The organism is Kitasatospora sp. NPDC088264, from assembly GCF_040685715.1.
GTDB lineage: Bacteria > Actinomycetota > Actinomycetes > Streptomycetales > Streptomycetaceae > Kitasatospora.
Window position 1 is genome coordinate 2,141 of the sequence record NZ_JBFBIR010000038.1, and the last position, 56,244, is coordinate 58,384.

Consider the following 56,244-nt stretch of genomic DNA (forward strand, 5'->3'; position numbering starts at 1 on the left):
GGTCGACCCGGCCCAGCGCGAGCACCACCTCGGCGGTGTCGTCGATGTCGGGGTAGGTGTCGTTCTCGAACTACGATCGGTCCGCGCCCCTCCGAGCCCCCTGCCCGGGCCCGCGCGCTGTCGGTCCCCTGCCCTACGCTGCGGGCATGGTGACGTTCGAGGAGTTCCGCGCGATGGCGCTCGCCCTGCCGGAGGCCGCACAGGAGCCGACCTGGGACATCGAGACCCTGCGGATCCGCGGCCGGATCTTCGCGATGGGCGCGCCCGGGGGCCGGTCCGTCACCGTCAAGGCCTCCCCCGAGGACCAGTCCGAACTGCTCGCCGCCGAGCCCGAGGTGTTCTCCAGCGCGCCGTACGTCGGGCGGCACGGCTGGGTGAGCGTCCAGCTGGACCTGGTCGATCCGGAGGAGCTGCGCGACCTCGTCGTCGAGGCCTGGCGGCGCACGGCGCCCAAGCGGATGGTGCGCGAATTCGACGTGCGGGCCGCTCTGTGACGCTGAAACGACACCGCCGGTTCATGTGAGCCATCCCACAGTTTGGGCGGGCGCGTCGCCTCTCCGGGCGCCCTACGCTTGCGCAGGGAAGCAGGCAGTCTTGTCGCACCCTCCGGGCACCGCCCGAGAAACGGTGACGGGCCCTAAGGGAGTTGGTGCGGTGCGCAACCGTCGGCGCTGGAAGCGGGTACTGATCGGGGCGTTCGCGGGCTGTGCCGTGCTCGCCGACGCCGGCGCCGCGGCGGCCCAGGCGGCCGCCTCCACCGAGCAGCTGGCGATCTCCACACCCCCGGCCGGCAGCGCCGCCTGGGTCCAGGACCACAGCTTCGACCGCACCCTGCCCGACCCGGCCACCACCACCCCGGCCGCCGCCGCCGCGTTCTTCGCCTCGCTCGCCCCCACCGAGCTGGACCGGCTGATCCGGGACTACCCGCTGGTCGTCGGCAACTTCGACGGCGCCCCGCTGGACCTGCGCTACCGCGCCAACAAGATCGCGCTGGCCGCCGAACGCGACAGCGCCCGGGCCCGCGGCGCCGACCACAAGCTCGACGCCGACACCCGCGAGCTGGCCGTCTCCCGCGCCAACGACGTCGAGCACCTGCTCGGCCCCGACCGGCAGATCCTCGCCTTCGACCCGCGCGGCCGCGGCCTGATCACCGAGGTGTGGGGCGACCTCGCCGACGCCGAGCGGATCTCCGTCGTCGTCCCCGGCTCGGACGCCGACCTCGGCCACTTCGACCAGGCCGCCGAACCGCTGCGCTCCCCGGCCGGCATGGCCCGCGCCCTGTACACCGAGGAGCAGCGGCAGGCGCCGAACACCCGCACCGCGGTGATCGCCTGGACCGGCTACGTCACCCCGTCCGGCCTCGGCCCGGACGCCGTCACCTCCCGGCTCGCCGACGTCGGCGCGCCCCGGCTGCAGCGGCTGCTCGCCGGGCTCAAGGAGACCACCCGGCCGGACGCACCCCCGGCCCTGCTCTGCCACTCGTACGGCTCCGTGGTCTGCGGCAACGCCGCCCCCGAGATCCCGCGCGCGGCCGCCTCCCCCTCCGACACCTCCGGGATCACCGACCTGATGGTGTTCGGCAGCCCCGGCATGGGCGTGCAGAGCACCAGCGAGCTGGGCGCCGGCGTGCACGTCTGGGCCACCCGCAACCCCACCGACTGGATCGGCAACGTCCCGTACCTGGAGGTCGGCGGCCTCGGCCACGGCGCCGACCCGACCGCCGGCGGCTTCGGCGCCGAGCAGATCTCCTCGGCCCGCGCGGCCGGCCACAACGGCTACTTCACCGAGGGCACCGACAGCCTGCACAACTTCGCGGCGATCTCGCTCGGCCACTACCAGGACGTCGTCCGGCCCGCCCCGAACTCCTAGAGCCCGACCTACTCCTAGTCCTGGTAGAGGCGCAGCGCGTCCGCCGCCGCCCGGGCCAGCTCGCGGCGGGCGGCGGGCGGGGCCAGCACCTCGGCGTCCGCGCCGAAGGCGAGCAGCGCGCGGACGGCCGCCGGCGCCGGGAAGACCATCGCCACCTCGACCCACTCCTCGGCCGGCCCGGCGCCCGCCTCCGGCGGCGGCGCGGTGACCCGGCCGCCGTGGATGCGGACGAACATGTCCAGCCGCCCGCGCCGCACCCGCACCCGGACCGGCAGTTCCTTCGGCAGCCGCTCCACCTGCTCGCGCAGCACCGCCCAGGCATCCCCGAGCCCCACTCCGGGGCGGCGGCGCACCGCCTCCTCGGTGGTCTCGGCGGCCAGCACCCGGTCGGCCCGGAACAGCCGGGGCTCGCCGTGCAGATCGGCCACCAGGTACCAGACCGCGGCCTTGCTCACCAGCCCGTACGGGTCCACGGTGTACTCCACCGGCGCGGGCGTGCCGCTGTGCCGGTAGCGCAGCCGCAACCGCCGGTCGGCGAACACCGCGTACTGCAGCTCGCCCAGTTCGGGGCCGGTCGCGGCGCCGGCCGCCGGGCCGCTCTGCAGCCAGCGGGCCGGGTCGACCAGGATCCGCTCGGTGATGCGCTCGGCGGCCGGGCGGTGCGGGGCCGGCAGCGCGGCCATCACCTTGCGCAGCGCCGAGCCGAGCGCGCCGTCCAGCCCGAGGTCGCTGTGCGCGCCCTGGGCGGAGAGCACGAACAGCGCCCGGGCCTCGTCCGCGGTCAGTCCGGTGACGTCGGTGCGGTAGCCGGGCAGCAGGCTGATGCCCCCGTGCCGGCCGCGTTCGGTGAACACCGGCACGCCGGCGACGGAGAGCGACTCCACGTCGCGGTAGATGGTGCGGACGGACACCTCCAGGCGCCCGGCCAGTTCGGTGGCGGGCACCCTGCCGCGGGTCTGGAGCAGGAGCAGGATGGAGAGCAGGCGGTCGGCCTTCATGGCAGCAGAATCCCAGCAATCCTGACGGCGGTTGTCAGGTTTTACTGGGAGATTGCCGTTCGAGCCCGAAAGCCCGCACCACCCCAGGGAGCTGATTCCACGTGAACTCCGTCCAGGACGCCCGCCCGCAGTACCTGCTCGCCCTCGGCCAGTTGGAGAAGCTGTTCGCCGAGATCACCCCGGGCGCCCTCGACCGGCCCACCCCGTGCAGCGCGTTCACCCTGCGGGGGCTGCTGAGCCACGTGGTCGGCGGCATCCACCGGTTCGCCTACCTGGGCGAGGGCGGCCGGGCCGAGGACGTCGTCGCCGCCACCGGGGACCTGGCGGACGACGCCTGGCCGGGCGCGCTGGACCGGGCCCGCGCCCGGGCCGTCGCGGCCTGGTCGGACGACGCCGCGCTGGACCGCCCGACCCACGCACCCTGGGGCGTGGTGCCCGGCCGGGTCGCGGTCGGCGGCTACCTGATGGAGACGGTCGCGCACACCTGGGACATCGCCCGGGCGCTCGGCTCCCGGCAGCCGCTGGACGACGCCCTGGCGCACGCCGCGTTGGCCGTCGCCCAGGCCGTCCTGTCGGCCGAGCACCGCGGCGGACCGGTCCCGTTCGGCGAGGTGCGGCCGGTCGCCCCGGACGCCGACGTGCACACCCGGCTGGCCGCCTGGCTCGGCCGGGAGGTCTGAGAAGGCACCCGGGACGGGAGGGGGAGCGGCCCGGGCGGCCGCTCCCCGGCCGCCGCTACTCCCGGCCGACCTGGGTGAGGCGCATGTCCGGGTAGCGGTCCCCGGCGACCTCGCCCGCCACCGGCTCCAGCCGGGCCAGTTCCTCGGCGGTGAGCCGCAGCGTGGCGGCCGCGGTGTTCTCGGCGAGCCGGCTGCGCTTGCGGGTGCCGGGGATCGGCACGACCGTGAGCCCGTGCACCTCGGCCCGCTGGTGCACCCAGGCCAGCGCGACCTGCGCGAGGGTCACCCCGCGGGCCGTCGCGATCTCCCGCAGCGGCGCCAGGAGTTCGGCGTTGGCCGCCGCGTTGGCGCCGGTGAAGCGCGGCTGGGTGCGCCGGACGTCGTCCGCCGCGAGCTGCTCGGCGGCCTGGAACGCCCCGGTCAGGAAGCCCCGGCCGAGCGGCGAGTACGGCACGAAGGCGACGCCCAGTTCGGCCGCGGCCGGCACCGCCGTACGCTCGACGTCCCGGGCGAACACCGACCACTCGGACTGCAGTGCGGCGATCGGGTGGATCGCGTACGCCTCCCGCAGTTCGGCGCCCGTCACCTCGGACAGTCCCAGCCGGCGCACCTTGCCGGCCCGGACCAGCTCGGCCATGGTGCCGACCGAGTCGGCCAGCGGCACGGCCGGGTCGCGGCGGTGCATGTAGTAGAGGTCGATCTCGTCCACGCCGAGGCGGCGCAGCGAGGCGTCCACGGCGGCCCGGATGTACGCCGGGTCGTTGCGGATGCTGCGGCGGCCCGGGTCGTCCTCCGTGCGCTCGAGGGCGAACTTGGTGGCGAGCACCACCCGGTCGCGGTTGGCGCGGACGAAGGGGCCGATCAGCTCCTCGTTGCGGCCGAAGCCGTAGGCGTCGGCGGTGTCGAACAGGGTGACGCCGGCTTCCAGGGCGGCGTCCAGGGTGGCGAGCGCCTCGGGCCGGTCGGTCGGGCCGTAGAAGTCGCTCATGCCCATGCAGCCGAGGCCCTGGACGCCCACGAACGGGCCGTCGGTGCCGAGCTGGACGGTGGGGAGGACGGAGACGGTCATCGCTCTGCTTCTTCCTCTGCGTGCGGTGCACTCCGCTGCGGTGTACTCCGCGTGCGGCGTGCTGATGGTGGCTACTCGTGGCGGCAGACGGCCGGTTCGTCGGACGCGGCGATCCGGCCGGAGTACAGGTCGATCTTGTAGTCGAGGACGGCGAGGGTGGCCTGGAGGTCGGCGACCCGCTGGCGGACCTCCTCGCGCTGGTCGACCAGCAGTTGGCGCCGCGCCTCGTAGGTCCGCTCACCCTCGCGGGCCAGCTCCACGTAGCGGAGCATGTCGGCGATCGGCATGCCGGTCAGCCGCAGCCGGCCCAGGAAGGCCAGCCGGTGCAGGTCGGCGTCGCAGTAGCGGCGCTGGCCGCTGGTGGAGCGGTCGACCGGGTCGAGCAGGCCGATCCGCTCGTACCAGCGCAGGGTGTGGGCGGTGAGCCCGCTGGCCACGGCGACCTCGCTGATGGTGTGCCGCGGGGTCCGGTCCGGATCGCCGACCGGGCGCTGGTACACGTCGGCGCAGGTCCGCAGGTCGAGCTGGACGGGTGCGAGCGTGGCCATGAGCGGTTACCCCCTGTGGTGAGCGGTGACGACGACGCTATCGAGTTGGAGTGCACTCCAAGCAAGCCTCGCACCCGGGTGCTCCCGCCACCCGTTTTCGGGCCTTCGTTAGAGTCGGGCGCATGGAGAGCTTGCGGATGATCGAGAACTGGCCGGTGCCCCATGCCGCGGCGGCGGTGGTCCGGGGGGCGGACGGCGCGGTGCTGGGCACGTACGGGCCGCAGCAGCACCTGTTCCCGCTGGCGTCGGTGACCAAGCTGCTCACCTCGTACGCGGTGCTGGTCGCGGTCGAGGAGGGCGTCTTCGAGCTGGACGACCCGGCCGGGCCGGCCGGCTCGACCGTACGCCACCTGCTCGCGCACACCTCCGGCCTGGGCTTCGACGAGGACCGGGTGTTCGCCGAGCCCGGCAACCGCCGGCTGTACTCCAACGCGGGCTTCGACGCGCTGGCGCGGGCGCTGTCCGACGCCGCCGGGATCGAGTTCTCCCGGTACGCCGCCGAGGCGGTGTTCGAGCCGCTGGGCATGCACGACACCCTGCTGAACACCGCGCACAGGTCCCCGGCCGGCGCCGGCGGCCTGTCCACCGTCGCGGACCTGGTCCGGTTCGCCGCCGAGCTCCAGTCCCCGAAGCTGCTGGACCCGTCCACCGTCCGGCAGGCCACCCGCGAGGTCGCCTTCCCCGGCACCAGCGGCGTGCTGCCCGGCTACGGCCACCGCCGGCCGAACGACTGGGGTCTCGGCTTCGAGATCCGCGACGGCAAGGCCCCGCACTGGACGGGCACCGCCAACTCGCCCGCCACCTTCGGCCACTTCGGCCAGTCCGGCACCTTCCTGTGGGTCGACCCGGAGGCCGGCGTGGCCTGCGTCGCGCTCACCGACCGGGACTTCGGCCCGTGGGCCGCCGAGGTCTGGCCGGCCTGCTCGGACGCGGTCCTGGCCGAACTGGACAGCTGAACGACTCGAAGGCTGAAAGGACAGCCCCTAGCCGTACGAGACCGGCGAGTGCATCTCCCAGAGCAGGAGTTCGGCGCCGGTCTCGCCGGCCGTCGGGTCGGCGAAGGCGTCGCCGGTGATCCGCACGCTGTCGCCCGGGGCCATCGAGCGGCCGCCGCCCTTGGGCCCCGGGATCGTCCGGTAGCCCAGCGAGCCGGCGGTCAGGTGCGCGTACCGCCAGGCGGCCTCGGGCAGTGCGGGCAGCGGCTGCCACGGCCCCGCCGTCGCCAGCCAGAGCGCGGCGTCGCCGCGGCGCAGCCGCAGGGCGTCCGTCCCGGCGTCGCGCTCCAGCCCGGAGGCGAGCAGCGTCAACCCGCCGTCGACCGGTTCCACCTTGCGCAGCCCGTACGCCGGGGGCGCGTCGAACACGTCCGGCTGGAGCCACATCTGGACGAAGCGGACCGGGCCGGCGGCCCCGCCGACGTTGCGCTCGGTGTGGGTGACGCCGGAGCCCGCGCCGAGGTGCTGGACCATCCCCGGGCGGACCACCCCGCCGTGCCCCCGGGAGTCCCGGTGCGCCAGCGCGCCCTCCAGCACCCAGGTGACGATCTCGGTGTCCCGGTGCTTGTGCTCCTCGTACCCGGCGCCGGGGGCGAGGAGTTCCTCGTTGCACGCGAGCAGCGCGCCGAAGTGCGTGTTCTTCGGGTCGTAGTGGCCGGAGAAGGAGAACGCGTGTCGGGTCTCGACGCCCTCGGCCGGGGTGGAGAGGTAGCGCTCGGCGGTGCGGCGCAGGTCGGCGCGGGGGCGGGCGGCGTCGTCTGTCACGGGCCCCACGGTAGTGGGTGTGACCGGCACCACCGTGCCGCTGCACCGGGGGGTGTGCACGAGCAGTCACTCACGTGAGGCAGTCTTGTCCTTGTGCCAGCCGCTTCCGCGAACTCCAAGAGCGAACCCAGTCCCACGGCCGAGCCGACCGGGAAGAGCCCGGCCCCCAGGGCCGGCCGCGACCGCCCCGGCCGGGCGGCGCCCCGCCTCACCGCGCAGGAGCGCAGAATCGCCGCCGAGCGGGCCGAGCGCCGGGCCGCGACGCTCAAGCGGCTGGAGAAGTCCTCGGGCAAGCTGGCCACCGCCGCGATCTCCCGGATGGACGACCAGCTCGGCTGGTACCGGCGGATGCCGCCGGAGCACCGCTCCTGGATCGGCCTGGTCGCCCAGGCCGGCATCGCCGCCTTCACCGAGTGGTACCGCCACCCGGACGCCGCCCAGGCGATCTCCACGGACGTCTTCGGCACCGCCCCGCGCGAGCTGACCAGGGCGATCACCCTGCGCCAGACCGTCGAGCTGATCCGCACCACGATCGAGGTGATGGAGGAGGCCATCGAGGAGGTGGCCGCCCCCGGCGACGAGGCGGACATGCGCGAGTCGGTGCTGGTCTACGCCCGGGAGATCGCCTTCGCGACGGCCCAGGTGTACGCCCAGGCGGCCGAGGCGCGCGGCGCCTGGGACGCCCGGCTGGAGGCGCTGGTGGTCAACTCGCTGCTGTCCGGCGACGCGGACGAGGGCGTGCTGTCGCGGGCCGCGGCGCTCGGCTGGGGCCAGCCCAGCCAGGTCCGGGTGGTGATGGGCAGCGCGCCGGACGGCGACAGCGAGCTGGTGGTCGAGGCGATCCGCCGGGCCGCCCGGTACGCCAAGCTGCACGTGCTGACCGGGGTGCTGGGCAAGCGCCTGGTGGTCGTGGTCGGCGGCGACAAGGAGCCGGTGCACGCGGCCCGGGCGCTGATCGGCCAGTTCGCGCCGGGCCCGGTGGTGGTCGGCCCGACCGTGCCGGACCTGCTCTCGGCGACCCGCTCGGCGCACGCCGCCGCGGCCGGCCTGCGTGCCTGCGCCGCCTGGCCGGACGCGCCCCGCCCGGTGCTGGCCGACGACCTGTTGCCCGAGCGCGCGCTGGCCGGCGACCAGGCCGCCCGCCGCCAGCTGGTGGAGGAGATCTACACACCGCTGGACGAAGCCGGCTCGGCGCTGCTGGAAACGCTGAGCGTCTACCTGGAGCAGGCCTCCTCGCTGGAGGGCGCCGCCCGGATGCTCTTCGTCCACCCCAACACGGTGCGCTACCGGCTACGACGTGTGACCGACGTCACGGGGTACGCCCCGTCCGACGTGCGTTCGGCGTTCACGCTGCGGATCGCACTCGCCCTCGGCCGACTCACCGCGGCCGGGGAGCCGAGCTGAACCGCCTGTAGGGACCTTACAATCCCGGATGGTTTTCTTCGTTACCGTCGCCTACCCGCCCCTGGGCGCCTGGCGAGAGAGGGTTGAACCGTGCTCGTAATCGTCGCCCCTGGACAGGGTGCCCAGTCCCCCGGTTTCCTCAGCCCCTGGCTGGAGCTGGACGGTGTCGCCGACCGCCTCCGCGGCTGGTCGGAGGTCGCCGGGCTCGACCTGGTGCACGCCGGGACCGAGGCCTCCGCAGAGGAGATCAAGGACACCGCCGTCGCCCAGCCGCTGCTGGTCGCGGCCGGCCTGATGACCGCCCGTGAGCTGTTCCCGGACGAGGACGTCGCCCGCAAGCTGGTCGGCGCCGTGGCCGGCCACAGCGTCGGCGAGATCACCGCCGCCGCCGGCGCCGGAGTGCTGAGCGCGCACGACGCGCTGACCTTCGTCCGCGAGCGCGGCCGGGCGATGGCCGCGGCCGCCGCCGTCACCGAGACCGGCATGATCGCCGTGCTCGGCGGCGACCCGGAGGTCGTCGCGGCGAAGCTGGCCGAGCACGGCCTGACCGCGGCCAACAACAACGGCGGCGGCCAGATCGTCGCCGCCGGCACGCTGGCCCAGTTGGAGACGCTGAAGGCGGACCCGCCGGCCGGTGCCAAGCTGGTCGCCCTGAAGGTGGCCGGCGCCTTCCACACCGAGCACATGGCCCCGGGTGTCGAGCGGCTGGCCGCGCTGGCCCCGACGCTGACCGTGGCCGACCCTCAGGTCCGCTACGTCTCCAACAAGGACGGCGAGGTCGTGGCCTCCGGCGCCGAGGTGCTCACCCGCCTGGTGTCGCAGGTCTCCAACCCGGTCCGCTGGGACCTCTGCATGGAGACCCTCGGGCAACTGGGCGCGACCGCCGTCATCGAGCTGTCCCCCGCGGGCACCCTCACCGGACTGGTCAAGCGCAACCTCAAGGGTGTGGCGACGCTTGCCCTCAAGACCCCCGCCGACCTGGACAAGGCCCGCGCGCTCGTCGCGGAGCACGGCGGTCAGGATCAGGAGACCCAGGCATGACGAACCCGCAGATCCGCCCGTCCGAGGGCGCGCAGTACGCGCGCATCCTCGGCGTGGGCGGCTACCGCCCGGTCCGGGTGATCCCCAACGCCGAGGTGCTGGAGTGGATCGACTCCTCGGACGAGTGGATCCGCACCCGCAGCGGGATCGCCGAGCGCCGCTGGGCCGGCCCGGAGGAGAGCGTCGCCGAGATGTCGGTGCAGGCCTCCGGCAAGGCCATCGCCCAGGCCGGGATCACCCCGGACCAGATCGGCGGCGTGATCGTCGCGACCGTCTCGCACCTCAAGCAGACCCCGGCGATCGCCACCGAGATCGCCGAGCGGCTCGGCTGCGGCACCGCCCCGGCCTTCGACATCTCGGCCGCCTGCGCGGGCTTCGGCTACGGCCTGGGCCTGGCCGACGGCATGATCCGCGGCGGCAACGCCGAGTACGTGCTGGTGATCGGCGTCGAGCGGCTGAGCGACCTGACCGACCAGTCGGACCGCTCGACCGCGTTCATCTTCGGCGACGGCGCCGGCGCCGCGGTCGTCGGCCCGTCCGACACGCCCGGTATCGGCAAGCTGATCTGGGGCTCGGACGGCTCGCAGTCCGACGTCATCTCGCAGACCCAGGCCTGGGACACCGCCTTCGCCAAGCCCGACGCCGTCAACGGCGTGGGCGAGGAGGCCAAGTGGCCGGCCCTGCGGATGGACGGCCAGCCGGTCTTCCGCTGGGCGGTGTGGGAGATGGCCAAGGTGGCCCAGCAGGCGCTGGACGCCGCCGGGGTCACCGCCGACCAGCTCGGCGCGTTCATCCCGCACCAGGCCAACATGCGCATCACCGACGCCATGATCAAGGCACTCAAGCTGCCCGACTCGGTGCCGGTCGCCCGCGACATCGCCGAGACCGGCAACACCTCCGCGGCCTCCATCCCGCTGGCGATGGAGCGCATGCTGGAGAGCGGCGAGGCCCGCAGCGGCGACCTCGCGCTGATCATCGGCTTCGGGGCGGGTCTCGTGTACGCCGCGGCAGTCGTTACGCTCCCCTAGGCGCGTTTCGCCCCACTCATTCCGCAAAGCCTGCGTCCGGCCGCCGGTCGGACGCGTTCAACACCGAAGAGGAGCAGCCAGTATGGCTAAGGACAAGGCCGAGGTCCTGGAAGGTCTCGCCGAGATCGTCAACGAGATCGCCGGTATCCCGACCGAGGACGTCCAGGAGGACAAGTCCTTCACGGACGACCTGGACGTCGACTCGCTGTCCATGGTCGAGGTCGTCGTGGCCGCCGAGGAGCGCTTCGACGTCAAGATCCCGGACGACGAGGTCAAGAACCTGAAGACCGTCGGCGACGCGGTGAACTACATCCTCACCAACGCCGCCGCCTGACCGATCGACCCGTTCGATCCGTCCAGCACGTCCGGCGTTCTCGACGCCTCGGACGGCTGACTCGTCGGCCCGGCTCCCCCGAGCCCGGCCGACCCGCCGGCCGGGACGCCCCACCGGGCGCCCGGCCGGGCCCTTCCTCGGCTCGCCGCCGACCCCACGATCGTGAGAGAAGAAGAACCAGTGACCGCTGAAAACCGTACCGTGGTCGTCACGGGTATCGGCGCCTTCACGCCGCTGGGCGGCGACGCCGCCACCACCTGGGAGAACCTGGTCGCAGGGCGCTCCGGAGTGGCGGCCCTGACCGAGGAGTGGGCCGCCGAGCTGCCCGTCAAGATCGCCGCCCGCACGGCCGTCGAGCCGGGCGAGATCCTCCCCCGGCCGCTGGCCCGCAAGCTGGACCGCTCGGCGCAGTTCGCGCTGATCGCCGCCCGTGAGGCCTGGGCCGACGCCGGCTACGAGACGCCGGCCACCGACGACTCCTCCAAGCTCGCCCCCGAGCGCCTCGGCACCGTCATCGCCTCCGGCATCGGCGGCGTGACCACCCTGCTCGACCAGTACGACGTGCTGAAGGAGAAGGGCGCCCGCAAGGTCTCCCCGCACACCGTCCCGATGCTGATGCCCAACTCCCCGGCGGCCAACGTCGGTCTGGAGGTCGGCGCCCGCGCGGGTGTGCACACCCCCGTCTCCGCCTGCGCCTCCGGCGCCGAGGCGATCGGCTACGCGATCGAGATGATCCGCACCGGCCGCGCCGACGTCGTGGTGGCCGGCGGCACCGAGGCGGCGATCCACCCGCTGCCGATCGCCGCGTTCGCCAACATGATGGCGATGTCCAAGAACAACGACGACCCCGAGCGCGCCTCCCGCCCGTACGACAAGGGCCGGGACGGCTTCGTGCTGGGCGAGGGCGCCGGCGTGGTCGTGCTGGAGTCGGTCGAGCACGCCGAGGCGCGCGGCGCCCGGATCTACTGCGAGGCCGTGGGCCAGGGCCTGTCCTCGGACGCCCACCACATCGCCCAGCCCGAGCCGACCGGCGCCGGCGTGGCCCGCGCACTGGCCGACCTGTTCGAGCGCAACACCCTGGACAAGGCCGAGATCGTGCACGTCAACGCGCACGCCACCTCGACCCCGCAGGGTGACACCGCCGAGCTGAAGGCGCTGCGCAAGGAGCTCGGCGACGACCTCGACCACATCGCCATCTCGGCCACCAAGTCGATGACCGGCCACCTGCTGGGCGGCGCCGGCGGCATCGAGACCGTCGCCACCGTGCTGGCCCTGTACCACCGGATCGCCCCGCCGACCATCAACGTCGACGAGCTGGACGACGACGTGGACGCGGACATCGTGCGCGGCGAGGCCCGCCCGCTGCCCGAGGGCCGGATCGCGGCGCTGAACAACTCGTTCGGCTTCGGCGGCCACAACGTGGTGCTGGCCTTCCGCTCCCGGTAGTCCGCACTCCCACCCGGTACGCACCGGGTCCGAACGCACCGAGAGGGGCCGGCGCTCGCCGGCCCCTCTTCATGCGCCGCGTCGTGGGCCCGCCGGCTCAGACCACCTGGTGCAGCCAGCGCACCGGTGCGCCCTCGCCCGCGTAGCGGAACGGCTCCAACTCGTCGTCCCAGGGCTTGCCCAGCAGCCGGGAGATCTCGGCCTCCAGGTCGGCCCCCTCGCTGCGGGCCCGCAGCAGGACGGCGCGCAGCCGGTCCTCGGGGATCAGGATGTCGCCGTGGATGCCCGTGACGGCGTGGAAGATGCCGAGCGAGGGCGTGCTGCTGTACCGCTCCCCCTCCGCCGTGGCGCAGGGCTCACTGGTGACCTCGTACCGCATCAGCTGCCAGCCGCGCAGCGCGGAGGCGACCTTCGAGGCCGTACCGGGCTCCCCTTGCCAGGAAAGCTCGGCACGCCAGTGTCCGGGCGAGGCCGGCTGGCGGATCCAGTCCAGGCTCACCCGCACACCCAGCACCCCCGCGACGGCCCACTCGACGTGCGGGCACAGCGCGCGGGGCGCGGAGTGGATGTAGAGAACTCCACGTGTCGTCACCGGGACCTCCAGGCTGTGGACGAGGGTCGCCTTCCCCAGCTGCCTCGTGCCTGCAGTTGATCCACAGTTACCCACGTTAGCCGACATTAAGCTACTAAATTGAGCAAAACGGACAGGCTTTCGCTCAATGCTAGTCGAATCCTCAACGAGGTCTACCCCTCGGCCGGATCTCTCCCCCGAACGGCCCCATCGCCAGGCGGGACCCACCGTACCGCGCCGCCCCGCACCGTGGATGACGCACTTTCGGATCCGGCCGGAATGCGGTAGTGCGACCGATTCCCCCGCGCCCGTACGCAAACCGCCCCGCACGCCCGATGGGGGGCGGCGGGGCGGTCGGCGAGCTGACGAAGGGTCAGCCGTCCAGGCGGACCACCATCTTGCCGGTGTTGACGCCGCGCAGCAGGTCGAGGAAGGCGTCCGCGGTGCGCTCGAAACCGTCCACCACGGTCTCCTCGTGGCGCAGTTCGCCGGACGTCAGCCAGCCGGCCACGTCGGCGACGAACTGCGACTGCAGCGCCGCGTGGTCGCTGACCAGCATGCCCTCCAGGCGCAGCCGCTTGCCGATCGCGAGCGCCAGGTTGCGCGGGGCGGCGGGGGCGGTGGTGTCGTTGTACTGGGCGATCGCGCCACAGAGCACGGCGCGGCCGTGCACGGTGAGCGCGCCGATCGCGGCCTCCAGGTGGTCCCCGCCGACGTTGTCGAAGTAGAGGTCGATGCCGTCGGGGGCAGCCTGCGCCAGCTGCTCGTGGACCGGGGCGTCCTTGTAGTTGAAGGCGGCGTCGTAGCCGTAGACGTCCACCAGCTTGGCGACCTTCTCCGCCGAGCCGGCCGAACCGACCACCAGCGAGGCGCCCTTGAGCTTGGCGATCTGGCCGACCATGCTGCCGACCGCGCCGGCCGCGCCGGAGACGAAGACCTTGTCGCCCTTCTTGAGGCCGCCGACGGCGAGCAGCCCGGCGTAGGCGGTCAGGCCGGGCATGCCGAGCACGCCGAGGTAGGCGGAGAGCGGGGCGGCGGCCGGGTCGACCTTGACCGCGTGGCGGGCGTCCAGGGTGGCGTACTCGCGCCAGCCGAGGCCGTGCAGGACGGCGTCGCCCGGGGCGAAGCCCTCGGCCCCGGAGGCGACCACGTGGCCGACCGCGCCGCCCTCCATGGCCTCGCCGAGCCGGAACGGCGGGGCGTAGGACTTCACGTCGTTCATCCGGCCCCGCATGTACGGGTCCACCGAGAGGAAGGCGTTGCGGACCAGGATCTCGCCCGGGCCCGGGGTCCGGACCGGGGCCTCGACCAGGGCGAAGTCGGTCGGCACCGGCCAGCCCTGGGGGCGGGCGGCGAGGTGCCATTCACGGGCGGTCGCGGGTGCGGCCTGCTCTGCCATGGGAGGAGCTCCTTAGGTGGTTCCGATGCATGAAAGGTTGAGCTACTGAAGTAACGATGGGCATGAAAGGTTCATGTTGTCAACTTTTCAGGTAGACTCTCGGACATGGACACCCAGTCGACCCAGGCCGCCACGCCGCAGTCCGACGAGATCACCCGCGAGGTCGTCGACCTGATGGCCAACCTGGTCGCGCTGTTCCATCGCGAGTACGAGGAGGCGGCCGCCGCCCGCTCGCTCACCGGCGCCCAGGCCAAGGTGCTCGCCCTGCTGCGCCGCGGCCCCATGCCGATGCGCCAGATCGCCCAGACGCTCAGCTGCGAGCCGTCCAACATCACCGGCATCGTCGACCGGCTCGAAGCCCGCGGCTTCGTCACCCGGGAGGCCGACCGGCAGGACCGCCGGGTCAAGCTGGTCGCCGCCACCGGCACCGGCGCCACCGCCTCCGAGGAACTGCGCGAATCGCTGAACTTCGCCCGCGAGCCGCTGGCCGCCCTCGGCCAGGACGAGCGGGCCGTCCTGCGCGACCTGCTCCGCCGGATGGTCACCGGCGCCGCCGGCCCCGGGGCGTGATCAGCATCACAGCCCCGGAGCCAAATCCGGGCCACCGCCGGAGGTAACCGAACCGCCCGTCGAAACGTCTAATGTTCGAACATCGAACACGAGAGACGGAAAGACGGGGGGACACGGAGGATGGGCAGCAGCACGCGCAGGCGCCGCTACCTGCGGACAGCCATCGGCCTGGCCGCCGTGCTGGTGCTGTCCGTCGTGGGCGCCGGGGCCTGGTTCTACCACCGGCTGGACAACAACATCACCACCTTCGACCCGGGCGGCGTCGCCACCGAGCGCCCGCCCGCGCCCGCCCCGGTCACCCCCGGCGCCCAACTGCCGGTGAACATCCTGGTGCTCGGCTCGGACACCCGCGACGACGGCAACAGCGCGATCGGCGGCGGCGACGAGGGCGTCGGCCACTCCGACACCGCGATGCTGGTGCACGTCTACGCCGACCACAAGCACGCCGTCGGCGTCTCCATACCCCGGGACACCCTGGTCACCATCCCGTCCTGCAAGCTGCCGAGCGGCACCTGGACCACGCCCCGGAACAACCAGATGTTCAACTCGGCCTTCACCATAGGCGAGTTCCCCAAGGGCAACCCCGCCTGCACGCAGAACACCGTCGAGACGCTCACCGGGCTGCGGATCGACCACACCATCGTGGTCGACTTCAAGGGCGCCGCCGCGATGGCCGACGCCATCAACGGCGTGGACGTCTGCGTCCCCAACAACGTCGACTCGCACGGCATACACCTCCGGAAGGGCATGCAGAAGCTCTCCGGCCAGCCCGCCGTGGACTACCTGCGGGCCCGCTACGGCTTCGGCGACAACTCCGACATCGGGCGGATGAAGCGCCAGCAGGCCTTCGTCTCCTCGATGATCAAGAAGGTGCAGGGCCAGGGCTTCTCCCTGCCCACGCTGCTCCCGCTCGCCGACGCGGCCACCCGCTCGCTCACCGTGGACGAGGGGCTGGGCACCGCGATGAAGCTGGTGGACTTCGCCCGCTCGCTCCAGGACATCAAGCTGTCCGACATCACCTTCGTGACCGCGCCCTGGCGCTTCGCCGGCGAGCGCGTCCAGCTCGTCCAGCCGGACGCCAACACGCTGTGGCGGCTGCTGCGCGAGGACCGCACCCTGGACGGCCAGAGCACCTCCGGCACCGACACCCCGGCGCCCTCCCCCACCGCCCCCGGCCCCGACGGCGCGACCCCGGGAGCCGCCGCCGGCCCGTCCGCGCCGCTCACGCCCGAGCAGGCCGCGGCTCCCGTGCTGGTGGTCAACGGCGTCGGCACCCCCGGCCTGTCCACCTCCGGCGGGGAGGCGCTGCGGGCCCGGGGCTTCCAGAACGTCACGCTCGGCAAGCCCGCCGGCGGACGGCTGCAGACCGAGATCAGCTACGACCCGGCCCTGAAGGCCGCCGCCGACCAGGTGTCCGCGCTCTTCCCGGGGTCGCGCGCGGTCGAGGAGCCGGGCTCCGAGGGCATCACCGTCACCCTGGGCCGCGACTACCGCCCAAGCCCCGCCACCAAGCTGGACGCGGTCGGCAGCGGCCCCGGCGCGAAGCCCTCCACCCCCGCCACCGCCGACCCGAGCGGCGTGCCCAGCGGGGTGCCCACCGGCATAGCGGAGAACACCCGCGGCGCCGACACCGACCCGTGCGCCGACCTGACCTTCGGATGAGCCCGTCCGGGGCCTGCCCGCTCCGGCTCCGGGCCCACTCGGGCGCCGAGTCTACTCCGGGTCGGGCAGGCCGGTGACGACGGCGGTGAGCCGGGTGCCGCGGGGGAAGGCTCCGGCGGCGGCCAGGCCGGTCAGCGCGGCCAGCAGTTTGGCCACGTAGCGGCGTTCCAGCGGGATGCCGTGGCGGGCTTCGAACCGCTCGGCGAAGGCGGCCAGTTCGGCCGGGACCTTGCCGTAGCCGCCGCCGTGGTGCGCGTGGTCGATCCGCCAGTTGTCGAACTCCCGGCCGAGGGCGGCCCGGTGGAGCCGGGTGACCTCGCCCTCCAGGTAGCCCTCGCCGCCGCGCAGCACGGCCACGCCGAGCGCCCGCGCGCCCGGCGGCAGGCCGGCCGCGATGCCCGCCAGGGTGCCGCCGGTGCCGACCGGGCAGCAGACCACGTCGTGCCCGCCCAGGTCGGGCAGTTCGGCCGGGATCGCCGCCGCGCCGGTCACCGCCAGCGCGTTGGAACCGCCCTCCGGGAGCACCAGGCAGGGGCCCCAGCGCCCCTGCGGACCGGCCGTGGGACCGGCGTCGGCGCGGCCGGTGGCCTCCCGGTACTCGGCGCGGGTCAGGAACTCCAGCCGCATCCCGGCCCGTTCGGCCGCCCGCAGCGACCAGTTGCGCGGCCGGTCGGCCAGTTCCTCGCCGCGGACCAGCCCGACGCTCTCCAGGCCGAGCGCCCCGGCGGCGGCCGCGACCGCCCGCAGGTGGGTGGAGTACGCCCCGCCGAAGGTCAGCAGCCGGGTGTGGCCCTGGGCGACGGCGGCCGCCAGGTTGGGCGCGAGCTTGCGCCACTTGTTGCCCGGGACGCTCGGGTGCAGCAGGTCGTCCCGTTTGAGCCTCAGCTCAACCCCGGCCCGCGCGAACACCTCGTCGGTGCAGTCCACCAGCGGGGTCGGCAGCAGGGCGGGTTCGAGCATCCGGCCAGCTTACGACCGGCCGGTCGGGGTGAGCAGCCCCAGGTTGTAGGCGGCGGCGACGGCGGAGGCGCGGTCCTTGACGTCGAGCTTGGCGTAGACGTGGATCAGGTGGGTCTTCACGGTGGCCTCGCTGATGAACAGCCGGGCCGCGGCCTCCCGGTTGGTGGCCCCGGAGGCGACCAGTTCCAGCACCTCCAGCTCGCGCGGGCTGAGCGGCTCCCGCACGGGCGCGCGGACCTGGCCGAGCAGCTTGGCGGCGACGGTCGGCGCGATCACCGAGGCGCCGCGGGCGGCCTCCCGGACGGCGTGGAACAGTTCCTCCCGGGCCGCGTCCTTGAGCAGGTAGCCGGTGGCGCCGGCCCGGACGGCGGGCAGCACGTCGGCGTCGGTGTCGTAGGTGGTGAGCACCAGGACCCGCCCGGGCAGGCCGCGTTCGGCCATCTCGCGGATCGCGGTGACGCCGTCCATCCGCGGCATCCGCAGGTCCATCAGCACCACGTCCGGGCGCAGCGCGGCGACCAGGACCAGTGCCTCGGCGCCGTCCCCGGCCTCGCCGACCACCTCGAAGCCGGGGGCGGCGGTGAACATCCCGCGCAGCCCGTCCCGGACCACCGGGTGGTCGTCCACCAACAGCAGTCTGATCGTCGTCGCGTCGCTCACGGTTCTACTCCTCCATGCTGATCGCCGGCAGGGTCGCGGACACGGTCGTGCCGGCGCCCGGTTCGGTCTCCAGGTCGAGCCGCCCGGCCAGGCGCTGCACGCGGCGGCGCATCACGTCCAGGCCGTAGCCGCCGCCGGTGGCCCGGGAGGCGGGCTCGGCGGCCGGGTCGAAGCCGACGCCGTCGTCCCGGACGTCCAGGGTGACCAGGTCGGGCATGTACGAGAGGGTGACGCCGACCCGGGAGGCCCGCGCGTACTTGGCGGCGTTGGCCAGCGACTCCTGGGCGATCCGCAGCAGGGTCACCTCGACCTCGGGGTGCAGCGGGCGGGCCTCGCCGGTGACGGTCAGCCCGGCGGCGGCGCCGTTGCGCTCCCGCCACTGCTCGACCAGCTCCGCCAGCGCCTCCGGCAGCGCGGCCCGCTCCAGCTCGATCGGGCGCAGCGCGTGGACGGCCCGGCGGGCCTGGGTCAGGCTCTCCCGGGCGAGGGCCGCCGCGTTCACCTGGTGCCGCTCGGCGGCCGCGGCGTCCTGGGCACGGGTCTGGTCGGCGGCCTGGAGCTGGGTGACGATCCCGGCCAGGCCCTGGGCGACGGTGTCGTGGATCTCCCGGGCGAGCCGGCGGCGCTCGTCCGCGGCCCCGGCCTCCCGGGCCTGGACGAGGAGTTGGGCATGCAGTCCGGCGTTCTCGGCGAGGGTCTCGGTGAGCAGCCGGTTGGCCTCGGCGAGTTCGGCGTTGGCGGCCTTGCGGCGGGCGCTCAGCCGGTCGGCGACCTCGCGGAGCGCGAACAGCAACCCGACCACCATCAGGTTGAAGGCGACGACGGTCAGCAGTCCGCCGAACTCCGCCGGGCTGTCGGGCAGGGCCCCGCCGACCTGGGAGAGCGAGGTGGGAACGGTGGCCGCGGCCGCGCCCGCCATCCGGACCCGGCCCCACAGGTACTGGGCGGCGTGCAGGTAGCCGGTGAAGGCGAAGAAGCCGAAGATCGGGTTGTCCAGCACCAGCACGGTGGTCAGCGCCAGCAGGACGGCGAAGTGGGCGCCGGCGTACCGGGCGCGGCCGTCCGGCCCCGGCGTGCGGTCGAGCACCGAGCGCAGGACCAGCCACAGGAAGGCGGCGGCCGCCACCGGGAGGGTGGCGGCCGCGGAGCGCGCGGTCGGGACGGGGACCAGCAGGGCCAGAGCGGTGGCGAGCAGCAGGGCGACGAAGCAGAACGGGCCGATCAGCCGGTCCAACCGGTCCAACCAGTCGCCGAGCGCGCTCTCGTCGGCCGGTGGCCGCATGATCATTCCCACCGGAACAGCCTGGCAGCCACGGCCCCCGCGAGCACCGCGTACGCCGCGAGTGTGAGCAGGCCCACGGCGTGCGGGAAGCGCCCGGACCAGGCGTCCTGCAGGGTCTGGACGGCGGCGCCGCTGGGGGTGAAGTCGCCGATCCGGTTGAGCAGGGCCGGCGAGAACTCGCGCGGCAGCCAGATCCCGGAGAAGAACATCATCGGGAAGAAGGCCAGCGCGCCGACCGCGTTGCCGGCCTTGGCGGACGGGACGACCGCGGCGAGCAGCAGGCCGACCGACAGCAGCGCGGCGGCGGCCAGCAGGAAGGCCAGCAGGAACCCCAGCGGCCGGCGCGGCAGCGACACCCCGAGCAGCGGTCCGGCCGCCACCACCAGCAGCACCGAGACGACGGCGACGCCCAGGTACAGCGGCAGCAGCGCGCCGAACAGCAGCGACGGGCGGACGGGGCTGGCGGACATCCGGCGCAGCACGCCGCGTTCGCGGTAGGTGGCGAGCAGCGAGGGCAGGCCGTTGAGGCCGAGCAGCAGCAGGGTGAAGACGGCCAGGATCGGCGCGTACAGCTGGATGGTGCTCATGCCGTGCATGTCGGGCGAGGTCTTGCGCAGGGCCGGGACGGAGCCGAGGACGAGGAACAGCACGACGGGGAAGGCGAGGCTGAACAAGGCAGTCAGCGGGTCGCGGAGGAACAGGCGGGCCTCGGCGACGGCCAGGCGGCGGACGGCGTGGGCGGTGTGGTGGGCGGTGTGGTTCACGGTGGTGGTCCCCTCGGGCGTGGTGATGGCGGCTCAGGAGTCGTGGCGGGTCAGGGGGCGTGACGGCTCAGAGGGCGTGACGGCTCAGGTGTCGTGGCGGGTCAGGGCGAGGTAGGCGTCGTCCAGGCTGTGCTCGCGGATCCGCAGCCCGGTGACGACGATCCCCTCGCGGGCGAGCAGGCCGGTGACCTCGTCGGCGAAGTCCCCGACGCCGGAGACCTCGACCCGGCCGTCCCGCTCCTCGACCCCGGTGACCCCCGGCAGGGCCGCCAGCCGGGCGGTGTCCAGCGGCCCACTGGGGCGGAAGCCGAGCGTGCCGCCGGTGCCGGAGCGGGCGATCAGCTCCGCGGGGGTGCCGGTGGCGACGATCCGTCCGCCGTCGAGGACGGCGGCCCGGTCGCAGAGCGCCTCGACCTCGTCCATGAAGTGCGAGACCAGGACCACCGTCACGCCCTCGTCGCGGATCCGCCGGACCAGCTCCCAGGTGTCCCGGCGGCCCTGCGGGTCGAGCGCGGTGGTCAGCTCGTCCAGGAAGGCCACCTCGGGGTTGCCGATCAGCGCGAGGGCGATGAGCAGCCGCTGGCGCTGGCCGCCGGAGAGCTTGTCGAAGGGGGTCCGGCGCTGGTCGGCGAGCCCCCACTCGTCGAGCAGCTCGCGCCAGTCCCGGGGGTTCGGGTAGAGCGCGGCGTACAGTTCCAGCGCCTCGCCGACCCGCAGCGCGCCCTGCAGCTGGGCCTGCTGGAGCTGGATGCCGATCCTCGGCCGCAGCCGGTGGGCGTCCTTCACCGGGTCCAGGCCGAGGACGCGGACCGTCCCCGCGTCGGCCCGGCGCAGGCCCTCGCAGCACTCCACGGCGGTCGTCTTGCCCGCGCCGTTCGGCCCCAGCAGGCCGAACACCTCGCCGCGCTCCACGCCGAAGGAGACCCCCTCCAGCACCTGGCGCCGCCCGTAGGCCTTGCGCAGCCCCGCCACCTCGATCACGGCCATCGCGCCGCTCCCTCCCGCTCGTCCCCGCTGGTCCGGCCGGTTCTGCCGGCCTGCGACGAGCTTCCCGCGCGGGGCCCCGGCCGCGGATCGACCGGACGGTCAGAGCTGCGGGCGGGCGCGGTGGAGGGTGGATCAACCGATCGGTGGATGGGCACGGGCGCGGGCCCGGAACGCGGGAAGCCCGGCCGCCATGTCGGCGACCGGGCCTCTCGTTCGGATCACACCGGCTGGGTCAGACCACCGCGGCGTCGGCGTTGCGGGTGCTGATGGCCCGGCGCAGGGCGCGCGGGACGGGGCCCGCGGCGGGGGCCAGCTTGTCGATCCGGGTGCGGAACTCGCGGCTCTGGCGCCACGTCAGGACGGCTCCGAGCCGGGCGGCGTCGACCAGCGCGACCAGCGCGGCGTCCGCCGGGTCGACCCGGCTGAGCGGCGCCTTCAGCGCCGAACTCACCGACGCGACAAGGGACTTGCGCAGCCGCTGCTCCGGCAGGACGACCCGGGTGCACGGGAACAGTCCGAGCGCGCGGCGCTGTTCGAGCCGGATCCGCCCGGACGCCGCCAGCCCGTCCCGGACCACCCGCGCGGCGCGGGCCGCCGGGCCCTGGCGGCGGCCGACCCAGCCCTGCCAGCTGCGCCGCCGGCCCTGCCGGATCTGCTCCAGCATCGCGGCGGAGAGCGGGTCGAGGCCGTCGGCCGACGCTCCGTCGACGGCGGCCGGGTGCCGGCCGTCGTCGCGGATCAGCGTGCGCCGCAGGAGTTCGGCGAGCGCGGCGGCCCGCAGCACCAGGTCGAGCCTGGCGGTTGCGGTGAGCCGCTCGCGCTCGGGGTTGTAGGCGAGCAGGTAGAGCTTCTCCGGCAGGGTGATGGGCAGGTCCACGATGGACTCCAAGCAGATGGACGGTGGATGGGCCCGTTCATCCGGCGTCGGAACCGCCGGCCTCCGGGTTCTCCTTGGGCGGTCGGCCGCGCCGGGGAAGACGGGCCGCGTCGCCGGGCATCCGGCCCGCGTCGCTGAGGGCACGGCGAAGGAGGAACTCGATCTGCGCGTTGGCACTGCGCAGCTCGTCCGCGGCCCACCGGGCCAGTGCGTCGTGGACCGCCGGGTCCAGTCGCAGCAGGATCTTCTTCCGCTCCGTCGCCAACGCCGCGCCTTACTGGTAGAGGGAGCCCGTGTTCACGACGGGCTGGGTGCCCCGGTCGCCGCAGAGCACCACCAGGAGGTTGCTCACCATGGCGGCCTTGCGCTCCTCGTCCAGTTCGACGACGTCGCGCTCGGCGAGCCGGTCCAACGCCTCCTCGACCATACCGACGGCGCCCTCGACGATCAGCCGCCGTGCCGCGACCACGGCCCCGGCCTGCTGGCGCTGGAGCATCACCTGGGCGACCTCGGGCGCGTAGGCGAGCCGGGTGATCCGGGACTCGACGACCCGCACCCCGGCCGAGACGACCCGGGCCGCGATCTCGGCGGAGAGCATCCGGCTGATCTCCTCCGCGCCGTCGCGCAGCGACAACTGGCCCTCGCGGTGGGCGTCGTACGGGTAGCTGCTGGCGATGTGCCGGACGGCGGTCTCGGTCTGGATGGCGACGAAGTCGCTGTAGTCGTCCACCTCGAACACGGCCTTGGCGGTGTCCTCGACCTGCCAGACCACCACGGCGGCCATCTCGATCGGGTTGCCGTCCGCGTCGTTGACCTTGTTGGTCTCGGTCTCGTGGTTGCGGATCCGGGTGGAGATCCGGCGGCGGCTGGTGAACGGGTTCAGCCAGGTCAGGCCCTCGGCGCGGATGGTGCCGCGGTAGCGGCCGAGCAGCTGGACCACCCGCGCCTGGCCGGGCGAGACCACGGTCAGCCCGCACAGCAGCAGCAGCGCGCCCAGGACGGCCAGCGGCCCGACGGTCAGCAGGGTGATCCCCAGCGCCTTGGACCCGCCGGCCACTTGGAGACCGCCGGCGATGGTCGCCCCGACCCCCGCGAGCAGACCGAGCAGCGTCCCTCCGAGCACCGGCAGCCCCGCGGCACCGGTGATGACCCGCTCGGTGATCTTGGGGGCCGGAAGGTCGAGGACGGGGCCGCCTTCGACGTCGACGGCAGAACGCGGTGTGGCCATGAGACCAGCTCCTCCAGCGAGTGTTTCCGATCCAGCTGTCAAAGTGATATCACTTTTTCTGCGCACCACGCCAGGGGTTTGGCCGCATCCGCCGGGGTGGCGACCCCGCCGCCAACTCCGGTCGGCGATACGGCAGTTTGATACGCAGCGTATTAAATACATGATGTATCGTTCCCGCGTGGCTCCATCGAAGACTGCTTCCACCGATTCCGGCCGGCCGCCCCGCCGGCGTGCTCACACCCGCGCCCGGCTGCTCGACGCCGCCGGGCAGGTGCTGGTCGCGCGGGGGTACGCGAAGACCACCATCGAGGACGTGTGCGCGGCGGCCGGGTACACCCGGGGGGCCTTCTACTCCAGTTTCGAGAGCAAGCAGGACCTCGTCCTCGCACTGTTCGACCACCACTCCGCGCACCGGCTCGACCAGTTGGAGGGCCTGCTGCACCATCCGGCTCCGGGGGCGGCCCGACGGATCGGGGAACTGCTCCTGGCGGTCGACCCCGACGAACGGGGATGGATCCTGCTCTTCCTGGAGTTCCGGCTCGATGCGGCCCGCAGCCCGGAGCTCAGCGCACGGCTCCACGAACACGACAAGGCCGTCACCGGGGCCCTCGCCCGCCTGCTGGAGCGCAACGGCACGAGCGTCGACGCGCAGAGCCTCGCCATGTTCCTGCTCGCCTCCCGCGAGGGCATCCTCGCCCGGACCGCCACGGGCGGACCCGGCAGCGATGAAGCGTGGCGCGCTGCAGTCGACGTAGTCGCCGAACTGCTGCCCACCCTGCTGCCCTCGCTGGAACAGGCACCCTGAGCAGCTCCGCCCACCCCTGCCGCCCGGTCAACTGAGAGGCGTCATGCCCGCAACCGCCCCGTCGGACCCACAGCGCTGGAAAGCGCTGTTATTCATCGGCATCGCCCAGTTGATGGTCGTGCTCGACACGACCATCGTGAACATCGCCCTGCCCTCGGCCCAGCACGACCTCGGCATCTCCGACGGCAACCGGCAATGGGTGATCACCGCCTACTCGCTGGCGTTCGGCAGCCTACTGCTCTTCGGTGGCCGCATCGCCGACCTCACCGGCCGCAGACGCGCGTTCATCGTCGGCCTGCTCGGCTTCGCGGGCGCATCCGCGCTGGGCGGCCTCGCGGTCAGCCCCGGGATGCTGCTCGCCGCCCGCGCCCTGCAGGGCGTGTTCGGCGCACTGCTCGCCCCGGCCGCGCTCTCGCTGCTCGCGGTCACCTTCACCGAACCCAGGGAGCGGGCAAAGGCATTCGGGATCTACGGCGCGATCTCCGGTGCCGGCGGGGCCGTCGGCCTGATCATGGGCGGTGCGCTGACCGAGTACCTGAACTGGCGCTGGGCGCTGTTCGTCAACATCCCGTTCGCCATCGCGGCCGTGTTCGGCGCCGTCACCGTCGTGCGCGAGCCGGCGGGCGCCCGCAACAGCGCCCGGCTGGACCTCCCCGGTGTCATTCTCGCCACCACCGGCCTGCTGTCGCTGGTGTACGGGTTCACCCGTGCCGAGTCCGACGGCTGGACCGCCCCCGTCACCGTCGCGCTCTTCATCACCTCGGTGGTCCTGCTCGGCGTGTTCGTCCTGGTCGAGAGCAAGGCCCCGGCCCCCCTGCTGCCGCTGCGGGTGGTGACCGAACGCAACCGGGGCGGCATCTACCTCTCCCTGGGGCTGGCCGTCATCGGCATGTTCGGGCTCTTCCTGTTCCTGACCTACTACCTGCAGGTCGTGAAGGGCTACACGCCGGTCCGCACCGGATTCGCCTTCCTGCCCATGATCGTCGGCATGGTGACCGGGTCGACGCAGATCGGCACCCGGCTGATGACCCGCCTGCCGCCCCGGCTCCTGATGGGTCCGGGCTTCCTGACCTCGGCCCTCGGCATCGCGCTGCTCACCCAGATCAAGGTCGACAGTTCGTACGTCGGCCTGATTCTGCCCGCACAGGTGCTCCTCGGCCTCGGCATGGGCACGGCGTTCATGCCCGCCATGAGCCTGGCCACCCGCAGCGTGCAGCCGCAGGACGCCGGCGTGGCCTCCGCCATGGTCAGCACCTCCCAGCAGGTCGGCGGCTCCATCGGCACCGCCCTGCTGAACACCATCGCGGCCGGTGCCACCACCAACTGGCTCGCCGAGAAGGCCCGTTCCGGCGCCGACCCGGCCAAGCTGGCCAACGCGGCGGCCGTACACGGCTACGCCACCGCGATCTGGTGGGCTGTCGGCATCCTCGCCGCGGCCGCGGCCGTCGCCTTCCTCCTCATCAACGCCAGGCAGCAGAACGGCGGTACGGGGTCCGACGGCACCGAGGCCGAGAAGGCCGACGCCGTCCCGACGGCGACCCCCCACTAGGGCGTGCCCGGCCGCCGACATGCGTGCGGAGCCGCCGGACGGGGTCCGGCGGCTCCGCACGCTTACCACCTCGCACACACCTACGGGTTCGTGAGGACCGCCTTCATCACCGAACCGTCCGCCACGGCCGCGAGCGCGGTCCCGTGGTCGTGCAGCGGGTAGGACGACACCAGGCTGCCCAGGTCGAAGCGGGCCGTGAGGGCGGGCAGCAGGCGTACGTACTCGACGAGGTGCGCGCCGGTGAACGCCCAGGATCCGACGACATCGAGCTGCCGGTACACGATCTGGTGCGGGTTGAACAGGGTGTCGCCTGCGTCCGTGTACTGGCCGATGACCAGGTAGGAGCCGCCCCGGCGGGCGAGGGTGAGGCCCTGCGCGACCGCCCCGGGCACGCCCGCACACTCGATCACGAGGTCGGCCCCGGTTCCTCCGGTTTCCGCGCGGACCCGGTCCAGGACGGCCTCGGCGTCGCCGGGCGCGGTGATGTCGAGGTGCACGTCGCCGATGCCGGCGGCGGCAGCGAGGGCCAGTCGGCTGTCGGGACCGCCCACCAGAATGACCTTGGCAGCCCCGGCAAGCCGGGCGAACGCGGCGGCCGCGAGGCCCACCGGACCACTGCCCTGGACCACGACCGTCTCGCCGAGGCGCACCGGCCTGCGCTCGAGGAGGGCGTGCACCACGGTCGGCCCCGCGCAGGCCAGGGACATGGCGGCCAGCGGGTCGATGCCGTCGTCCAGCTTCACGACGGTGGTGCCGGCCTGCAGCACGATGAACTCGGCCCAGGCGCCCGAGAGCTCGGGACCGTCGGTGGTGGAGCGGTTGACCCCGTAGGTGCGGCGGTTCTCGCACAGGGTCGGCTCACGGTGCAGCCGGCACGGGACGCAGGAGCCGCAGGCGATCGAGGACGCCCACATCACGGTGTCGCCGGTTTGCAGTGCGGTTCCCGTGGCATCGTGTCCGGGGGCGCCCGGACCGAGCTCGTGGACGGTGCCGAGGCCTTCGTGGCCGAGGACCAGCGGGGTGGGGATCGGCAGATGGCCCTGCTGGAGATGGAGGTCGGTGCCGCAGATACCGCCGTGGCGGCAGGCGACGAGCATCCCCCCGACCGGGGCGGGCGGGACCTCGTACTCCCGCAGCGCGAGCGGCCGGCCGAGCTCCTCCAGGACGACGGCCTTCCCGCGCATCACGCCGACACCCCTTCGAGGGCGTCGAGGAAGGGGGCGTCGAGGATGCGCAGGGGCCCGGTGTCCCGGCACACGACGTAGTCGGGGCGCGGCTCACCGGTCCAGCTCGGCAGGTTGGCGGTGTCGTTGTAGGTGGCGATGAGCAGTCGGCGTGGGAAGGGCGACATGTTGGGTGCGGAGCCGTGCACGATCTCGGGCGAGAAGAAGACGAGGGAGCCGGCCGGGCCCTTGGGGCTGACCATGCCGCGCTCGGCGACCAGGGTGGAGAGCTGGTCGGGAGTCAGCGCGATGTCCTCCGGGTCCAGGTGCTGGGCGGACTTGGCCTCGGCCGTGCGGCTGCCGCGCACCGGGCCGTAGCGGTGCGATCCGGACACGAAGATCACGGGGCCGTTGAACTCGTCGACGGCGTCGAGGAAGACACCGACGTTGACCTGGAGCGGGGCGGGCAGCCGGTCGGCGAGGCGCCAGGCGACGTAGTCCTGGTGCCAGGACCACTTCTCGCCGCCGAACGCCGGCTTGGCGTTGATCTTGAGCTGGTACACGTACACGTCGTCCGTGAGCAGCTGCCGCACCGGCACGAGCATCCGGGGGTCCCGGATCAGCCCGGCGTACTCGGGCTGCCGGTGGTGCGAGGCGTACACCGCGCGCACCTCGTCCCGGGACTCCTCCCTGATCACCTGCGGACCGTGAACGCGGCAGTCGCGCTGGAACGCGGCTCGAAGCCGTTCCACCTCCCGGTCGTCCAGCACGGACTCCACGAGGAGGAATCCGTCCTCGTGGTATCGGGCGATCTGTTCTTCGCTGAGACGCATGGGTGTTCCTCCGTATGACGTGAGTGGCGGGTGCGGGGCGTGCCAGACCGAGTGCTCAGGTCAGAACGGCCGGTCGCCGGCGATCGCGGTCCGGTCCACGACCCGGCGGTTCGGGTGGTAGTCCGAGGTGGCGTAGTGCTGCACGGCCCGGTTGTCCCAGAAGGCGATGGACTTCGCCTCCCAGCGGAAGCGCACCTGGTATTCGGGGTACTCCAGCTGGCGGAAGAGGTGGGCCAGCAGCTCCTCGCTCTCGTCCGCCGGCAGGCCCGCGATGTGGGTGGTGAAGATCGACGTCAGGAACAGTGTCTTGCGCCCGGTCTTCGGGTGGGTGCGCACCAGCGGGTGTTCCACCGGCGGGTAGACCCCCTGGAAGTGCGCCCGCTGCTCGTCGGTCATCAGCTCACGGTAGTTGGCCGACGGGGTGAAGTCGTTGACCGTCTTCAGCCCGTCGATGCGCGCCTTCACCTCGTCCGGGAGGTTGTCGTACGCGGCGGCCGCATCCGTGAACAGGGTGTCTCCGCCGCCCCCTTCGGGCAGTTCCACCATGCGCAGGACGGCGCCGAGCGGGGGGCGCTCGATCCACGGGAAGTCGTAGTGCCAGACGTTCTCGAAGCCGGGGTTCTGCTTGCCCTTCTCCAGTCGCACGACGTCCTCTCCGGTACCCGCCGGCAGGAACGGGTGCCCCTCGATCGCGCCCCATCGGCACGCGAAGGCCCGCTGCTGCTCGGCGGTGAGGTCCTGATCGCGGAAGAACAGCACCTTCCATTCGAGCAGGGCCCGGTCCAGCTCGCCGAACGCCTCGTCGCTCAGCGGGGTGCGCAGGTCGATGCCGTGGATCTCGGCGCCGATCAGCGGTCCCGACGGACGTACCTCGAAGTGCTCGTACGGGCCGCCCTGCCGGCCCTCCAACAGCCTGCGCAGGAGCCGGGGGCCGTGATGGTCCGTCCGGCCCTCGATGCCACGGCGGGCCAGTGACCGTACCTCCGCCAGCGCGGCGTCGACGCCCGTGTGCTCGGGGTGGGTCGGAGTGGTTGTCATGCGGTGGACCTCCTGGTCCTCGGGGCGCGGGTGCGCCGGGGTTGGTGGGGCCGTCGCCTCGGGGCGGGGCCGTTACGCGTCCGCGGACCGCAGCCGCGCGGCGAGGACCGGCCCGATCTCCGCCAGGGCCGACGGCCGCATCATGCGGTGGTGGGTGGCCGGCACGTCGTGGGATTCGACCGCGCCGCCGATGTGGCCCGCCCAGACCGCCGCGGTGCTGCGGCCCGGTTCGTACGGGTCGCCGGGGTCGGACTCCGCGGCCCGGAAGAACAGCAATCCGCCGTGGAACCTGCCGGGCCTGAACCCGGCCATCAGGTCGAGGTCGTTGCGGTAGACGTCGCGGAGCGCGGCCCGGGCCCGGTCGTCCCCGAGGAGGAAATCGTCGTCGCCGACCGACTGGAGCAGGGAGCGGCCGAACTCGTCCTCGCTGAACCTGGGCATGTCGGCCCGGAGCCGGTCGTCCACGGGATAGGAGTCCACCATCACGAGCAGGTCGACCACCTTGCCCTCGCGCTCCAGGAGGGTGGCCATGGCGTGGGCCACCAGACCGCCGAAGGACCAGCCGAGTATCCGGTAGGGGCCCTCGGGGCGCACCGCACGGATCTGTGCCACGTAGTCGGCGGCCATGTCCTCGACGGTGGCCGGGAAGCCCGGCGTTTCCCCGGGCCCGCGCCGCGCCTGGAGCGCGTACACGGGCTGGTCGGGGCCGAGGTGCGGCAGGAGCCCCGCGTACGGCCAGCCCATTCCGGCAGCCGGGTGGACGCAGAACAGCGGAGACCGGGAACCCTCCGCGCGCAACGGCAACAGGGACTGCGGCGCAGCGCCGGACGAAGGGTCTGCGATCCGCCGGGCGAGCCCGGCCGGGCTCGGGGACTCGAACAGCGCGTGCACTTCCAGCGGCGTGCCGAGCGCGGCCCTGATCCGCGCGACGAGGCGGGCGGCAAGGAGGGAGTGCCCGCCGAGGTCGAAGAAGTTCTCGTCGACACCGACCGCGGGCAACTCCAGTACCTGGGCGAAGAGGCCACACAGGACCCGCTCCTGCTCGGTGGCCGGTTCGCGGGCCGGTGCGCCGCCGGTGAGCCGGGGCTCGGGCAGCGCCCGGCGGTCCAGCTTTCCGTTCGGCGTGAGCGGAAGCTCCGCCAGCTCGACGACGGCCGAGGGCACCAGGTGGGCCGGCAACCTCGCCCGGACGAACTCGCGTACCGCGGCCGTGTCGCACCCCCGCGTCTGCGGTACGACGTATCCGACGAGCCGCCGGTCCCCGGGCCTGACCTCGCGGGCCACCACCTCGGCGTGGACGATACCGGGGCAGGCGGCGAGGGCCGACCTGATCTCGCCGGGCTCGATCCGGAATCCACGGATCTTGATCTGGTCGTCGGACCGGCCGTGGTACTCCAGCTGCCCGTCGGGCAGCCAGCGGACCACGTCCCCGGTCCGGTACATCCGGCTTCCCCGCGGCCCGTACGGGTCGGCGACGAACCGTACGGCGGTGAGTCCGGGACGGTTCAGGTAGCCCCGGGCCACCCCGGCCCCGGCGAGGTACAGCTCTCCGCGCACCCCCTCCGGGGCCAGGCGCAGGCCGGCGTCCAGGACGTACGCCCTGATGTTGGGGATCGGCCGGCCGATCGGGGCGGCAGGCGGCCACGCGTCGACGTCCGCCGCCAGGGTGTGGGCCGTCACCAGGTGGGTCTCGCTCGGGCCGTAGTGATTGTGCAGCCGACGCCCGGCGCGGCCCCGCACGAATTCGCGTACCTGGCGGCTCGGGGTGAGCGCCTCACCGCCCTGCGCCAGGACCCGCAGCGACGGGATGGTCCACCCCTGGTCGAGGGCCGCCTCGCACAGGGCCTCCAGGACGAGGTTGGGGGCGAAGAGCTCGTTCACGCACTCCGCGTCAAGCCAGGCGGCGAGCAGCTTGGGGTCGCGCCGGACCTCGTCGGTCGGCACTACCAGGGTCTTGCCGAACAGCACCGCGGACAGGATCTCCTGCACGGACACGTCGAAACTGAGCGCGGTGAACTGGGCGACCCTGGCCCCGGCGGCCGAGGGGAAGGCCTCGTCGTGCCACGACAGGAGGTTGACCATCGCCCGCCCGGACATCACCACGCCCTTGGGCCGGCCGGTGGTGCCCGAGGTGTAGATGACGTACACGGGATGTGCCGGGTCGAGCCGGCCCAGCCGCTGCTCGTCGTCGATCTCCGTGCCGACCAACTGATCCAGCTCGCCCAGGGTGCCGGACTCGTCGAGGATCAACCGGGGGGCGTCCGTGTGCGGCAGCCGCCGGGCCGTGTCCACAGTCGTCAGCACGACGGCGGGCACGGTGTCGCTCAGCATGAACGACAGCCTCTCGGCGGGATATTCGGGATCAACGGGGAGATAGCAGCCGCCCGCTTTGAGGACGGCGAGGACGGCAACGGCGAGAAGGGCCGAGCGGGGCAACGCGATGGCGACGATCCGCTCGGGCCCGACACCCCGCGAGATGAGGAGCCGGGCGAGGCGGTTCGAGGCGGTATCCAGCTCCCGGTAGGTCAGCGTGGTCTCCGCCGAGACCACGGCCGGCAGGTGCGGGGTGTCCTCGGCCTGCCGGGCGAACAGCTCCGGGAGGCCGGCTTCCGGGTACTTGCGCTCGGGGCCGCCGAGCTCGGTGAGCAACCGGATCCGCTCGCCCTCGGTGAGCAGATCGACGGAGCCGACCCGCATGTCCCGGTCCGTGCTGAAGGCGCGCAGGAGGCGCAGGAAGCGCGCGTGGTGCGCGGCCAGCTCGTCGGCTTCGTAGCGGGCCGAGTTGGCGACCAGGTCGATGCCCAGCCCCAGGCCGTCCGCGCGGTCGAAGGCCGTGAACGACAGGTCCTCGACGATCCCCTGGGTCAGGTGGTGGGCGGTGGCGGGCCGACCGGCGAAGTGCAGGTCGTAGTCGAAGGCCATGATGTTGACCATGGGACCGGTCCGGTAGCGCCCCGTGTCCGGCAGGCCGAGGTCGCGCCCCAGGCGCTCACCCCGGTGACGCTGATGCCGGATCATCTCCCGGAATCCACCGGCGACTTCACGGACGAGCTCGTGCAACGTGAGATCCGGGCGGACCGTGACGCGCAGGGGCAGGACGTTGGAGTACATCCCCGGCGTGGTGCGCGCCGCGGCGTCGGTGCGGGCGGCCATCGGCAGACTCAGGATGACGTCCTGCGCGCCGGAGAGCCGGTGGACCTGGGCGGCCGCGGCCGCGATCACCAGCACGGACCAGTGGGTGCGGGCCGAGCGGGCGGCGGCCTTGAGCTGCTCGGTCTCGGCTACGGAGAGGCTGCCGGTGTGACTGGTCTGTCCCTGCGCGGCGGGCCCGCCCGGCGGTTGGGAGGCGAGGGTGGCGACTTCCGGTCCGTCCGCGAACCGGGCCGTCCAGTACGCCCGGTCCGCCGCACCCCGGCCGGAGGCCTGGTAGTCCGCGTCGTCCGCCAGCATCTCCCGGATGGCCCCGTACCGGCTGGCCGGCAGGGGGAGTCCCGCGGTCATGGCGGCGTAGAGCTCGGACACCCGTTGGGCGATCAGCGCGCCCGTGTGCCCGTCCGCGACCGCGTGGTGGGCGCTGAGGTACCAGAAGCTGCGATCCGGCCCCAGGCTGAACAGCGCGTAGGAGAAGAGCGGCCCTCGGGAAAGGTCCATCCGGCGGGACAGGTCGGCCCGCATCCAGGCCCGCGCGGCGGCCGCGGGGTCCGGTTCGCCACAGACGTCGAGGACCGGGAACTCCCAGTCGGAGAAGGGGGTCACGCACTGCCGGGGCTCACCGTCCTCCTCGACGAACAGGGCGTGCATCGGGACGGCCTCCGCGACGGCCTGCCGCACCGCCTTTTCGAAGACCCACCGGTCGATGGCCCCCTGGAGTTCCAGGTATTCACCGATGCGCTGCTGTGGAGCGGTCGGATCGACCTGTTCGGCCAGCCACATCTCACGCTGGGCCGTTGACACGGGAAGGCGCATGTCGCCGGATCCTGACCCTGACACTTCTCTCACACTCCTCATGGTGCGCACCGGCCGGCGAATTCCCGCCGAATACAAGGACGGAATGTGGAGGACGCGCGAAAAATTCGGGAAGCAACGGGAAGAAAAGCGCATCGTCGCGATCCCGACCGAACAACCCGGCTCCGCCTGACTCCACTGCGAGAAGAATGCTAGACGCGGGCGCTAAACCTCCACATGCACACCACTTGCATTTCACTCCGCTAAAGCGCCCCTTAATCCCGCCGGATCTCATTCTTCAGGATGACTGAAATCCTCTGATCCGGCTTTAGATTCGCGCTCTATGAACAATCCAGCGCCTCCCCGCCCGGGTCCGGCTACGAGTCGTCGCCCGGCAGCGCACACCCTTCGCGACCTGGCCACCCCGGCGCCCCGGCCGCGTGTCCCCACCCTCGCCGCGTACGCCTGCCTGCTGATCGGGCTGATCGACCTCGCGGCCGCCGTCTTCCCCGGCTTCCGCCACAGTCGGGTGCGCCTGCTGGCCGGTCAACTGCCCGGTGGCACCACCACGGTGACCGCGGTCGGCTCGCTGATGGTCGGCGTGCTGCTCGTGCTGCTGGCGCACGCGCTGCGCCGCCGCAAGCGGCGGGCCTGGCGGGCGGTGGTCGTGCTGCTCCCGGTGGGCGGGCTGCTGCACCTCCTGCGGTGGCACACCACCGCCACCGGTGCGGTGTCGTTCGCGCTGCTCCTGGTGATGCTGCTGTACCGGCGGGAGTTCTACGCGCTGTCCGACCCGCGTACCCGTTGGCGAACGCTGCTGAGCTTCATCGCGGTGGGCGGCGTCTCCCTCGTGCTGGGGCTGCTGATCACCAATGTGCACCCGGACTACGAGGCCGGCTCGCCCTCACTGGAGGAGCGGCTGCGGCACACCGCGTACGGACTCGTCGGAGTCGAGGGGCCGGTGCGCTACACCTCGGATCGGGTCGCGGACCTGGTCGGCTACTCACTCGGCGCGCTCGGTCTGATCACCCTGCTGACCACCTCCTACCTGTTCCTGCGGCCCGAGAAACCGCTGGCGGAGCTCTCCGCGGACGACGAGGCCCGGGTACGTGAGCTGCTCGAACGGCACGGGGCGCGCGACTCGCTGGGGTACTTCGCGCTGCGGCGTGACAAGAGCGTGCTGTTCTCGCCGACCGGCAAGGCCGCCATCGCCTACCGCGTCGAGTCCGGTGTGATGCTCGCCTCCGGCGACCCCATCGGCGACGTCGAGGCCTGGCCCGGAGCGATCAAAGCGTTCATGGACGAGGCCAGGCGGCACGCCTGGGTGCCCGCCGTGATCGGGTGCGGCGAGACCGGCGGCGAGGTGTGGACGCGCGAAGCGGGACTGGACGCCCTGGAGTTGGGTGATGAAGCGGTCGTGCACACGGCCGACTTCTCACTGAGCGGGCGGGTCATGCGCAATGTGCGCCAGATGGTCAAACGCGTCGAGCGCAACGGCTACTCCTGCAAGGTCCGCCGGGTCCGCGATCTCGACGACGCGGAGCGGGCGCGGATCGCGGCCGCAGCGGCCCGCTGGCGCGGCACCGACATCGAGCGAGGTTTCTCCACCGCTCTCGGCCGCTTCGGCGACGTGGAGGACACCGGCTGCGTGGTGGTCACCGCACACCACTCCCCGGACGTCGGATCGGGCGAGGCGGGCGGGAAGCCGGAGGCCGACGACCTCGCCGCCGTGCTGCACTTCGTACCCTGGGGCCCCGAGGGAATCTCGCTGGAACTGATGCGCCGGGACCGCGCCGCCGACCCCGGCCTCAACGAGCTGCTGATCGTCGCCGTTCTCCAGGCGGCGCCCGCACTCGGGATACGCCGGGTCTCGCTCAACTTCGCGATGTTCCGCTCAGCCCTGGCCCGGGGAGAACGGCTCGGCGCGGGACCGGTGTTGCGGGCCTGGCGAGGGCTGCTCGTGCTGCTCTCGCGCTGGTTCCAGATCGAGTCGCTGTACAAGTTCAACGCGAAGTTCCAGCCGGAGTGGGTGCCGCGCTTCCTGGTCTTCCCGCACACCCGCGATCTGCCGCGGATCGGGCTCGCGGCGATGCGGGCGGAGGCCTTCATCACCCTCGGCCGGCCCCAGTGGGGCCGCAAGCCGCTGCGGCAGGGGCTCGCCGGGGTGGGAGCCGGTACGGCTCGTCCGGCCCCGCGGGCGGAGCGCGTCGCGGGGCCGGACGAGCCGTAGGGATGCGGTCAGCCCGTTCAGCAGGCGAGATGGGCGAGTGTGTGCTCTTCGAGGCCGGCGTCCCGTGCCAGGACCGACTGCTGCAACTGCCTCAGCCTGGGCCCCGGTTCGATGCCGATCTCGTCGATGAGGACGCGCCGGATGCGGTTGTAGATCATGAGGGCTTCGGCCGGTCGGCCGCTGCGGTACAGCGCGAGCATGAGAAGACCGTGGAAGGTCTCCCGCATCGGCTGTTCGTCGATCAACCCGTAGAGCTCGCCGACCAGCGGCTTGTGCCGTCCCAGGAGCAGTTCCGTCTCGGCCCGCTCCTCCAGCGCGGCCGACCGCTTCTCGTCCAGCTGGTGGCCCAGGCTCTGCAATGCCGGAACCGTGGACAGGTCCGCCAGCGCCGGGCCGGTCCACAACCCGAGTGCCTGGGAGAGCAGCAGCGAGGCCTCCTCCAGCCGGCCCACCGCCCGCAGCTCCCCGGCACGCAGGCACAGCGATTCGAAGCTGTGCAGGTCCAGGGTGAGCGGGGCGAGTTCCATCATGTAGCCGGGCGGCCTGGTCAGCAGCCCGGACACGTCGAAGCCCGCACCCGCCAGATGCTTGCGGAGCCGGGAGACGTACACCTGCAGGGCGGTGGACGCGGTGCGCGGCGGCGTCCCCGACCAGAGGGCGTCGATGAGCTGCGGCGCGGACAGTGGGCGGCCGTCGTTCAGGCACAACAGCGCCAGCAGGGCCCGGAGCTTCAACGCCTGCGGAGTGCGCGGCGTCCCGCCGTCCGTCTCCACTGCAAGTGCTCCGAGAACGCGAAAGTACACGATTCTTCTCATCCCCCCGGTCAGAAGACCCGGAATCCTCAGAACCGATGGTCCGGTGAGTCCGGGCATGGTGTGTGAAGAAAGCAGAAGTCGCGCCGACAGCCCCTGGCACAGGTTGGCGACTGCACACCTTCACGCATGCGTCCCTCGCCGGCGCGCCCGAATTGCCGATGGCGACCCGACGAAACCGGGCCACCTGGATTCCCCCCAAGCCGACCCGGCCTGGTATGCGCCGGGTCATGAATTCAGGACCCTATCACGCGCCGGATGGGCAACCCCCGCCCCTGCGGGAGGAACTCCGGACTGCCGGTTCGGACGTAAAGATTCCGCTTGAATCTATGACCGACGGGCGACTTTCGGGCAATAGTCGAACCACCCTCGCCCGACTGAGATCCGCTGGTCGGAAGCCCTCTCGGATCGAAGAACCAGACATACTGCCAGATTTCAGGATGGCGCTCATTGATAAAGGAATTCCACGGATTCGAGGTTCACTTGAGAGTTCACACCCGGGCCTGGAGCCAGTCGACTTCCCTGACGGAAACTCAAGACGGTCCTGATCGCGCCCACCCATCACGGCCCCCTCCGCAGGCGGGCAACGGCGCGGCCTGGCCGCGCTCGGTGGACGGACGGCACCACTCGGTCGGGACGCTGCCGACAGCCCGGGGGGGCGAACCCTCGCCATGTCCACTGGCGGGTGAATCTCGGCGCGGCGCCAGACCGGCGGGGCGCCTCATGCCCTACAGTTCCGATCGAAGTCCTGCACGTTTCGCCAGGTCAGGGCGTCATTTTTACTCATGCCCTGACGGCTGTTCGAGGTGGGGCGGGTGGGACTCGAACCCACGACCAAGGGATTATGAGTCCCCTGCTCTAACCGGCTGAGCTACCGCCCCGGTTCGCCGCGTGCGCCGGTCGTCGACCACGGCAGCAGCAGACGGCCCCGAAAGGACGTCCCGCGCAGCATAGCCGGTCGATCACCCGTGGTGCGCGCCGGGGGCGCGCACGGGTGCGCACAGGCGTGCGCCTGTCCTGATTGCGCAGTTCGGGTGGCGCCCGGACGGCCGCACGGGCAGCCTGGACGGATGACGACACGTGGGACGGGAGCCGCGGCCGGGGCGCTCGCGGTGCTGCTGGCCGCGGCGGGCTGCACCACCTCGGCCGGGCCCGGCGGGGGCGCGCCGACGGTCAGCTCGGCTCCGGCCACCCGCTCCGCCCGTCCCTCCGGATCCGCCTCGGCCTCCGGCGGCGGCCACGGCTGGAGCCGACAACGGCTCAGGGGCGCCGTCTCCAGGCACACCGGAGTCACCCGCACCGCCAGGCCCACCGTGCTCAACGGCCTGGTCGGCGCCGTCTTCACCCGCAACGCGGACGGCGACCACTTCTGCACAGCCAGCGTCGTCGACAGCGCCGGGCTCAACCTCATCGTCACCGCCGCGCACTGCGTCTGGGACCCCCAACTCGGCCAGCGCAGCGACCTCGTCTTCGTCCCCGGCTACCGTAACGGCGACACCCCCAGCGGCGTCTGGCCGCTGATCGCCGTCACCGTCGACGACGACTGGAAGGACCACGCCGACCCGGACGTGGACGTCGCCTTCGCCGTCGTCCAGGCCCAGAACGGGCAGCAGGTGCAGCAGGTGCTCGGCGCCAACAAGCTGGGCGTCGGCCTCGGCTACCAGCTGCCCGTGCGGATCACCGGCTACCCCGGCACCAGCGACGTCCCGATCACCTGCGCCAACAACACCACCGAGCAGAGCTCCACCCAGCTGCGGATCGACTGCCCCGACTACACCGGCGGCACGAGCGGCAGCCCCTGGGTGACCGACTTCGACCCGAGCACCAGGACCGGCACCGTGGTCGGCGTGATCGGCGGCTACCAGCAGGGCGGCGACAGCCCGGACACCTCGTACAGCAGCTACTTCGGCGACCGCGTCCAGGCGCTCTACGACCGGGCCACCGGCTGACCGGAGGGGCGGCGGTGGCGCCGCCGGGCACGGCCTGATAGATCTTCCTCTCGAACGGCGGAACGCACGGACCCGGTGCCCGCCCCGAGGAACGAGACGGAGCCCCGATGGCCCCCCGCCCGGCACGGCCCCCGCGCGCCGCACGGACGGTCGCGCTGGCGGCCCTGCTGCTCGCCGCCGGAACCGCGTGCGACGGGGGCGAGCAGGACCAGGCGCCCGCCGCCGAGGTCGCGCAGCAGAGCAGCACCCGCGACCGGATCGGCACCCTCTCGGTCCGCACCGCGCAGGGCCCCCGGGCCTGCACGGCGAGCGTCGTCCGCAGCCCCAGGCACAACCTGCTGGTCACCGCCGCGCACTGCGTGCAGAACCGCCGGATCGGCCTGCTGGACGGCCTGGTGTTCACCCCCGGCTACCGCAACGGCTTCATCCCGTACGGCAGTTGGCCGGTGAAGTCGATCACCGTCGACCCGCGCTGGGCGGACGACGACGACCCCGAGTACGACGTGGCCTTCGTCACCGTGGGCACGGTCGGCGGCAAGCAGGTCGAGGACGCCGTCGGCGGCAACCCGATCGCCACCGGCCAGGGCTTCGGGCTCGCCGTCTCGGTGACCGGCTACCCGAACGAGCGCGACGAGCCGATCACCTGCGCGGCCAGGACCCGCTCGCAGAGCCCGACCCAGGAGCGCTTCGACTGCGACGGCTACACCGACGGCACCAGCGGCAGCCCGTGGGTGACGGACAGCGGCGCGGTCGTGGGCGTGATCGGTGGCTACCAGGAGGGCGGCGAGACGGCCGGCACCTCCTACAGCGTCACCTTCGACCGGCGGGTCTCCGCGCTCTACCGGGAGGCGACCGCCTGAACCCGGGCGGCGGCCACCCGGACCCGGGAGGCGGCCGTCCGGGCTCCGGAGGCGGCCGCCCGAGCCGCCCGGCCATCGCGAGGTGACGAAGGCAACACGAAGGCCCCCCGGTCATCCGAGGGGCCTTCGCTCTGAGCAGTCACCGGGCGGACCCGATGAAGCTCCCGCATTTGGACTCGAACCAAAAACCTGCCGGTTAACAGCCGGCTGCTCTGCCAATTGAGCTATGCGGGATCGCGGTACCGAACTGCCGTACCACGGACGGGAGGAGGGCTCTTGCAAGACCTCTCCCGAGCTCCCCCAATTGGACTCGAACCAATAACCTGCCGATTAACAGTCGGCTGCTCTGCCAATTGAGCTATGGGGGATCGGCTTCCGCCTCGGCCCCCGGTTCCCCGGGCTCCTCGGCGCTCGCTGCGGGACATACATTAGCGCACTCGGGGGGGTGGTCCGCCAATCGCTTTCGCCGGACCGCCCCCGGGGCTCCCGCGCGGCCTCCCACCCGGCGTGCCCGGCGCGCGCCCGGCACGGCCCCCGGGGATGCTGGGGGGCACGGACGGTTCGCCGTCCCGACGGACGGGTAGGGCAATGCGGCAGAAGGCCGCCAGGAGAGGGTGGATCCGATCATGTGGAAGCTGTCGTTGGCCGCGGGGTTCGCGGCCGGCTACGTCCTGGGCTCCCGGGCCGGGCGCCGGCGCTACGACCAGATCACGAAGGTCACCCGGCAGATCGCCCAGAACCCCACGGTGCAGGGCGCCGCCGACCGAGCCAGGCAGCAGGCCGGCGCGGTCGCCGGGAAGGCCGCCGGCGCCGTCGCGGACAAGGTCGGCGACCGGCTGCCGAACGCCGTCACCGACCGGGTGCCGTACTTCAACCGCTCCCGGGCCGAGGACGACGGCTGGGGTACCTTCCGCCCGTGACGGGACGGTGACGCCAGGGTGTACCAGGGCCCTGCGTCGAGTCCCGAACGGGCAACACCTCACCCGGCCCGGACGCGTCCAGGGCCGGGCTGAGGCATGATCTCGGCATGGCCATCGTCGCGGGGATAGACAGCTCGACCAACCGCACCCGGATCGTCGCGTGCGACGCCGACACCGGCGCCGTCCTGCGCTCCGGCAAGGCGCCGCACCCCGTCCCCGAGGACCCGGACACCCGCCCCGGCGAGGCCGACCCGCAGCTGTGGCTGCACTCGCTCGGCGACGCCGCCGCCGGCGGCCTGCTGGAGGGCGTCCGGGCCATCGGCGTCAGCGCGCAGCAGCACGGCATGATCGGCCTGGACGCGGGCGGCGTGCTGGTCCGGCCGGCGATCCTCTGGAACGACCCGCGCTCCGGCGGCGCCGCCGCCAAGCTGCTGGACGCGCTCGGCGGCCCGGCCGCCTGGACCGCCGCGATCGGCGCCGTCCCCAGCCCGACCTACACCATCGCCAAGCTGCGCTGGCTGGCCGAGTTCGAGCCGGCCAACGCCCGCCGGGTGGCCGAGGTGCTGCTCCCGCACGACTGGCTGGTCTGGCAGCTCCTCGGCCACCCCAGGCGCCGCACCACCGACCGGGGCGACGCCTCCGGCACCGGCTACTGGTCCCCGATCACCGGCGAGTACCGGCAGGACCTGGTCGAGCTGGCGCTCGGCCACGAGCTGCGGCTGCCCGAGGTGCTCGACCCCGCCGAACCCGCCGGGCACACCCCCGAGGGCCTGCTGATCTCGGCCGGCACCGGCGACAACATGGCCGCCGCGCTCGGCCTCGGGCTGCGCCCCGGCGACGCGGTGGTCTCGCTCGGCAGCGCCGGAACGATCTTCGCCGTGCACGACCAGGCCGTGGTGGACGCCACCGGGCTGATCTCCTCCTTCGCCGACGCCGCCGGCCGCCACCTCCCGATGGTCGCCACCCTCAACGCCGCCCAGGTGCTCCGCGCCACCGCCGCCATGCTCGGCCGGGACCTGGACGGCCTGAGCGACCTCGCCCTGCACTCCTCCCCCGGCGCGTACGGGCTGGTGCTCCTCCCCTACCTGGACGGCGAGCGGACGCCTGCCCTCCCGCACGCGGCCGGCACCCTGACCGGCCTGCGGGCCGAGTCGATGACACCGCAGCACCTGGCCCGGGCCGCCGTCGAGGGCATGCTGTGCAACATCGCGGACGCCCTCGACGTGCTGCGCGCCCAGGGTGTCGCGGTGCGGCGGGTGTTCCTGCTCGGCGCGGCCGGGCGGCTGCCCGCCGTCCGGCACATCGCCCCGCCCCTGTTCGGCGTCCCGGTCGTGGTGCCGCCGCCGGGCGCCCACGCCGCCCGCGGGGCCGCCCGGCAGGCCGCCTGGGCACTGGCCGGCACCCCGGAGCCGCCGGAGTGGGAGCTGCCGGACGCCGAGACCGTCGAGCCGGACGGGGAGCAGGACCTGGCGATCGGCTCGGCGGTGCGCCAGCAGTACCGCGCCGCCCGCGAACAGATCCACCCGGAGACGGCGGCCTGACCCCGGCTGCGGCGGCCTCGCCGGCCGGGGACGGCGGCGCCCCCCCGGCCCCGGCCGGTGAAGATGCGTCACCCGGCGGCCGGTGGCAGCGTGGGACGGGACACGGCCACCGGCTCGAAGGGCGGCAGGACTCCATGGCGCTGCACAAGGGGGCCGGCAACGACCGCCGGCTGAGCATCGGTCCGCTCGTGGGCGCCGCCGACCCGCTGGGCTCGATGAAGCTGGCACCGCCGCTGCACCGGCTCGGCGAGGGGCCCATCGCAGCCGACACCGCGTACCAGCTGATCCACGACGAGCTGATGCTGGACGGCAACGCCCGGCTCAACCTGGCGACCTTCGTCACCACCTCGATGGAGACGCAGGCCACCCGGCTGATGACCGAGTGCCTGGACAAGAACATGATCGACAAGGACGAGTACCCGCAGACCGCCGAACTGGAGCGGCGCTGCGTGGCGATCCTCGCCGACCTCTGGCACGCCCCCGACCCGGACGCCGCGGTCGGCTGCTCCACCACCGGCTCCAGCGAGGCCTGCATGCTGGCCGGCATGGCGCTCAAGCGCCGCTGGATGCGCCGCAACGCCGAGCGCTACGCGGCCGGGGCCCGACCCAACCTGGTGATGGGCGTCAACGTGCAGGTGTGCTGGGAGAAGTTCTGCACCTTCTGGGAGGTCGAGGCCCGCACCGCGCCCATGGAGGGCGAGCGCTTCCACCTCGACGCCGAGCACGCGGTCGCGCTGTGCGACGAGGACACCATCGGCGTGGTCGGCATCCTCGGTTCCACCTTCGACGGCTCCTACGAGCCGATCGCGGAGATCTGCGCGGCCCTGGACGACCTCCAGCAACGCACCGGCCTCGACGTCCCGGTGCACGTGGACGGCGCCTCCGGCGGCATGGTGGCGCCCTTCCTCGACCCCCAGGTGGTCTGGGACTTCCGGCTCCCCCGGGTCGCCTCGATCAACAGCTCCGGGCACAAGTACGGCCTGGTCTACCCCGGCGTCGGCTGGGCCCTGTGGCGCGACCAGGAGGCGCTGCCGGAGGAACTGGTCTTCCGGGTCAACTACCTCGGCGGCGAGATGCCGACCTTCGCGCTCAACTTCTCCCGCCCCGGCGCCGAGGTCGTCGCGCAGTACTACGTCTTCCTGCGGCTCGGCCGGGACGGCTTCCGGGCCGTCCAGGGCGCCTGCCGCGAGGTCGCCATCCACCTGTCCGAAGCGATCGGGCAGTTGGGCGGCTTCCGGCTGCTGACCCGCGGCGACCAGTTGCCGGTCTTCGCCCTCACCACCGCCGACGACGAGCCGTTCGACGTGTTCGACGTCTCGCGGCGGCTGCGCGAGCGCGGCTGGCAGGTGCCCGCGTACACCTTCCCCGCGAACCGGACGGACCTGTCGGTGCTCCGGGTGGTCTGCCGCAACGGCTTCTCGCTGGACCTCGCCGACCTGCTGCTGGCCGACCTCTCCCGGCTGCTGCCGGAGCTGCGGCGCCAGCCCGGCCCGCTCAAGGAGCTCGGGGTGCCGGCCCGGTCGGGCTTCCACCACTAGGCGTGTGCTCCACCGGGGCGTGAACGCGGTGGGACGTGAACGCAGTGGGCGTGATCACGGTGGGGCGTGATCACGGTGGGAAGGGCGCGGCGAAGCGCCCTCCCCACCGTGCGTCCCGGACGAACCGGGGCAGCCTCCCCCCGCGAGGCTGCCCCGGCCGGTGGGGGAATCGGGACGTGCTGCCGGAGCGGGGACCGGTGACCGGTCCGCGTCCGAACGACGCCGTCGGGCGGCGAACCGCGCCGACCCAGAGAACTGTGCACGACGGACACGTGCACATGCGAGCGTTCCCGGGGGTTGTGAGACACTTCCGTCCGTCTCAGCGCCATGACCTGGGGTTTGGGACGCCGGACCGATGGGTTTGGAGAAGCGGAGACACCCGGACGGCCCCGGCCGGAGCCCGTTCCGCTCTCCCCGTCCCCCGTTCCCGTCTCGCACCGTTGGAAGGCCCCATGGGTTCCGCCTGGAAGAACCTGCCCGAAGAGCTGTCCGGACCCGCCCGGCTCCTGGCCGAGGAGCTCCGGGCCATCAAGGACGCCGCCGGACTCTCGCTGTCCGAGCTGGCCGCCCGGACGCACTACAGCCGGGCCTCCTGGGAGCGCTGGCTGAACGGCAAGCGGGTCATCACCGGGCAGGCGCTGGAGGCGCTGACCGGGGCGGTGGACTGCGACGGGCCGGCCCTGCGGGCGCTGTGGGAGCGGGCCGTGGCGGGGCCCGAGGAGGACGGCGGGCCCGCCGCCCCGGAGGAACCCGCCGCGCAGGCGGCCCCCGAGCAGGCCCCGGCGGCACAGCCCCCGAGGGACCGAACTGGCGGGCCCGCCGCCTCCGACGCACCTACCGCCTCCGACGTGACCGACGTGACCGACGTGCTCGACCTGACCGCCGCACCCGGCGAGCCCGGCGGCACCGTGCCGGCACCCGTGGCGTGGTGGCGGCGCCCGGCGACGCTGCTGACCGGCGCCGCCCTGCTGGTGGCCCTGCTGGTGCTGGTCGGCCTGCGGGCCACCCGGCACCAGGAGCAGCCGCAGACCGTCGCCGAACCCGTCCCGACCGCCACCGCGGCCAAGCCCGTCCCGGGCGCTCCCGTCTGCCAGGCCGTCGGCTGCGCGCACAAGGACCCCAAGGCCACCGGCTGCGGCAAGGACGCCCGGACCCTGCAGACCGACGTCATCGGCAAGGTCGTCGTCTACCTCCGGTACAGCCAGACCTGCCAGGCGGCCTGGGCGGCGATCACCGAGGGTGAGCCGAACGACTACGCGACCATCACCGACGGCTCCGGCCAGAGCGAGACGGCGCTCATCCACTGGGGCTACGACAACTACTCGTCGATGCTGGACGCGGCCGACCCGGCCGTCACCTTCCAGGTCTGCGGGTACCAGCCGGCCGGGCACGTCTGCACCTCGCCCGTCTCCGGCCTGGCCGCCGTGGTGGCCTCCACCCCGATCCCGATCGGCCCCGCCTCGCCGCCCCCGGGCACCGGCCCGGACGCGGCGGCCACCGACCCGCCGTCCCCGGCGCAGCCGACCGCCGCAGAGCCGACCGCCGCGCAGCCCGCCGGCGCACAGCCCTCCCCTGGCCGGTCCTAGCCGATCCCGGTGGGCCGCTCAGTCGAGATACCCGCGCAGCTGCGCGGCGAAGGCGTGGTCGCGGAGCTTGATCAGCGTCTTCGACTCGATCTGGCGGATCCGCTCCCGGGTCACGCCGAACACCGCGCCGATCTCCTCCAGCGTGCGCGGGCGGCCGTCGTCCAGCCCGTAGCGGAGCTGGACGACCTGGCGCTCCCGCTCGCCCAGGGTGGCCAGGACCGCGTCCAGGTGCTGGCGCAGCAGCAGGAAGGTGGCGGACTCCGCGGGAGAGGCGGCGTCGGCGTCCTCGATCAGGTCGCCGAGCGCGACGTCGTCCTCCTCGCCGACCGGGGTGTGCAGCGAGATCGGCTCCTGGGCCAGCCGGAGCAGTTCGCGCACCCGTTCCTCGGTCAGCTCCAGGGCGGCAGCGATCCCGGCCGGAGTCGGTTCCAGCCCGCGCTCCTGCAGCAGGGCGCGCTGCACCCGGATCACCCGGTTGATCAGCTCGACCACGTGCACCGGCACCCGGATCGTCCGGGCCTGGTCGGCCAGCGCCCGGCTCATCGCCTGCCGGATCCACCAGGTCGCGTACGTGGAGAACTTGTAGCCGCGGGCGTAGTCGAACTTCTCCACCGCCCGGATCAGGCCCAGGTTGCCCTCCTGGATCAGGTCCAGCAGGGTCAGTCCGCGGCCGACGTAGCGTTTGGCGACGGACACCACCAGCCGCAGGTTCGCCTCGATCAGCCGGCGTTTGGCGATCCGGCCGCGCACCACCAGGGTGTCCAGTTCGCGGGCCAGCGGGTCGGGCGGCGGGGGGTCACCGTTCAGCCGCTCCTCGGCGAACAGGCCGACCTCGACCCGGCGGGCCAGCTCCACCTCCTCGGCGGCGGTGAGCAGGCGGACCCGGCCGATCTCGCGCAGGTACTGGCGGAGCAGGTCCGGCGCCGGGCCGGCGTCGCCCTCGGCCGGCGGGCGGGGCTCCTCCTCGTCCCCGTCGTCGGGCTCCGGGTCCTCTGCGTCGGGCTCCGGACCCTCTGCATCGGGGTCCGTCTCCGGGGCCTCGGGGTGGCCCTCCGGCACGCCTCGGGCGCCGTCCGGGGACGCGGCCCCGGCCCGGCCGTGGTCCGTCTCCCGTTCCCCGGGCGGTGCGGCACTCAGCGCGCCGGGCGGTGCGGCGGTCGGGCTGGAGGTCGGTGCGGCGGTCGGGCTGGCGGTCGCGGCGAAGCCTCGGTCCACGGGCATCCCTCGGGGCGGGCGCGACTCTGGCGGACCCGCGCTGAACGGAGGTGGGACGCCCTCCAGTGTGCGGTACGCCACACTCCGTGGCCGAGACTCGTGCGCCGACTTTCTGGGCCGCTTCCACGGCCCCGCCGCACTCCTACAGCCCCGCCGCGCCCTGGCTGCGGAGCTGCTGACCGTACTGCTGGAGCTGCCACAGCTCGGTCTGCACCGCGTGCTGCTGCTCGGCGTCGGCCCGGTGGCCGAGCCGCTGGAGGTAGCCGCGGACCTCGGCGATCCGCCGGTCCACCGCCAGCAGGCGCAGCTTGACCAGGAACTCCCCGGCGTAGACCGCGTCCACCTTCCGGCGGGAGCGCACCGGCTCGACGGTCAGCTCGGTGACCAGCGAGCGCACCTGGTCGTCCGGGGCCGCCTCGCGCACCGCGCTGGTGAAGTCGGGCAGCGTCGCCCCGTACGCGGCGCCGCCGGCCTTGGCGATGGCCTGCCGGACGGCGGTGTACGGCAGGGTGGGGAACTCGTCCTCGCCGTAGTGGTCGAAGGCCGGGCTGACCAGGTCCGGGTGCTGGAGCGCCAGCTTGAGCAGCTCCCGCTCGACGAACTGGGCCGGGTCGCGCGGGTTGAGCCGGAAGGCGGGCTGCGCCGGGCGCACCGGCGCGGGCTCGACGCGGCGGCCGCGGTCGGCGCCCCGGGGGTTCTGCTGGCGCTCGCGGTCCCAGCGGGCCAGCTGGGAGACCCGGCGGACGACGAAGGGCTCGTCCAGGATGCCGAGCATGCCGGCCAGGCGGACGGCGTACTCGTGCTGGATCGAGCGGTCCTTGATCTTGGCGACGATCGGGGCCGCCTCCTCCAGGGCCGCCGACCGCCCCTCCGGCGTCTCCACCCGGTGCTTGGACACCGCCGAGACCAGCGCGAACTCGAACAGCGGGACGGGGTTGTCGATCAGCTGCTTGACCGCCTCGTCGCCCTGGGCCAGACGCAGCTCGCACGGGTCCATGCCGCCCGGGCTGACCGCGATGGAGGTCTTGGCGGCGAACTTCTGGTCGTCCTCGAAGGCCCGCAGGGCGGCCTTCTGACCGGCCGCGTCGCCGTCGAAGGTGAAGACCGTCTCGCCGCGGTACTGCGAGGTGTCCATCAGCAGCCGACGGATGATCTTGATGTGGTCCTCGGCGAAGGCCGTACCGCAGGTGGCCACCGCCGAGGTGACCCCCGCCAGGTGGCAGGCCATCACGTCGGTGTAGCCCTCGACCACGACCGCGCGGCCCGACTTGGCGATCTCCTTCTTCGCCAGGTCGATGCCGTACAGCACGTGCGACTTCTTGTAGATCGGCGTCTCGGGGGTGTTCAGGTACTTCGGGCCGTTGTCGTCCTCGCGCAGGCGGCGGGCGCCGAAGCCGACCACCTCGCCCGCGATGTCCCGGATCGGCCAGACCAGCCGGCCCCGGAAGCGGTCGATCAGGCCGCCGCGCTGGCCCTGCGAGGCCAGGCCGCCGAGCAGGATCTCCTTGTCGGTGAAGCCCTTGCCGCGCAGGTAGCGGACCAGGTGCTCCCAGCCCACCGGGGCGTAGCCGACGCCGAAGGTCTTCGCGGCCTCCTCGTCGAAGCCGCGCTCGGCCAGGAAGCGGCGGCCGATCTCCGCCTCCGCCGAGGCCAGCTGCTCCCGGTAGTAGGCGGCGGCCACCTTGTGCGCCTCGACCAGGCGGGTCCGCTCGCCCTGCTGGTGGCGGGGGCTGTAGCCGCCCTCCTCGTAGCGCAGGGTGATGCCGGCCTGGGCGGCCATCCGCTCGACGGCCTCGGCGAAGGTGAAGTGCTCGATCTTCATCAGGAAGGCGATGGTGTCGCCGTTCTCCTGGCAGCCGAAGCAGTGGAAGACGCCCTTGGCGGGGTTCACGTAGAACGAGGCGGACTTCTCGTCGTGGAAGGGGCAGACGCCCTTGTACTCGCCGCCGCCACCGTTGGTGAGCTGAACGTAGTCGCCGACCACGGCGTCGATCGGCAGTGCGCTGCGCACCGCTTGTACGTCTTCGTCCCTGATCCGCCCGGCCACCCCGGAAGTCTACTGGGGTGGCCGGGGTTTCCCGGCGGTCCGGTCGCGCCGGGACCGGCCCGCCGCGCGCGGTCGGACGCCGGGCGGTTGCGCCTGGGCGGTCGGACGCCGGGCGCCGGGGCCGCGGGCGGTCAGGCCCAGGCGGCGCCGACGAGCCTGGCGTGCAGGGCGAGGGCGGAGGCGTCGGTGAGGGTGGCGATCTGGTCGATGACCGCGCGCAGGGCGGCCCGGTCGTCCTCGGCCTCGCGGTAGAGCGCGCCGAACACCGGGTCCAGGCCCTCGGGGGCGCGCTGGGTGAGCACGTACGCCAGCTCGGCGATCACGATCCGCTGGCGGGCCCGCAGCTGGGCCTGCTCGTCGCGCTGCATCACGAAGCGGACGGCGACCGCCTTGAGCACCGCGACCTCCAGCCGGACGCCCCGCGGCACCACCAGCTCGGCCGTGTACCGGGTGAGCCGGCCGGGGCCGTAGCGGGCCCGGGTGGCCTGCTCGGCGGCCAGGCAGAAGCGGCCGATCAGCTGGCTGGTGAGGTCCTTCAGCCCGGCCCGGGCGCGGGCCGTGCCGTCGTACTCCTGGGGCCACCGGTCCTGGGCGAGCAGCCGGTCGAGGGCGGCGGCCAGCTCCTCCGGCTCGGCGTCCGGGGCGTAGCGCTCGGCGACCTTGAAGAGTTCGGCCCGCTCGCTCGGCGCCCGCAGCACGGCCGGGTCGATGTGGCCGGCCTGGAGGCCGTCCTCGACGTCGTGGGTCGAGTACGCGACGTCGTCGGACCAGTCCATGACGGTGGCCTCGAAGCACTTGCGCCCGGCCGGGGAGCCGGCCCGCAGCCAGCGGAACACCGGCAGGTCGTCGGCGTAGACGCCGTACTTGGGCGAGGCCGGGTCGGTGGGGTGGGCGCCGCGCGTCCACGGGTACTTGGTGGCGGCGTCGAGAGCGGCGCGGGTCAGGTTGAGGCCGACGCTGCGGCCGGGCCAGGGGGCGAGCCGAGCGGCGGGGTGCTCACCCTCCGGGGCGAAGCGCTTGGGTTCGAGCCGGGTGAGGATGCGCAGCGACTGCGCGTTGCCCTCGAAGCCGCCGCAGGCCTCGGCGGCCTGGTCGAGCGCCTCCTCGCCGGTGTGGCCGAACGGCGGGTGGCCGATGTCGTGGGCCAGGCAGCCGGCCTCCACGAGGTCCGGGTCGCAGCCCAGGGCGGCGCCCAACTCCCGCCCCACCTGGGCGCATTCGAGGGAGTGGGTGAGCCGGGTGCGGGGGAAGTCGCTGCGCATCGGGGCAACCACCTGGGTGGTGCCGGCCAGCCGCCGCAGCGCCGCCGAGTGCAGCACCCGGGCGCGGTCGCGCTGGAACGCCGTGCGGCCGGGGCGCTTGTCCGGTTCGGGGACCCAGCGGGCCTCGGCGGCGTGGTCGTACGGGAGCGGGGCGGCGGCGAGGCGGTGCGCGGTGTCATCCATATGCCCCTCACGGTACGCCGCGCCCCCGACAGCCGGGGTGTGCCGCGCACGAAGGGGCGTGGGCCGGAGCGTGAATCCTGCGGTACGCGCTGATGTCCGCCCCGGCCCGCCGGGCGCCGCCTGCGGTCCGGCCCCGGCCTCCGGCCTCAGCCGCGGACGGCCTTGAGGACGACGGCGGCCACCGCCTCCTGCCCCTTGGCGTTGGGGTGGATCGCCGCCAGGCCCGGGGCCGGGAAGGGCGGTTCGACCCAGCGGGTGGCCTCGCCCGCGCACATGTCGTGCCCGGCCGAGGGGGCGGCCGCGTCCACGAACACCGCGCCCGCGCCCGCCGCCCGCCGCTTGAGCATGCTGTTGAGCTGCTGCTCCTTCTCCGAGAGGAAGCCCAGGTCCCCGGCCGCGACCGCCTTGCCCAGCACCGGCCGGCAGCTCGCCGGGTCGGCCGGGAGCAGCGTCGGGTACCCGATCACGTAGACCCGGGCCTGCGGGGAGCGGTGCTTGATGTCCTGCAGGATCCTGCCGAGTTGCTCACCGGCCGCGTCGACCTTGCGCTGCACCTCGTCCGTCCCGCCGGAGGCGTAGTGCTCGCGGCAGGGCGAGGAGGCGCGGGTGGCGCCGACGATGCCCTTCACCGCGTCCACCAGGTTCTCCTTGGCGCACTCCTTGACGACCTCCATGAAGCCCGCGTCGTTGCCGCCGATGCCGACCGTCACCAGGCGGGTGGCCGAGGTCAGCGCGTCCAGCTGGGGCGGGTTGGTGCCGTGGTCGGTCTCCTGGGCGCCGGTCAGATCCCCGGTGCGGGCGCCGCTGCAACTGACGTCCTGGAACTGGCCTGCCGGCAGCCCGAGTCCCTTCGCCACCAGGGACGGGTAGTTGACCCCCGAGCGGGAGCAGCCCTTCGGCTCGCCCACCTGCGGGGCGATCTTCAGGCCGGCGGTGTACGAGTCGCCGAGGGCCACGTACGGGCCGTTCGGCGGCGGCGTGGACTTGGCGTTCTTGGCGGGCAGCGCGCCCGCGAAGCCCTCCGTCCCGCCGTCCGGAGCGGTGCACCCGGCGAGCAGCAGCGCGGCGAGCCCGGCCGTCAGGGCGACGGCCGGGCGGATGGTCCTGGACATGGTCGTGGGCATGGCATCCCCCCGGGGGATAGGCGTCACGGGCAGCTCCGTACGGCGGCGCGTCCCCCGACGCCGCCACCACCAACGAACGGGGCCCGCGAATGACTCCCGTGACTCCCGGCCGCCGCCGACCCGGCCGGTTCCCGCCGCTACGGGGCCGATTCCGCGCCTGACCCGCTCCCCGCCCGGACCTGTTCCGCGCCGGACCTACTCCGCGCCGCGCTCGTGCTCGGCCAGGAACTGCTCGAAGCGCCGCCCCAGCTCGTCCGCCGACGGCAGGTCCACCGGCTCGGCCAGCAGGCTCTCCCGACCCTCCGCCCCCGCCACCGCGTCGTACTGGCCCTCCATGCCGCGGATCGCCGAGCGCAACTCGCCGTCCCCGTGCGCCAGCTGCTCCTCGATGTCGGCGTACACCTCGCCGACCCGCTCGCGCAGCCGGGTGCCCGGCAACACCAGGCCGGTGGCGGACTGCACCGCCTCCAGGATCAGCACGGCGGCCGCCGGGTACTCCGAGCGTGCCACGTAGTGCGGGACGTGCACGGCGAAGCCCAGCACGTCGTGCCCGGCCTCGGCCAGGCGGTACTCCAGCAGCGCCTGGGCGCTGCCCGGGACCTGCGCCTGCTCGAACCACTGCGGGTAGCCGGCCGCCAGGTCCAGCCGGTTGCCGTGCGGGGTCAGGCCGACCGGGCGGGTGTGCGGCACGCCCATCGGGATGCCGTGGAAGTCCACCGCCAGCCGGACCTCGAAGCGCTCCACCAGCTCGCGGACGGCGCCGGCGAAGCGCTCCCACTCGACGTCCGGCTCGGGGCCGGTGAGCAGCAGGAACGGCGCGCCGGCGCCGTCGCGGACGAGCTGGAGCAGGATCTCCGGCGGCTCGTAGGACGCCCACTGGTCCCGGTCGAAGACCATCGCGGGGCGGCGCGCCCGGTAGTCGACCAGGCGGTCGTGGTCGAAACGGGCCACCACCTGCGGCGAGCCCGTCTCCAGGAGGTGGGCCACCACCTGGCCGCCGGCCTCGCCGGCGTCCATGAAGCCCTCGAAGTGCTGGAGCAGCACGAGGCCCGCACCGGTGTCGCGCAGCTCCGCGGTGGCCGCGGCCACCGCGGCCACGCCCTGCTGATCCAGCTCGTACAGCGCCTGGAAGTCACGCACCGCGCACCCAACCCCGTTCTCTACTCGTCACGACGTACCGGCTTCTCGTCCTCTCCAGCGTGCCGGGCGCCGCCGGAATTCCCGACCCTCCCGGCGGCGGGTCCGGCGTCCTCTCCGGACCGCTCCGGACCATGATCGCACCCGGGTGGAAAGCCCCTGGTCACGGGTGTTCAACGGCCCGTCCGGGGGCGGGTCGCAGCGGCCCGCACCGCCATTCGCGTGCCGGGAAGTGACGCACCGCCTTCTGACGGGTATCGTCCTCTCGCTGCCTCGCATCGTCGCGTCGTCGTCACGTCGTCCCGTAACGCCGTCGGCCACGTCCCGGACCGGTGCTCGGCCAGCCCACACGACGCATCTTGCCTTCATCTGGCCGCCTGTTTCCTTCGCGCTCCCGTTTCCTCATCGGCCATCTCGCGGACGCACGCTGTCCCCTCGCTCATCCCCGCCGGACCGGTCCGTGGACCCGAGTCCGTTCCGGCACCGCGCTGCCCGCCTCCGGGCCGCCGCCCCCGCCCCGCCCGACCGGCTCTCCGGCGTGCGCGGGTACCGGCGGGCGTGCTCCGGGGCCGGGGCGACTGTCCCTGCCTCCCGAGCCGTACCCCGGCACGGTAGGCACCCTCCGACCGATGAAGGACCGAAGGTTCCGTGCCCGTACCTGTCATCCTCACCGGCCGCACCGTGCGGCTGGAGCCCCTCGCCGCGCACCATGCCTCGGCCATCGCCGAGGCCGGCGCCGAGGACCGTACGACCTACGCCTTCACGCCCGTCCCGCACGGCCTCGAAGCGGCCCGCGACTACATCGCGCGCGCCCTCGCCGACCAGGCCGCGGGCCGGTCGCTGCCGTTCGCGACGGTGAACGTGGCGGACGGCCGGGTCGTCGGCTCCACCCGATTCCTGGAACTCGACTACTGGCGGGGGCCGATGGTCTGGCCACCGGTGCCCGGGGTGCCGTTCGGCGACCCGGCCACGGCCGTCCCGGACGCCGCCGAGATCGGCAACACCTGGCTCTCGCCGCGTGCCCAGGGCACCGGCATCAACACCGAGGCCAAGCTGCTGATGCTGCGCCACGCCTTCGAGACCTGGGGGGTGCAGCGGATCTCGCTGCGCGCCGACGCCCGCAACCAGCGCTCGCGCACCGCCATCGAGCGGCTCGGCGCCACCTCCGAAGGCGTCCGCCGGGCCCACTCGCGCGGGCTCGACGGGGTGGTGCGCTCGACCGCGTTCTACTCGATCCTCGACGACGAGTGGCCCGCGGTGCGGGACATCATCGAGCTGCGGATCGCCGCCGCCACCTCGCCCAGCGCCCCGGATCCGGCGATCAACCAGGAGTGCCTTAGACACGGCGGCGGTCCCGGGCACCTGATCACGGCCTGAAACGGTCCGAAGGGGGCTACGGCCGCCACCCGTAGCCCCTGGCGGCCAGGCCGAGGACCCGTGCGAGGAGCTCCGGATCGGCAGCTCCCCGGAAGCGGTCGGGGTGCGCCTCGGCCAGCGCCGACCCGGGCCGCCAGCCGCCGCGCACCGGGGTGACCCGGACGCTCCAGATCTCGAAGCCGGTCCAGCTGCGGTGCAGGCGCAGCACGCCCTCGGCGGTGTGGGACACCCACTTGTCCTCCATCTCCCGGGGGCGCAGCCCGGCCCGGATCCGCTGCCACTCCTCGTCCGTCCAGACCACGTCCGGCACCGGGCAGGCGCGGGGCAGCAGCATGGGCTTCAGGCGGCCCTCCCTCTCCGGGGCGGGCCGGACGCCGCCCGGCTCGGGGAACGCCCAGCCGGGCAGCGGTTCGCGGGCGGCCAGCCAGGCGGCCGGGTCCTCGGCGTACGCCGCCCCCAGCGGGGCGACCCGCATCGCGGCGCCGTTGCCGTACGAGCCCTGGCCGTCGAAGAGTTCGGCCGCCAGGGCCTTCGCGTCACCGCCCTCCCGGACCAGCCGCAGCATCCGGTTGGCGGCCGGACCGTACCCGCGGTCGAAGTCGTGGCGCCGGGCGAAGGCGTGGGTGAGGTCGAAGGTGTCGATCGTGCCGCGTTCGGTGTGCGCGGCGTACACCGAGCACGCCATCTCGGTGTCGTCGGTCCACGGCCAGGGGCCGGGCGGGTCGGTGCGGGCGGCGAAATGGGCGGCGGCGGTGGCCGGGACGAAGAGCTGTGCACCGTAGGCATCGCCTACCGAAAGGCCGTTGAGCGCGTCGAGCGCGGGGCCGGTGGGTGGAGTCGTCATATGGCCCTCAGCTCAGTGGTTCGACCGGCGCTCCGTCAACCTCATTCTCGTAGGCTCCCCCGACGAGCGATGTTTCGCATACATCCGATCATGGTGGGCAGCACCCGGGGCATGACCCGCGTGAACCCGCTCGACCCCGTCGTGCTGCTCGGCGCCGACCAGCAGCACATCGTCACCCGGGCGCAACTGCGCCGGCTCGGCGTGCCGTCCGGCACCATCGCCCACCGGCTGCGCCCCGACGGGCCCTGGCAACAGGTGCTGCCCCGGGTGATCTGCCTGCAGTCCGGCCGATTGACGGCGCATCAACGGCTGCGCGCCGCGCTGGCGTACGCGAGCCCCAAGGGGCGGGCGCCGCAGGCCGGGGAGGTGCTGCTGACCGGGGACGCGGTGCTGGCCGACGCGGGGCTGCCGAGCGCCGGACACCCGACCGACCTGGCCCGGATCGACGTCCTGATTCCCGCCCAACGCCGGGTCCGCGACCGCGAGTTCGTCCGGATCCACCGGTCGGTCGGGCCACTGCCGGGCGGCTTCGAGCGGGACGACGGGCTGTGGAGCACCACCGTCGCCCGGGCGCTGGCCGACCTCGCGCCGGGCGAGACCGGGCAGCGCCGGTTCCGGGCGCTGTGCGCGGAGGCCGTCCAGCGGCGGCACTGCGAACTCGGCGAGCTGCTGGACCACTTGCTGGCCCGGCCGGGCGCGCTCGGACTGCCGCAGGTGGCCCGGGTGGTGGAGGACCTCACCGCCGGAGTGCGATCGGTGGTGGAGGGCGAGGCCCGCGAACTCCTCGCGCACGCGGGCCTGCCCGAGCCGCTGTGGAACCCGGTGCTCTTCCTGGACGGCCGCTTCCTCGCCGTCCCGGACGCCTACTGGCCGCACGCCTGCGTGGCGTTGGAGATCGACTCCCGCGCCTGGCACCTGCGCCCCGCCGACCACGAACGCGGCCTGGCCCGCGCCAACCGGCTGACCGCCGTCGGGCTCCCCGTGGTCCGCACCACCCCGGTCCAGCTCCGGCGCGACCCCGTCCCGGTGTTCCACGAGCTGACCGCCCTCCTCACCACCGGCCCGCACGGCCCCCACCGCCGGATCAGCTGGCGCCGGGCCCGGTGAGGGGTGCGGGGTGTCACGCGACTCGGGGTGTCAGCAGCGCGGATCGATCTCCTGGAAGGTCCCGTAGTGGTCCGGCGACCAGTACTGCTCGCCGGAGCCGCCGGTGACCACGCGGCGGGTGCCGCGGTCGTTGGAGCCCGGGGTGACCACGGTGAACTCGTGGTAGTAGCCGCCGGACTTCTTCGGCAGACGGCTCTCGCGGTTCTCGAAGACGATGCCGTCGCGGTTGTACGGGTACGGGCCGTTCTTGGCGATCAGGCCGAGGGTGTCCTGGGCCTGGCTGGGGAGCTTGCTGCGGCAGACGTCGGCGAGCGCCGGGTCGGCGGGCACCCAGGTGCCGCTCGGGGCAGGGGTGCCGCCGGCGGGCGGGGACGGCTTGGGGGCCGAGGACTTGGGGGCCGAGGCGCCCGCCGAGGTGGCGGTGGAGCTCGCGGCGGCCTTGGGGTGGCTGCTGCCGCCCTTGCCGGCGAGCAGGTACCCGATGCCGGCGACGAGGGCCAGGATCAGGACGGCCACGACGACGAGCGGGCTTTTACGTCTGGTCATGCGCCCCAGCTTGGCAGGCCCGCGGGCGCCGCCCGGCCAGCTACACACGTGGCCGCCGCCACATCCGGCCGGCCGGGGACGGGCGGCCGGGGACAGACGGACGGCCGGGCGGGGACGGACGCCATTGTCCGTTCCCGCCCGGCCGTTGTTACGTACGCCGGTTCTCCTGCGCCGAGCTCCGGTGTACGCCCTCCCGACGGGGAGGGAAGCGGTCAGTCCGGCCCGCGGCCGAGGAGGGGATGCCTACCCTCTCTCAGCGCGGGTCGCTGCCCGCCGTCTCGATGGCGGCGCGGCCTGCCTCCAGGCGCGCCACCGGGATCCGGAAGGGGGAGCAGGAGACGTAGTCCAGCCCCACCTCGTGGAAGAAGTGGACCGAGTCCGGGTCGCCGCCGTGCTCGCCGCAGACGCCGAGCTTGAGGTCGGGGCGGGTGGCCCGGCCGGCCTCGACGGCGTGCTTGACGAGCGCGCCGACGCCGTCGCGGTCGATGGTCTCGAACGGGGAGACCCCGAAGATGCCCTTCTCCAGGTACGCGGTGAAGAACGAGGCCTCCACGTCGTCCCGGGAGAAGCCCCACACGGTCTGGGTGAGGTCGTTGGTGCCGAAGGAGAAGAACTCGGCGGCCTCGGCGATCTGACCGGCGGTGACCGCGGCGCGCGGCAGCTCGATCATGGTGCCGAGCTTGATGTCCAGCTGCACGCCGGTGGACTGGGCGACCTCGGCGAGCACGCGCTCGCACTCGTCGCGGACCAGCTCCAGCTCCTGGACGGTGCCGACCAGCGGGATCATCACCTCGGGGCGCGGGTCCCCGCCGGCCAGCCGGCGCTCGGCGGCGGCCTCGGCGATGGCGCGGACCTGCATGCCGAACAGGCCGGGGATGACCAGGCCGAGGCGGACGCCGCGCAGGCCCAGCATCGGGTTCTGCTCGTGCAGCTTGTGCACCGCCTGGAGCAGGCGCAGATCGTTCTCGTTCGGGTCCTTGCGGGCCTCGGCGAGGGCGACGCGCACCGACAGCTCGGTGATGTCCGGCAGGAACTCGTGCAGCGGCGGGTCGAGCAGCCGGACGGTGACGGGCAGGCCGTCCATGGCCTGGAAGAGCTCCAGGAAGTCGCCCTTCTGCAGCGGCAGCAGGGTGGAGAGGGCGAGCTCGCGGTCCTTGTCGTTGTCCGCCAGGATCAGGTGCTCGACCTCCTTGCGGCGCTCCTCGCCGAGGAACATGTGCTCGGTGCGGCACAGGCCGATGCCCTGGGCGCCGTAGCGGCGGGCGCGCCCGCCGTCCTCGGCGTTGTCGGCGTTGGCGCGCACGGCGAGCCGGCGGCGGACGTCGGCGTGCGCCATCAGCCGGTGGACGGCCTGGACGAGCCCGCCCTGGACGTCGGCGCCGGCGTGCAGGGTGCCCTCGAAGTACTCGACGACGGGGGACGGCAGGACGGGGACCTCGCCGAGGTAGACCTTGCCGGTGGCGCCGTCGATGGAGACGACGTCGCCCTCCTCCAGC

General features: G+C 73.4%; 50 protein-coding genes and 3 tRNA genes (1 of these 53 running past the window's edge). 23 read left to right on the plus strand and 30 right to left on the minus strand.

Annotated features, from left to right (window positions below):
* The first annotated feature begins 146 nt into the window (after positions 1-146).
* Together AB0O82_RS25565 and AB0O82_RS25570 are read left to right on the plus strand one after the other, a co-directional pair.
* Positions 147-494 (plus strand): MmcQ/YjbR family DNA-binding protein, encoded by a 348-nt coding sequence (locus AB0O82_RS25565; RefSeq protein WP_363586290.1) that lies wholly within the window; start codon positions 147-149, stop codon positions 492-494.
* A gap of 160 nt (positions 495-654) precedes the next feature.
* Positions 655-1,869, plus strand: coding sequence for an alpha/beta hydrolase (locus tag AB0O82_RS25570; RefSeq protein ID WP_363586291.1), 1,215 nt, complete (start codon positions 655-657; stop codon positions 1,867-1,869).
* Positions 1,870-1,883: 14 nt separating this feature from the next.
* On the opposite strand, the gene AB0O82_RS25575 is transcribed toward AB0O82_RS25570, so the two are convergent.
* Entirely contained in the window at positions 1,884-2,867 is a 984-nt protein-coding gene (locus tag AB0O82_RS25575) for a WYL domain-containing protein (protein WP_363586292.1), read from the minus strand.
* A gap of 101 nt (positions 2,868-2,968) precedes the next feature.
* Here AB0O82_RS25575 and AB0O82_RS25580 point away from each other — a divergent pair, with 101 nt between their 5' ends.
* Positions 2,969-3,547: a TIGR03086 family metal-binding protein gene (locus tag AB0O82_RS25580; protein WP_363586293.1), complete on the plus strand. Its 579-nt coding sequence runs from the start codon at positions 2,969-2,971 to the stop codon at positions 3,545-3,547.
* Between the two features lie 55 nt (positions 3,548-3,602).
* On the opposite strand, the gene AB0O82_RS25585 is transcribed toward AB0O82_RS25580, so the two are convergent.
* Positions 3,603-4,616, minus strand: coding sequence for an aldo/keto reductase (locus AB0O82_RS25585; RefSeq protein WP_363586294.1), 1,014 nt, complete (start codon positions 4,614-4,616; stop codon positions 3,603-3,605).
* A 71-nt stretch (positions 4,617-4,687) separates the two neighbouring features.
* Positions 4,688-5,164: a MerR family transcriptional regulator gene (locus AB0O82_RS25590; RefSeq protein WP_363586295.1), complete on the minus strand. Its 477-nt coding sequence runs from the start codon at positions 5,162-5,164 to the stop codon at positions 4,688-4,690.
* A 122-nt stretch (positions 5,165-5,286) separates the two neighbouring features.
* On the opposite strand from AB0O82_RS25590, the gene AB0O82_RS25595 reads away from it, so the two are divergent.
* Positions 5,287-6,120 (plus strand): serine hydrolase domain-containing protein, encoded by an 834-nt coding sequence (locus tag AB0O82_RS25595; RefSeq protein ID WP_363586296.1) that lies wholly within the window; start codon positions 5,287-5,289, stop codon positions 6,118-6,120.
* Positions 6,121-6,147: 27 nt separating this feature from the next.
* On the opposite strand, the gene AB0O82_RS25600 is transcribed toward AB0O82_RS25595, so the two are convergent.
* Positions 6,148-6,924 carry a pirin family protein gene (locus tag AB0O82_RS25600; protein ID WP_363586297.1) on the minus strand — a complete coding sequence of 259 codons (777 nt, stop codon included), beginning with the start codon at positions 6,922-6,924 and terminating at the stop codon, positions 6,148-6,150.
* A 228-nt stretch (positions 6,925-7,152) separates the two neighbouring features.
* Between AB0O82_RS25600 and AB0O82_RS25605 the strand changes: the two genes are divergently transcribed.
* The 5 genes from AB0O82_RS25605 (at position 7,153) to fabF (ending at position 12,177) form a co-directional block, all read left to right on the plus strand.
* Positions 7,153-8,328: a PucR family transcriptional regulator gene (locus AB0O82_RS25605; protein WP_063347457.1), complete on the plus strand. Its 1,176-nt coding sequence runs from the start codon at positions 7,153-7,155 to the stop codon at positions 8,326-8,328.
* Between the two features lie 90 nt (positions 8,329-8,418).
* Positions 8,419-9,369, plus strand: coding sequence for an ACP S-malonyltransferase (locus AB0O82_RS25610; protein WP_063347458.1), 951 nt, complete (start codon positions 8,419-8,421; stop codon positions 9,367-9,369).
* On the plus strand, positions 9,366-10,397 hold the full coding sequence (locus AB0O82_RS25615) for a beta-ketoacyl-ACP synthase III (RefSeq protein ID WP_363586298.1): 1,032 nt from the start codon (positions 9,366-9,368) through the stop codon (positions 10,395-10,397). Before AB0O82_RS25610 ends, AB0O82_RS25615 begins: the two co-directional genes overlap by 4 nt.
* A gap of 82 nt (positions 10,398-10,479) precedes the next feature.
* Complete coding sequence (locus tag AB0O82_RS25620; protein ID WP_363586299.1) at positions 10,480-10,731, plus strand: acyl carrier protein; 252 nt, start codon at positions 10,480-10,482, stop codon at positions 10,729-10,731.
* A gap of 180 nt (positions 10,732-10,911) precedes the next feature.
* Positions 10,912-12,177 carry a beta-ketoacyl-ACP synthase II gene (gene fabF / locus AB0O82_RS25625; RefSeq protein ID WP_363586300.1) on the plus strand — a complete coding sequence of 422 codons (1,266 nt, stop codon included), beginning with the start codon at positions 10,912-10,914 and terminating at the stop codon, positions 12,175-12,177.
* A gap of 97 nt (positions 12,178-12,274) precedes the next feature.
* On the opposite strand, the gene AB0O82_RS25630 is transcribed toward fabF, so the two are convergent.
* Both AB0O82_RS25630 and AB0O82_RS25635 read right to left on the minus strand, forming a co-directional pair.
* Positions 12,275-12,769 carry a DUF3145 domain-containing protein gene (locus AB0O82_RS25630; protein ID WP_063347462.1) on the minus strand — a complete coding sequence of 165 codons (495 nt, stop codon included), beginning with the start codon at positions 12,767-12,769 and terminating at the stop codon, positions 12,275-12,277.
* Positions 12,770-13,121: 352 nt separating this feature from the next.
* Complete coding sequence (locus AB0O82_RS25635; RefSeq protein ID WP_363586301.1) at positions 13,122-14,147, minus strand: NADP-dependent oxidoreductase; 1,026 nt, start codon at positions 14,145-14,147, stop codon at positions 13,122-13,124.
* Positions 14,148-14,252: 105 nt separating this feature from the next.
* Between AB0O82_RS25635 and AB0O82_RS25640 the strand changes: the two genes are divergently transcribed.
* The gene (locus AB0O82_RS25640) at positions 14,253-14,717 is read left to right on the plus strand and encodes a MarR family transcriptional regulator (protein WP_363586302.1); all 465 of its coding nucleotides are present in this window, start codon (positions 14,253-14,255) and stop codon (positions 14,715-14,717) included.
* Between the two features lie 120 nt (positions 14,718-14,837).
* The gene (locus AB0O82_RS25645) at positions 14,838-16,379 is read left to right on the plus strand and encodes an LCP family protein (RefSeq protein ID WP_363586303.1); all 1,542 of its coding nucleotides are present in this window, start codon (positions 14,838-14,840) and stop codon (positions 16,377-16,379) included.
* A gap of 51 nt (positions 16,380-16,430) precedes the next feature.
* Here the strand turns inward: AB0O82_RS25645 and AB0O82_RS25650 are convergent, their stop codons facing one another.
* The 8 genes from AB0O82_RS25650 to AB0O82_RS25685 all read right to left on the minus strand — a co-directional run bounded on the left by AB0O82_RS25650 (position 16,431) and on the right by AB0O82_RS25685 (position 23,137).
* Positions 16,431-17,339 (minus strand): pyridoxal-phosphate dependent enzyme, encoded by a 909-nt coding sequence (locus AB0O82_RS25650; RefSeq protein WP_363586304.1) that lies wholly within the window; start codon positions 17,337-17,339, stop codon positions 16,431-16,433.
* A 9-nt stretch (positions 17,340-17,348) separates the two neighbouring features.
* Positions 17,349-17,999 (minus strand): response regulator transcription factor, encoded by a 651-nt coding sequence (locus tag AB0O82_RS25655; RefSeq protein ID WP_363586305.1) that lies wholly within the window; start codon positions 17,997-17,999, stop codon positions 17,349-17,351.
* Positions 18,000-18,003: 4 nt separating this feature from the next.
* Positions 18,004-19,287 (minus strand): sensor histidine kinase, encoded by a 1,284-nt coding sequence (locus AB0O82_RS25660; RefSeq protein WP_363586347.1) that lies wholly within the window; start codon positions 19,285-19,287, stop codon positions 18,004-18,006.
* A complete protein-coding gene (locus AB0O82_RS25665; RefSeq protein WP_363586306.1) occupies positions 19,284-20,045 on the minus strand; it encodes an ABC transporter permease in 762 nt (253 codons plus the stop codon). The genes AB0O82_RS25660 and AB0O82_RS25665 overlap by 4 nt, the downstream gene beginning before the upstream one ends.
* An 84-nt stretch (positions 20,046-20,129) precedes the next feature.
* Positions 20,130-21,032 (minus strand): ABC transporter ATP-binding protein, encoded by a 903-nt coding sequence (locus AB0O82_RS25670; protein ID WP_363586307.1) that lies wholly within the window; start codon positions 21,030-21,032, stop codon positions 20,130-20,132.
* Between the two features lie 232 nt (positions 21,033-21,264).
* Positions 21,265-21,909, minus strand: coding sequence for a GPP34 family phosphoprotein (locus AB0O82_RS25675; protein WP_363586308.1), 645 nt, complete (start codon positions 21,907-21,909; stop codon positions 21,265-21,267).
* 37 nt (positions 21,910-21,946) lie between these two features.
* Complete coding sequence (locus AB0O82_RS25680; protein WP_363586309.1) at positions 21,947-22,174, minus strand: hypothetical protein; 228 nt, start codon at positions 22,172-22,174, stop codon at positions 21,947-21,949.
* Positions 22,175-22,183: 9 nt separating this feature from the next.
* A complete protein-coding gene (locus tag AB0O82_RS25685; RefSeq protein ID WP_363586310.1) occupies positions 22,184-23,137 on the minus strand; it encodes an SPFH domain-containing protein in 954 nt (317 codons plus the stop codon).
* Positions 23,138-23,315: 178 nt separating this feature from the next.
* Here AB0O82_RS25685 and AB0O82_RS25690 point away from each other — a divergent pair, with 178 nt between their 5' ends.
* Both AB0O82_RS25690 and AB0O82_RS25695 read left to right on the plus strand, forming a co-directional pair.
* Complete coding sequence (locus tag AB0O82_RS25690) at positions 23,316-23,942, plus strand: TetR/AcrR family transcriptional regulator (RefSeq protein ID WP_363586311.1); 627 nt, start codon at positions 23,316-23,318, stop codon at positions 23,940-23,942.
* A gap of 43 nt (positions 23,943-23,985) precedes the next feature.
* Entirely contained in the window at positions 23,986-25,491 is a 1,506-nt protein-coding gene (locus AB0O82_RS25695) for an MFS transporter (RefSeq protein WP_363586312.1), read from the plus strand.
* Positions 25,492-25,571: 80 nt separating this feature from the next.
* Here AB0O82_RS25695 and AB0O82_RS25700 read toward each other — a convergent pair whose 3' ends face one another.
* From AB0O82_RS25700 to AB0O82_RS25715, 4 genes are all read right to left on the minus strand, one after another.
* The gene (locus tag AB0O82_RS25700) at positions 25,572-26,675 is read right to left on the minus strand and encodes a zinc-binding dehydrogenase (protein ID WP_363586313.1); all 1,104 of its coding nucleotides are present in this window, start codon (positions 26,673-26,675) and stop codon (positions 25,572-25,574) included.
* Positions 26,675-27,487 (minus strand): phytanoyl-CoA dioxygenase family protein, encoded by an 813-nt coding sequence (locus AB0O82_RS25705; protein ID WP_363586314.1) that lies wholly within the window; start codon positions 27,485-27,487, stop codon positions 26,675-26,677. The genes AB0O82_RS25700 and AB0O82_RS25705 overlap by 1 nt, the downstream gene beginning before the upstream one ends.
* A gap of 60 nt (positions 27,488-27,547) precedes the next feature.
* Positions 27,548-28,525 carry a TauD/TfdA family dioxygenase gene (locus tag AB0O82_RS25710; RefSeq protein ID WP_363586315.1) on the minus strand — a complete coding sequence of 326 codons (978 nt, stop codon included), beginning with the start codon at positions 28,523-28,525 and terminating at the stop codon, positions 27,548-27,550.
* 72 nt (positions 28,526-28,597) lie between these two features.
* A complete protein-coding gene (locus AB0O82_RS25715; RefSeq protein ID WP_363586316.1) occupies positions 28,598-32,491 on the minus strand; it encodes an amino acid adenylation domain-containing protein in 3,894 nt (1,297 codons plus the stop codon).
* A 40-nt stretch (positions 32,492-32,531) separates the two neighbouring features.
* Between AB0O82_RS25715 and AB0O82_RS25720 the strand changes: the two genes are divergently transcribed.
* Both AB0O82_RS25720 and AB0O82_RS25725 read left to right on the plus strand, forming a co-directional pair.
* The gene (locus tag AB0O82_RS25720) at positions 32,532-32,663 is read left to right on the plus strand and encodes a hypothetical protein (protein WP_363586317.1); all 132 of its coding nucleotides are present in this window, start codon (positions 32,532-32,534) and stop codon (positions 32,661-32,663) included.
* A gap of 150 nt (positions 32,664-32,813) precedes the next feature.
* Positions 32,814-34,700 carry a phosphatidylglycerol lysyltransferase domain-containing protein gene (locus AB0O82_RS25725; protein ID WP_363586318.1) on the plus strand — a complete coding sequence of 629 codons (1,887 nt, stop codon included), beginning with the start codon at positions 32,814-32,816 and terminating at the stop codon, positions 34,698-34,700.
* Between the two features lie 17 nt (positions 34,701-34,717).
* On the opposite strand, the gene AB0O82_RS25730 is transcribed toward AB0O82_RS25725, so the two are convergent.
* Positions 34,718-35,473 carry an AfsR/SARP family transcriptional regulator gene (locus AB0O82_RS25730; protein ID WP_363586319.1) on the minus strand — a complete coding sequence of 252 codons (756 nt, stop codon included), beginning with the start codon at positions 35,471-35,473 and terminating at the stop codon, positions 34,718-34,720.
* A gap of 846 nt (positions 35,474-36,319) precedes the next feature.
* Positions 36,320-36,393 (minus strand) — tRNA-Ile (locus AB0O82_RS25735).
* A gap of 189 nt (positions 36,394-36,582) precedes the next feature.
* On the opposite strand from AB0O82_RS25735, the gene AB0O82_RS25740 reads away from it, so the two are divergent.
* Both AB0O82_RS25740 and AB0O82_RS25745 read left to right on the plus strand, forming a co-directional pair.
* Positions 36,583-37,461 carry a hypothetical protein gene (locus AB0O82_RS25740; RefSeq protein ID WP_363586320.1) on the plus strand — a complete coding sequence of 293 codons (879 nt, stop codon included), beginning with the start codon at positions 36,583-36,585 and terminating at the stop codon, positions 37,459-37,461.
* Positions 37,462-37,568: 107 nt separating this feature from the next.
* A complete protein-coding gene (locus AB0O82_RS25745; protein ID WP_363586321.1) occupies positions 37,569-38,321 on the plus strand; it encodes a trypsin-like peptidase domain-containing protein in 753 nt (250 codons plus the stop codon).
* Positions 38,322-38,482: 161 nt separating this feature from the next.
* Here the strand turns inward: AB0O82_RS25745 and AB0O82_RS25750 are convergent.
* Positions 38,483-38,555: transfer RNA gene (locus tag AB0O82_RS25750), tRNA-Asn, on the minus strand.
* 61 nt (positions 38,556-38,616) lie between these two features.
* Positions 38,617-38,689, minus strand: a tRNA-Asn gene (locus AB0O82_RS25755).
* A 246-nt stretch (positions 38,690-38,935) separates the two neighbouring features.
* On the opposite strand from AB0O82_RS25755, the gene AB0O82_RS25760 reads away from it, so the two are divergent.
* From AB0O82_RS25760 to AB0O82_RS25775, 4 genes are all read left to right on the plus strand, one after another.
* Positions 38,936-39,241: a hypothetical protein gene (locus tag AB0O82_RS25760; protein WP_350878155.1), complete on the plus strand. Its 306-nt coding sequence runs from the start codon at positions 38,936-38,938 to the stop codon at positions 39,239-39,241.
* 107 nt (positions 39,242-39,348) lie between these two features.
* Positions 39,349-40,782 carry an FGGY family carbohydrate kinase gene (locus tag AB0O82_RS25765; RefSeq protein ID WP_363586322.1) on the plus strand — a complete coding sequence of 478 codons (1,434 nt, stop codon included), beginning with the start codon at positions 39,349-39,351 and terminating at the stop codon, positions 40,780-40,782.
* A gap of 134 nt (positions 40,783-40,916) precedes the next feature.
* Entirely contained in the window at positions 40,917-42,320 is a 1,404-nt protein-coding gene (locus AB0O82_RS25770) for a glutamate decarboxylase (RefSeq protein WP_363586323.1), read from the plus strand.
* Between the two features lie 452 nt (positions 42,321-42,772).
* Entirely contained in the window at positions 42,773-43,906 is a 1,134-nt protein-coding gene (locus AB0O82_RS25775) for a DUF2690 domain-containing protein (RefSeq protein WP_363586324.1), read from the plus strand.
* 18 nt (positions 43,907-43,924) lie between these two features.
* Here the strand turns inward: AB0O82_RS25775 and AB0O82_RS25780 are convergent, their stop codons facing one another.
* The 5 genes from AB0O82_RS25780 to AB0O82_RS25800 form a co-directional block, all read right to left on the minus strand.
* Entirely contained in the window at positions 43,925-44,965 is a 1,041-nt protein-coding gene (locus AB0O82_RS25780) for an RNA polymerase sigma factor (protein ID WP_363586348.1), read from the minus strand.
* Positions 44,966-45,263: 298 nt separating this feature from the next.
* On the minus strand, positions 45,264-47,168 hold the full coding sequence (gene dnaG, locus AB0O82_RS25785) for a DNA primase (RefSeq protein ID WP_350878164.1): 1,905 nt from the start codon (positions 47,166-47,168) through the stop codon (positions 45,264-45,266).
* Between the two features lie 131 nt (positions 47,169-47,299).
* Complete coding sequence (locus tag AB0O82_RS25790; RefSeq protein WP_363586325.1) at positions 47,300-48,613, minus strand: deoxyguanosinetriphosphate triphosphohydrolase; 1,314 nt, start codon at positions 48,611-48,613, stop codon at positions 47,300-47,302.
* 146 nt (positions 48,614-48,759) lie between these two features.
* Entirely contained in the window at positions 48,760-49,725 is a 966-nt protein-coding gene (locus AB0O82_RS25795; RefSeq protein ID WP_363586326.1) for an SGNH/GDSL hydrolase family protein, read from the minus strand.
* Between the two features lie 207 nt (positions 49,726-49,932).
* Positions 49,933-50,877, minus strand: coding sequence for a PAC2 family protein (locus AB0O82_RS25800; protein ID WP_363586327.1), 945 nt, complete (start codon positions 50,875-50,877; stop codon positions 49,933-49,935).
* A gap of 645 nt (positions 50,878-51,522) precedes the next feature.
* On the opposite strand from AB0O82_RS25800, the gene AB0O82_RS25805 reads away from it, so the two are divergent.
* Positions 51,523-52,251 carry a GNAT family protein gene (locus AB0O82_RS25805; RefSeq protein WP_363586328.1) on the plus strand — a complete coding sequence of 243 codons (729 nt, stop codon included), beginning with the start codon at positions 51,523-51,525 and terminating at the stop codon, positions 52,249-52,251.
* A gap of 16 nt (positions 52,252-52,267) precedes the next feature.
* Here the strand turns inward: AB0O82_RS25805 and AB0O82_RS25810 are convergent, their stop codons facing one another.
* Positions 52,268-53,095, minus strand: coding sequence for an ADP-ribosylglycohydrolase family protein (locus tag AB0O82_RS25810; RefSeq protein WP_363586329.1), 828 nt, complete (start codon positions 53,093-53,095; stop codon positions 52,268-52,270).
* Positions 53,096-53,206: 111 nt separating this feature from the next.
* Here AB0O82_RS25810 and AB0O82_RS25815 point away from each other — a divergent pair, with 111 nt between their 5' ends.
* Positions 53,207-54,202, plus strand: a complete 996-nt coding sequence (locus AB0O82_RS25815; RefSeq protein WP_363586330.1) for a hypothetical protein — start codon at positions 53,207-53,209, stop codon at positions 54,200-54,202.
* A 30-nt stretch (positions 54,203-54,232) separates the two neighbouring features.
* On the opposite strand, the gene AB0O82_RS25820 is transcribed toward AB0O82_RS25815, so the two are convergent.
* Both AB0O82_RS25820 and ppdK read right to left on the minus strand, forming a co-directional pair.
* The gene (locus AB0O82_RS25820) at positions 54,233-54,748 is read right to left on the minus strand and encodes a ribonuclease (RefSeq protein WP_363586331.1); all 516 of its coding nucleotides are present in this window, start codon (positions 54,746-54,748) and stop codon (positions 54,233-54,235) included.
* 253 nt (positions 54,749-55,001) lie between these two features.
* A protein-coding gene (gene ppdK, locus AB0O82_RS25825) for a pyruvate, phosphate dikinase (protein WP_363586332.1) crosses the window boundary here: on the minus strand, positions 55,002-56,244 show its end. Its footprint extends 1,466 nt past the window's final position; the window shows 1,243 of its 2,709 coding nt (coding positions 1,467-2,709); its start codon lies beyond the right edge, outside the window — the gene reads right to left on this strand; the stop codon is at positions 55,002-55,004.

Bases quoted from the DNA above. Each gene is read 5' to 3' on its own strand.
- AB0O82_RS25565 (WP_363586290.1), top strand. From the start codon at position 147: ATGGTGACGTTCGAGGAGTTCCGCGCGATGGCGCTCGCCCTGCCGGAG.
- AB0O82_RS25575 (WP_363586292.1), bottom strand. From the start codon at position 2,867: ATGAAGGCCGACCGCCTGCTCTCCATCCTGCTCCTGCTCCAGACCCGC.
- AB0O82_RS25585 (WP_363586294.1), bottom strand. From the start codon at position 4,616: ATGACCGTCTCCGTCCTCCCCACCGTCCAGCTCGGCACCGACGGCCCG.
- AB0O82_RS25590 (WP_363586295.1), bottom strand. From the start codon at position 5,164: ATGGCCACGCTCGCACCCGTCCAGCTCGACCTGCGGACCTGCGCCGAC.
- AB0O82_RS25595 (WP_363586296.1), top strand. From the start codon at position 5,287: ATGGAGAGCTTGCGGATGATCGAGAACTGGCCGGTGCCCCATGCCGCG.
- AB0O82_RS25615 (WP_363586298.1), top strand. From the start codon at position 9,366: ATGACGAACCCGCAGATCCGCCCGTCCGAGGGCGCGCAGTACGCGCGC.
- AB0O82_RS25620 (WP_363586299.1), top strand. From the start codon at position 10,480: ATGGCTAAGGACAAGGCCGAGGTCCTGGAAGGTCTCGCCGAGATCGTC.
- AB0O82_RS25635 (WP_363586301.1), bottom strand. From the start codon at position 14,147: ATGGCAGAGCAGGCCGCACCCGCGACCGCCCGTGAATGGCACCTCGCC.
- AB0O82_RS25640 (WP_363586302.1), top strand. From the start codon at position 14,253: ATGGACACCCAGTCGACCCAGGCCGCCACGCCGCAGTCCGACGAGATC.
- AB0O82_RS25645 (WP_363586303.1), top strand. From the start codon at position 14,838: ATGGGCAGCAGCACGCGCAGGCGCCGCTACCTGCGGACAGCCATCGGC.
- AB0O82_RS25650 (WP_363586304.1), bottom strand. From the start codon at position 17,339: ATGCTCGAACCCGCCCTGCTGCCGACCCCGCTGGTGGACTGCACCGAC.
- AB0O82_RS25660 (WP_363586347.1), bottom strand. From the start codon at position 19,287: ATGATCATGCGGCCACCGGCCGACGAGAGCGCGCTCGGCGACTGGTTG.
- AB0O82_RS25670 (WP_363586307.1), bottom strand. From the start codon at position 21,032: ATGGCCGTGATCGAGGTGGCGGGGCTGCGCAAGGCCTACGGGCGGCGC.
- AB0O82_RS25685 (WP_363586310.1), bottom strand. From the start codon at position 23,137: ATGGCCACACCGCGTTCTGCCGTCGACGTCGAAGGCGGCCCCGTCCTC.
- AB0O82_RS25695 (WP_363586312.1), top strand. From the start codon at position 23,986: ATGCCCGCAACCGCCCCGTCGGACCCACAGCGCTGGAAAGCGCTGTTA.
- AB0O82_RS25700 (WP_363586313.1), bottom strand. From the start codon at position 26,675: ATGCGCGGGAAGGCCGTCGTCCTGGAGGAGCTCGGCCGGCCGCTCGCG.
- AB0O82_RS25705 (WP_363586314.1), bottom strand. From the start codon at position 27,487: ATGCGTCTCAGCGAAGAACAGATCGCCCGATACCACGAGGACGGATTC.
- AB0O82_RS25710 (WP_363586315.1), bottom strand. From the start codon at position 28,525: ATGACAACCACTCCGACCCACCCCGAGCACACGGGCGTCGACGCCGCG.
- AB0O82_RS25715 (WP_363586316.1), bottom strand. From the start codon at position 32,491: ATGCGCCTTCCCGTGTCAACGGCCCAGCGTGAGATGTGGCTGGCCGAA.
- AB0O82_RS25720 (WP_363586317.1), top strand. From the start codon at position 32,532: ATGGTGCGCACCGGCCGGCGAATTCCCGCCGAATACAAGGACGGAATG.
- AB0O82_RS25725 (WP_363586318.1), top strand. From the start codon at position 32,814: ATGAACAATCCAGCGCCTCCCCGCCCGGGTCCGGCTACGAGTCGTCGC.
- AB0O82_RS25740 (WP_363586320.1), top strand. From the start codon at position 36,583: ATGACGACACGTGGGACGGGAGCCGCGGCCGGGGCGCTCGCGGTGCTG.
- AB0O82_RS25745 (WP_363586321.1), top strand. From the start codon at position 37,569: ATGGCCCCCCGCCCGGCACGGCCCCCGCGCGCCGCACGGACGGTCGCG.
- AB0O82_RS25765 (WP_363586322.1), top strand. From the start codon at position 39,349: ATGGCCATCGTCGCGGGGATAGACAGCTCGACCAACCGCACCCGGATC.
- AB0O82_RS25770 (WP_363586323.1), top strand. From the start codon at position 40,917: ATGGCGCTGCACAAGGGGGCCGGCAACGACCGCCGGCTGAGCATCGGT.
- AB0O82_RS25775 (WP_363586324.1), top strand. From the start codon at position 42,773: ATGGGTTCCGCCTGGAAGAACCTGCCCGAAGAGCTGTCCGGACCCGCC.
- AB0O82_RS25790 (WP_363586325.1), bottom strand. From the start codon at position 48,613: ATGGATGACACCGCGCACCGCCTCGCCGCCGCCCCGCTCCCGTACGAC.
- AB0O82_RS25795 (WP_363586326.1), bottom strand. From the start codon at position 49,725: ATGTCCAGGACCATCCGCCCGGCCGTCGCCCTGACGGCCGGGCTCGCC.
- AB0O82_RS25810 (WP_363586329.1), bottom strand. From the start codon at position 53,095: ATGACGACTCCACCCACCGGCCCCGCGCTCGACGCGCTCAACGGCCTT.
- AB0O82_RS25815 (WP_363586330.1), top strand. From the start codon at position 53,207: ATGACCCGCGTGAACCCGCTCGACCCCGTCGTGCTGCTCGGCGCCGAC.
- AB0O82_RS25820 (WP_363586331.1), bottom strand. From the start codon at position 54,748: ATGACCAGACGTAAAAGCCCGCTCGTCGTCGTGGCCGTCCTGATCCTG.